Here is a 56,114-nt window from a genome sequence, read left to right on the forward strand (position 1 = left end):
GGCGTTATTTGATCTGAAGGGGATTACAAACGCCAACGGCCCCGAGCTGTAAGCTCGGGGCCGTTTTGATTATGTCATCGTATATGAGGTTTTTTCTAGGTCTGGCGGTGACTTACTCTCCCACGCCTTGAGGCGCAGTACCATCAGCGCGACGGCACTTAACTTCCGGGTTCGGGATGGGACCGGGTGTATTGCTCGTGCTATGACCACCAGACCAAGGAAAAACCTCTGAGGGATACAATCAACTGAGTTGTCCGAGTGTGTGCTTCTGATCTTGGTCTGTTTTCTACTGGTTCAGATCAAGCCAATCGGGCCATTAGTACCGGTCAACTGAATGCATTGCTGCACTTACATCTCCGGCCTATCGACGTGGTGGTCTACCACGGCCCTCAGGGATACCTTGTTTTGAGGGGGGCTTCCCGCTTAGATGCCTTCAGCGGTTATCCTTTCCGAACATAGCTACCCAGCACTGCCGTTGGCACGACAACTGGTCCACCAGTGGTTCGTTCACCCCGGTCCTCTCGTACTAGGGGCAACTCCTCTCAAGTATCCTACACCCACGGCAGATAGGGACCGAACTGTCTCACGACGTTCTAAACCCAGCTCACGTACCTCTTTAAACGGCGAACAGCCGTACCCTTGGGACCTGCTCCAGCCCCAGGATGAGATGAGCCGACATCGAGGTGCCAAACACTGCCGTCGATATGGACTCTTGGGCAGTATCAGCCTGTTATCCCCAGCGTACCTTTTATCCGTTGAGCGATGGCCCTCCCACTTGGGACCACCGGATCACTATGGCCGACTTTCGTCTCTGCTCGACTTGTCAGTCTTGCAGTCAGGCTGGCTTATGCCATTGCACTCAACGAGCGATTTCCGACCGCTCTGAGCCAACCTTCGCGCGCCTCCGTTACGCTTTAGGAGGCGACCGCCCCAGTCAAACTACCCGCCACACAGGGTCCCGGCACCGGATGACGGTGCGCGGTTAGACATCAAGCAAAGCAAGGGTGGTATCTCAAGGGAGGCTCCACAGAGACTGGCGTCCCTGCTTCAAAGCCTACCACCTATCCTGCACATGCTTGGCCTGATGCCAGTGTGAAGCTGTAGTAAAGGTGCATGGGGTCTTTCCGTCTAACCGCGGGAAGCCTGCATCTTGACAGGCAATTCAATTTCGCTGAGTCGATGTTGGAGACAGCGGGGAAGTCGTTACGCCATTCGTGCAGGTCGGAACTTACCCGACAAGGAATTTCGCTACCTTAGGACCGTTATAGTTACGGCCGCCGTTTACCTGGGCTTCAATTCGGAGCTTGCACCCCTCCTTTTAACCTTCAGGCACCGGGCAGGCGTCAGACCCTATACGTCGTCTTGCGACTTCGCAGAGCCCTGTGTTTTTAGTAAACAGTCGCCACCCCCTGGTTTGTGCCCCCGGCTCCAAGTTGCCTTAGAACCGGGCCTCCTTCTCGCGAACTTACGGAGGTATTTTGCCGAGTTCCTTCAACATCGTTCTCTCAAGCGCCTTGGTATTCTCTACCAGTCCACCTGTGTCGGTTTAGGGTACGGTCTCATGTGGGGCTATTTCCAGGAACCACTCAGCGGCCCGACCAATCCGATAAGGTCGAACAACAGTCGTGATCCGTCACATCCCACTGGCCCAGGAATATTAACCTGGTTCCCATCGACTACGCCTTTCGGCCTCGCCTTAGGGGCCGGCTTACCCTGCTCAGATTAGCTTTAAGCAGGAACCCTTGGACTTTCGGCGAGAGTGTCTCTCACACTCTTTGTCGCTACTCATGTCATCATTCTCGCTAGTGATCTCTCCACCGGATCCCTCACAGGCCGGCTTCACAGAAAGCTCCTTGCGTCCAATACGGTCCGGAGACCGATAAGGACGCATGGAACTATGTCACACTACGCTCCGCTACCATGCCTTACGGCATCCTCAGCTTCGGCTCATGGCTTGAGCCCCGTTACATCTTCGCCGCAGGACAACTTAATTAGACCAGTGAGCTGTTACGCTATCTTTAAAGGATGGCTGCTTCTAAGCCAACCTCCTGGTTGTTTTGGTCGTCCCACCTGCTTTCCCACTTAGCCATGAATTGGGGGCCTTAGCTGGAGGTCAGGGTTGTTTCCCTCTCCACTACGGGCGTTAGCACCCGCAGTGTGTCTGCCATCTAGTACTCCCGGGTATTCGGAGTTTGGTTAGGATCAGTAAGTCTGTGGGACCCCATTACCCATCCAGTGCTCTACCCCCCGGGGTATTCGGATGACGCTCTACCTAAATAGATTTCGCGGAGAACCAGCTATCTCCGAGTTTGATTGGCCTTTCACCCCTAGGCACAACTCATCCCGACCTTTTTCAACAGGTGTGGGTTCGGACCTCCAGTTAGTGTTACCTAACCTTCATCCTGGTCATGCCTAGATCACTCGGTTTCGGGTCTGATCCCACGAACTCGACGCCCTATTAAGACTCGCTTTCGCTACGCCTACACCTAACGGCTTAAGCTTGCTCGTGAGACCAAGTCGATGACCCATTATACAAAAGGTACGCCGTCAGCTCTCGAGGAGCCTCCGACTGATTGTAGGCGTCCGGTTTCAGGTACTGTTTCACTCCCCTCGTCGGGGTGCTTTTCACCTTTCCCTCACGGTACTGGTTCGCTATCGGTCAGCAAGGAGTACTTAGCCTTCGAAGGTGGTCCTCCGATCTTCAGACAGGATTTCACGTGTCCCGCCCTACTTAATACGTCCGATTGAGCTTCCCATACGGGGCTGTCACCCGCTATGGCCCAACTTTCCAGATGGTTCTGGTCACTCTTTCGGCTCGGCTGATCCCCGTTCGCTCGCCACTACTAGGGGAGTATCAATTGATTTCCTTTCCTCCGGGTACTTAGATGTTTCAGTTCCCCGGGTTTGCTCTTCAAACCCTATGTGTTCAGGTAAGAAGTACCTGGTTCAGCCAGATATAAATTGCCGAAGCAATTATATCGAACTGTCAGGTGGGTTGCCCCATTCGGAGATTCATGGATCAAAGCTTATTCTCAGCTCCCCATGACTTATCGCAGAGTATCACGTCCTTCATCGCCTCTTGCTGCCAAGGCATCCACCAAACGCCCTTCTCGCGCTTGATCTGATCCAGAAGAAGACAGACCATGCAGTCTGCCGCGATGCGTTTGCGGGCTGGTTCGTCCGCTGCATCTCTGTTCTGATCAGAAGTCGTACATTTTTCCCGCCAGGACTGACGTCCTGACAATGAAGCAGCTAGGCTGCTTCGGTTAGTGTACTTGACTTGGACAACGCTTACTTCTTTTCGAGGGAGCATACGGTGCAAGGGACTTGGCATCCCAGGCAGCGCTTGGCCGGTTCCGGATCTCGCCGGGGCCACTCCAACGTCCCGATCCTCTCACGCGAGGGGGGAAGTAAGGTTGATTGTATCTCTCTATACGATGTCAAAGGTTCGTCCATCGGACGGCCAAACAGCAGGTCTGCTGCTTGGCGATCTGATGGCCGCTCTCTATGTCCGAGTGTGGTTGAAGTGGTGGAGCCTAGGAGGATCGAACTCCTGACCTCCTGAATGCAAATCAGGCGCTCTCCCAGCTGAGCTAAGGCCCCACGAATGGTGGGTCGAGGAGGACTTGAACCTCCGACCTCACGCTTATCAGGCGTGCGCTCTAACCACCTGAGCTACCGACCCACGTTGGTTGGTCCCGATCTTTTGGAACCAGCACAGGTCGATGACCTGAACCACTTTGTCTGAAGAGATATGGGGACGGCCTGGACCGAGTTTGTGCGACCTCCAAAGGTAGAGGTCTTCTGCTAAGTGATCCACGAGACAGGCAAGCCTGTCTTCCAGGATCATCCTTAGAAAGGAGGTGATCCAGCCGCAGGTTCCCCTACGGCTACCTTGTTACGACTTCATCCCAGTCGCTGAGCCTACCGTGGTCGGCTGCCCCCATTGCTGGTTGGCGCACCGCCTTCGGGTAAACCCAACTCCCATGATGTGACGGGCGGTGTGTACAAGGCCCGGGAACGTATTCACCGCGTCATGCTGTTACGCGATTACTAGCGATTCCGACTTCATGGGGTCGAGTTGCAGACCCCAATCCGAACTGAGACAGTTTTTTGGGATTAACCCATTGTCACTGCCATTGTAGCACGTGTGTAGCCCAACCCGTAAGGGCCATGAGGACTTGACGTCATCCACACCTTCCTCCCGCTTATCACGGGCAGTTCCCCTAGAGTGCCCAGCCGAACTGCTGGCAACTAAGGGTGTGGGTTGCGCTCGTTGCCGGACTTAACCGAACATCTCACGACACGAGCTGACGACAGCCATGCAGCACCTGTCACTCGGTCCCCGAAGGGAAAGAACCATCTCTGGAACGGTCCGAGGATGTCAAGGGTTGGTAAGGTTCTGCGCGTTGCTTCGAATTAAACCACATGCTCCACCGCTTGTGCGGGCCCCCGTCAATTCCTTTGAGTTTTAATCTTGCGACCGTACTCCCCAGGCGGAATGCTTAATCCGTTAGGTGTGTCACCGAGCAGCATGCTACCCGACGACTGGCATTCATCGTTTACGGTGTGGACTACCAGGGTATCTAATCCTGTTTGCTCCCCACACTTTCGCACCTCAGCGTCAGTATCGAGCCAGTGAGCCGCCTTCGCCACTGGTGTTCCTCCGAATATCTACGAATTTCACCTCTACACTCGGAATTCCACTCACCTCTCTCGAACTCAAGACTACCAGTATCGAGGGCCGTTCCGGGGTTGAGCCCCGGGATTTCACCCCCGACTTAATAGTCCGCCTACGCGCGCTTTACGCCCAGTAATTCCGAACAACGCTAACCCCCTCCGTATTACCGCGGCTGCTGGCACGGAGTTAGCCGGGGTTTCTTTACCAGGTACTGTCATTATCATCCCTGGCGAAAGAGCTTTACGACCCTAAGGCCTTCATCACTCACGCGGCATGGCTAGATCAGGCTTGCGCCCATTGTCTAAGATTCCCCACTGCTGCCTCCCGTAGGAGTCTGGGCCGTGTCTCAGTCCCAGTGTGGCTGATCATCCTCTAAAACCAGCTACTGATCGTCGACTTGGTAGGCCGTTACCCCACCAACTATCTAATCAGACGCGGGCCGATCCTTCTCCGATAAATCTTTCCCCCGAAGGGCGTATGCGGTATTACTCTCAGTTTCCCGAGGCTATTCCGCAGAGAAGGGTACGTTCCCACGTGTTACTCACCCGTCCGCCGCTCCCTCCGAAGAGAGCGCTCGACTTGCATGTGTTAGGCCTGCCGCCAGCGTTCGTTCTGAGCCAGGATCAAACTCTCAAGTTGAAACGCGTTACCGCGTATCCTTGACGTCCGAACCTCTGCACATCTTTGACCGGGAGGCTAATCCCGGTCGTCTCTGTTTGTTGTGCTTCAGTCTCCTAAGAAACCGAAAGCCGTCCAAACAGTGAAGCTGACACCACATCATCGGCAAAAGCCTAGTGGCGCGATATACAGACGTCGGTCATCGATAGATCCAAACCGCCCGCATATCTCTTCAGATACTCGCGATGTCAAAGAGCGTGAGACACAAAACCAGACCAGTGCGCCCTTTACTCAACGGCGCGCCCGCCCAACCAATGTCTCTGAATTTCAACCGCCGAACGCCTCAGCGCCGCCGGTGAAGGGGGTTCTACGACCTGGGGATGACACCCGCAAGGGGATTCGACGAAAAAACGTCATATTTCCGGCATAGTCCGATATTTCAAAGCTATTACAGCGCCTTACGGGTTCACCTTTTTCGACGTCCGACAGGTTTTCTGGCCCCCTTGCCCCCTCCTCCACCGGGATTTCGGAGAAATTTCGCGACTTCGAGTCGGAATCGGGTAGGATTCGCCCGGATTTCACCCAGGATCAGCGAGGTCTGCGGCCCGTCCAGGGCAGTCGGAACGCCAGAAGACCCAGAATCGCCAGCAGGTAGAGGATCGGGGTCATCTGGATCCCCTTCACCAGGATCACGTAATGCAGCCCGCCCAGCACCGCCGCCGGGTAGACCAGCAGGTGCAGCCGCCGCCAGTTTCGCCCCAGCCGCCGGATCGAGACCGCATTCGAGGTCACCGCCAGCGGGATCAGCAGCACGAAGGCCGCCATGCCGAGGATGATGTAGGGCCGCTTGGTCAGGTCGGCGAGGATCTGCGCCGGGATCTGCACGTCGAGCACCAGCCAGATCAGCAGGTGAAGCAGGATGTAGAAAAAGGCCACCAGGCCGATGGCCCGGCGGTACTTCAGGAAGGACACCCCCAGGATCCGGCGGATCGGAGTCACCGCCAGCCCGGCGATGATCAGCCAGAGCGCCCAGAGGCCCATCTGGTGCTCCATCGTCTTCACCGGGTCGACCCCCAGCCGGCCCTGGAACAGGCCCCAGACCAGCCAGGCCGGCGGCAGCACCGCAAGGATGTAGAGCGGCCAGGCCGGCACCGGGCGCAGCACGCGGTTCACCGGGCCGGACAGGCTGGCAGGCATCATAGGCATGTCGTCAGCTCCCTCCCGGGACTCAATAGTTCTTCTTCAGGTCCATGCCGGTGTAGAGGCTGGCCACCTCGTCCCCGTAGCCATTGAACATCTCGGTCTCGCGGCGCTTCGGGATCAGCCCCGAGCCGATCACCCGTTCCGTCGCCTGGGACCAGCGCGGGTGGCTGACCTGAGGGTTCACGTTGGAATAGAAGCCGTACTCCCGGTAGTTGGCATCCTTCCACGAGGTGAAGGGCTGATCTTCCTGAAGCGTGATCCGGACAATCGACTTGGCGGATTTGAAGCCATATTTCCACGGCACCACGACGCGGATCGGCGCGCCGTTCTGGTTCAGCAGGTCCTTGCCGTAGATCCCCGTCGCCATCAGCGTCAGCGGATGCATCGCCTCGTCCAGCCGCAGCCCCTCGCGGTAGGGCCAGTCGAGGACCCGGCGCGACACGCCCGGCATCTCGTCCGGTTTCAGCGCGGTTTCGAAGGCCACGTATTTGGCGCCGGACTGCACGCCCACCTGGTTCAGCAGCGCCGAGAGGGGGAAGCCGTTCCAGGGGATCACCATGGACCAGGCCTCGACGCAGCGTAGCCGGTAGATCCGTTCCTCGATCTGCTTGCCCTTGAGGATGTCCTCCAGGGCATAGGTGCCGGGCTTGTCGACCAGGCCCGCGACCTCGATCGACCAGGGAGAGGTGACGAACTTGCCGGAGTAATCCGCGGGATCCTCCTTGCCGACACCGAATTCGTAGAAGTTGTTGTAGTGGGTGATCGCCTCGTAATCGTTCGGCGTCAGGTCCGAAGGGGCCGCCATCGCCGTCCCCCCGATGGAGCCGAGACCAAGCCCGGCCATCCCCGCCATGATCTGCCGGCGGTTCAGCCACAGATGCTCTGGCGTCACGTCGTTCTCGGTCAGGTTGCCGTTCCAGTTCCGTGCCATGGGGCCCTCCTGTTGCGCGTCTCCCTTAGGATACGAAGTAGGGTGCCCCATGGTTTCAACAAAACAAGACGTGATAACGTTTGCGTGGAACCTGCCGGCAGCGAAACCACCTAGAGACGATCCGGCGCCTCCACCGGCGCGGCATTGGGCAGCTTGCGCGGATCGGCGACTTCTTCGAAGGACGGCCAGAGCCGGCGCAGCTGCACCGAGTTGCCATCCGCCTGCACCAGACGCACGTGGCGGCGGCGCATCTCGCGCGGTTCGCGCACGCCGACGGAATGGGCGATGGTCTCGACCTCCTTGATCACCGCCTTGGCGTAGTTGGCGACCTTGACGTATTTCTTCTCCACCACCAGGCCGCGCTGAAGATGCGGATCATGGGTGGTGATGCCGGTCGGGCAGGTGTTCTTGTTGCACTTCAGCGCCTGGATGCAGCCGAGCGAGAACATGAAGCCGCGCGCCGAGACGACGAAATCGGCGCCCGCGCAGATCGCGAAGGCCACGTCGGCGGGGTTCACCAGCTTGCCCGAGGCGATGATGCGGATGCGTTCCTTCAGACCGTGACGGTCGCGCAGGTCGACCATGCGCACCAGCGCCTCGCGCAGGGGCATCCCCACCAGGTCCATCAGCGGCATCGGCGCGGCGCCGGTGCCGCCCTCGCCACCGTCGATGGTGATGAAGTCGGGGGCAGCTTCGGGCCCGCGCGCCAGGATCAGGCGGAACAGTTCCTCGTAGGCGTCGGAAGAGCCGATCACGGTCTTGAAGCCCACCGGCTTGCCGGTCACCTCGCGGATATGGCCGATCATGTCCAGAAGATCGCCGAAATCGTCGATCTCCTTGTGGCGGTTCGGGCTGACCGCATCCTTGCCCATCGGCACGCCGCGGATCTCAGAGACCTCCCTGTCGATCTTGGCCGCCGGAAGGATGCCGCCCTTGCCGGGCTTGGCCCCCTGCGCCAGCTTCAGCTCGAACATCTTGATCTGCGGCTTGGCGGCCATGGCGCGCAGCTTCTCGTCGCTGAGGTTGCCGTCATGGTCGCGCACGCCGAATTTCGCGGTGCCGATCTGGTAGACCAGGTCGGCCTCGGCCTTCAGGTGGTGCGGCGAAAGCCCCCCCTCGCCGGTGTTCAGCCAGATGCCGGCCTTGGCGGCGCCCATGCTCAGCGCCTCGACCGCCGGGCCCGACAGCGCGCCATAGGACATGCCCGAGATGTTGAAGATCGAGGGCGCGTTGTAGGGATGACGGGCATGGGGCCCGATGATCATCGGCTGCGTCGTCGAGAACTGATCGTCGAGCGGCGGGAAGACCGCGTTCACGAAGATCGGCGTGCCGGGGATCGACAGGTTCCGGGTCGAGCCGAAGGCGATGGTGTTATCCGCGCCGGTGGTCGAATGGTACACCCAGTCGCGCTGCGCGCGGTTGAAGGGCATCTCCTCGCGGTCCATGGCAAAGAAGTACTGGCGGAAGAACTCCCCGAGCTTGGTGAACAGCCCCCGGAAGCGGCCGATCAGCGGATAGTTCCGCCGGATCGCATCCTCGCGCTGCGAGACGTCGAGCAGGAACATCGCCACGACCGCAAGTGTTCCGCCCCCCATCGCCAGCACAAAGAGAATCACGAGCCATTCGAGAATCGGAGAGACGAAATCCATCGCTGCACCTGCCTTCAGCGTTGTTGGGTCCGGGCACCATTACGCAGCCTATCGAGAGGCACAACCGGCAGTTTTTCACACGTTGCCCACCGGACAGCCCTTCCGCTTGGGCCGTCTGCATGATTTCTATGCAAGTATCCCACCAAGCGGGCAGAACCGCTTGCAGGCGCCCCCCTTATCCGAACGATACGGCTTATGACTGCGACGTCTGTATCCCACTTCGACCTGGCCGAGCGTTTCTCGGCGGCCCGCACCCCGGACCAGATTTTTGCGACCCTCGAGCAGGAGCTCGATCAGGTGGGATACGGCAAGTACATCTACGCCCAGATGTACATCAGCGAGAGCGGGCAGCGTTCCGGCTATGCCAACCGTTCCACCACCGATCCCGAGATGCGCGCGACCTATGCCCGCGAACGCATCTTCGAGGCCGATCCCCTGATCGACCATGCCGCCGGCGACACCCGCCCGAAATTCTGGTCCGAGATCTTCGACCCGGCCGCGCTGAAGGCGATGCCCCGCCCCTACCGGCGCTTCTCCGAGGTGGCCGACGGCTACGGGCTGCGCGCCGGCGTCACCTTCCGCCTCGAGGAACGCCCCATGGGCCGGGGCAAGCTGGTCACCGGGGTCAGCCTGATGCAGGGGCCGGGCGTGGCGCCAAAGGGACATGATGCGCAGTTCCTGCGCTTCCAGCCGAGACTACTGACGATGCTCGATCATTTCCGAAACAGCCTGGATCCCAGCGACGTGGCCCGCGATTACTACGACCTGAGCCTCAGGGAACGCGACGTGCTGGGGTTGACCGCCGACGGGATGCAGGTGCAGCAGATTGCCGACAACCTCGGCATTGCGGACCGCACGGTCGCGCATCACCTGGGGCAGGCGCGTCAGAAACTGTTCGCGCGCACGACGTCCCATGCCATTGCCATTGCCCTGCGGGCGGGGCTGATCTGAAGGCCCGGCCAGGCCCAGACCAGCCCCACGGACCCTTCCAGCGCCAAATGGGCGCGGTTGACACTACCCCGTCAAGAAACAGGCAGTACCTGACGCCAATGCCAGCGCGCGACTGCCGGAAGGACCGGATACGGCTCACTCACTCCAATGAACCGCGACGGACTGGGTGGGGATCGAGGGGGGAGCCACCCAGTGCGCAGATCATAGACTGACGCCCCGGACCCGGCCATTGCACATATATGCAATTGACCCTTTGGTCAGAAATTTCAACGCGCGGACAGGGCCGGGCGATCGGCGCGGCCAGATGCAAAAAGGCGGCCCCGGGGGGACCGCCTCTCTTTCCTGCCGCGGGACCTCAGTGGACCGTGGCCTCGTCCGGCGTCTGCTGGTCGGACGCGCCGACCCGGTTGCCGATCAGCAACCCCTCGGGGCCGGTGGTCACCGGAACGACATCGCCGTCCCGAACCTCTCCGGCCAGCAGGGCCTCGGCCAGCGGGTCCTGCAGGGCCTTCTGGATCACCCGCTTCAGCGGCCGGGCGCCATAGACCGGGTCATAGCCCTTGTCGGCCAGCCAGGTGCGGGCGTCTTCCGAAAGCTCCAGCCGGATCTTGCGGGCCGCCAGACGCTTGACCAGACGCGCCATCTGGATGTCGACGATCCCGTCCATGTCCTTGCGGCCCAGCCGGTCGAACACGGTGATCTCGTCCAGACGGTTCAGGAACTCGGGGCGGAAATGCGCCCGCACCGCTTCCATCACCTCGCGGCGAGCCTCGCCGGCATCGGCCCCGTCGGGCAGACGGCTCAGCGCCTGGGCACCAAGGTTCGACGTCAGGATGATCAGCGTCTGCTTGAAGTCCACGGTGCGGCCCTGACCATCGGTCAGCACGCCGTCATCAAGGACCTGCAGCAGGACGTTGAACACGTCCGGGTGGGCCTTTTCCACCTCGTCGAACAGCACGACCTGGTAGGGCTTGCGCCGAACGGCCTCGGTCAGGACACCGCCTTCGTCATAGCCCACATAGCCCGGAGGGGCCCCGATCAGCCGCGCGACCGAGTGTTTCTCCATGAACTCGGACATGTCGATGCGCACCATCGCGCTGTCGTCGTCAAAGAGGAACTCGGCCACCGCCTTGGTCAGCTCGGTCTTGCCGACGCCGGTCGGACCCAGGAACAGGAAGCTGCCCAGCGGGCGCCCCTCGTCGTTCAGCCCGGCCCGGGCGCGGCGCACGGCATTGGCGACGGCGCGCACGGCGGCGTTCTGGCCGATGACCCGCTTGTGCAGGCCCTCTTCCATGCGCAGCAGCTTCTCGCGCTCGCCCTCCAGCATCCGTGCGGTCGGGATCCCGGTCCAGCGTTCCACGACCTGGGCGATCTGCTCGGGGCGGACGGCCTCTTCGACCATGACACCCTCGGCCTCGTGGCTTTCGGCCTCGCCCACCTGCTTTTCGAGCTGGGGAATGATGCCGTAGGCCAGCTCCCCGGCCTTGGCCAGATCACCGTTGCGCTTGGCGATGTCCAGATCGGCACGCGCCCGGTCAAGCTGCTCTTTCAGATCGCGGGCACCGGCCAGCTTGTCGCGTTCCGCCTGCCATTTCGCCGTCATCTCGTCGGCACGTTCCTGAAGCTCGGCCAGTTCGCGCTCCAGCTTTTCAAGCCGGTCGGCAGAGGCGGCGTCGTCTTCCTTCTTCAGGGCCTCGGCCTCGATCTGCATCTGCAGGATCTGGCGATCCAGCGCGTCCAGTTCCTCGGGCTTGCTGTCGACCTCCATGCGCAACCGGCTGGCGGCCTCGTCCACGAGGTCGATCGCCTTGTCGGGCAGGAAGCGGTCGGTGATGTAGCGATGCGAGAGCGTCGCCGCCGCCACCAGGGCCGAGTCGCTGATCCGCACGCCGTGGTGCAGTTCGTACTTCTCTTTGATACCGCGCAGGATGGAAATCGTGTCCTCGACGGTGGGTTCATCCACCTGCACCGGCTGGAACCGCCGGGCCAGGGCCGCGTCCTTCTCGACATACTTGCGGTATTCATCAAGGGTCGTCGCCCCGATGCAGTGCAGCTCACCGCGCGCCAACGCCGGCTTGATCAGGTTCGCTGCATCCATCGCGCCATCGGTTTTCCCGGCGCCGACAAGCGTGTGCATCTCGTCGATGAAGAGGATCACCTCGCCGGCGGCGGATTCGACCTCCTTCAGGATGGCTTTCAGGCGTTCCTCGAACTCGCCCCGGTACTTGGCCCCGGCGATCAAAGCGCCCATGTCGAGCGCCAGCAGGCGCTTGTCGCGCAGGGATTCGGGCACGTCACCATTGACGATGCGCAGGGCAAGGCCCTCGGCGATCGCCGTTTTACCGACGCCCGGCTCCCCGATCAGCACGGGGTTGTTCTTGGTGCGGCGGCTCAGCACCTGCATGGCGCGGCGGATCTCGTCGTCGCGGCCGATGATCGGATCGATCTTGCCCTCTTCGGCGCGCTTGGTCAGATCCAGCGCGTATTTCTCCAGCGCTTCGAAGGTGTCTTCGGCGCTTTCGGTGTCGGCGGTGCGACCCTTGCGGATCTCGTTGATCGCGGCGTTCAGCTTCTGCGCGCTGACGCCCCCGGCCTCCAGCGCCTCTTTCGCGCCGGATTTCACCAGCGCAAGCGCGGTCAGCAGCCGTTCCACCGGAACGAAGCTGTCCTTGGCCTGCTTGGCGACCTTCTCGGCCTCGGCAATCACCTTGACCGTCTGGTTGTCCATGTAGATCTGGCTGCCGTCGCCGGTGACCGTCGGAATTTTCTTCAGGGCGATGTCGAGGGCCTGCACCACGGCGGCGGGATCCCCGCCGGCCTTGCGGATCAGGTTGCTGGCCATCCCCTGTTCATCATCCATGACCGCCTTGAGGATATGGTCGGGGAGAAGCCTCTGGTGGTTCTCCCGAATGGCGATGGTCTGCGCTGCCTGGATGAAGCCGCGCGACCGCTCCGTGAACTTGCTCAAGTCCATGGGTCTGTTCTCCTTTTCCTGAAGCGTTCCCTGACCGTCACCCTGTATCAGGCGTGCCCGGCACCGGAACCTCACGAGAACGAAATGGGGTGGCGAAAAGGCGGGTTCAAGCCGGTGCGACAGAAAATCGGAACAATGCGCGGGGGAATTCGTTAAGATATCCACAGGCCGACCACTGCAAGCAATTGCCCGGCAAGGAGGGGCAGGACATGACGTTCAGAACCCGGATCGCCGCCATCCGATACAATCCCACCGAAAGCGCTTACGAGGCCTCGGTGACGCTCTACGACGCAGGCCGCGTCTATACCTACCCGGTGGCGCTGCGCGCGTCGCTGGACATGCCCTACGAGGAAGCCGAAGTGCATCTCTCGGAACTTGCGGGGCGTCACCACGAACGCGGCCTGACCCGCCTGCGCAGTCGCAGGCCACGGGAAGAGCTGCGCACCTTCGAGGACCTTCCCGCCATCGTGCAGCAGACCTCGATCAGCCTGTGGGACAGGCTGCGCCGACGCGTCGCCTGAGGGCCCTCGGGCCTTGACGCCCCGCCCCCTCCCGGCGCATCTGGCGAAAACGGAGCGCCAGATGACCGACAAAGCCCTTTCCCCCGCCGATGACCGCCTGATCGTCGCCATGGACGTCCCCAATGCCCTCGCCGGCCTCGAACTGGCACAGAAGCTGGGCGACAGCGTTTCCTTCTACAAGATCGGCCTCGGGATGCTGACCGGGGGCGGGCTGGCACTGGCGAACGAGCTGAAGCAGGAACACGGCAAGCGCATCTTCCTGGACATGAAGCTGTTCGACATCGGCGCCACGGTCGAAGCCGCGGTGCGCGGCATCGCGCAATATGACCTCGATTTCCTGACCGTGCACGGCGACCCCCATGTGGTGCGCGCCGCCGTTCAGGGCGCCGCCGGCACCGATCTGAAGATCCTCGCCGTGACCATCCTGACCTCGCTCGACCGGGCCGACCTGGACGCCAGCCTGATCCGCGAGGGCGAGATCGGCAAGCTGGTCGAGGACCGCGCCGCCCGCGCCTTCGAGGCCGGCGCCCATGGTGTCATCGCCTCGCCCCAGGAAGCCGCCGCGATCCGCGCCCTGCCCGAATCCGCTGGCCGCCTGATCGTGACGCCGGGCGTGCGCCCCGCCAGCGCCACCCTTGATGACCAGAAGCGCATTGCCACCCCCGCCGCAGCGATCCGCGACGGTGTCGATCATATCGTCGTCGGCCGTCCGATCTGGCGCGCCGAGGATCCGGCCGCCGCCGCCCGCGCCATCGTCGCGGAAATGCGCAACGCCTGAAGACCCTCAGACCCCCGCCAGGTAGGCCGCCAGCCGCGCCTGCAGGCGGGGGATCGCCTTGTCGTGCTTCAGGAATTCCTCTTCACTCATGAAGCGCCAGCACTGCCCCTCATCGCCCAGTTCCAGCGGTTCCGCCTGGGCGATCTGGGGACGGACGGCGAAGAACCAGACCTCCCCCTCGCCCGGATTCTCGTAACGGCGCGCATAGTAGAAATCTTCGGGGCGCAGCCGCAGGTTCAGCTCTTCCCGGGCCTCGCGGATCACGCAATCGACCGCGCTTTCGCCGGGATCACGCCCGCCGCCGGGAAAATCCCAGCAATCCGGGAAAGGGATGTGGGCGAAGTCGTCGCGCAGCATCACCGGCAGCCCCTCGGGCAGGAAGACCACGGCCTTGGCGCCGTGCACCTTGCGCGCGGGATCCAGCGCCTCGGGCGGAATGGGTGTTTCGCAGCTCATGGCACAGGTCTATCCTGAGGCCCCGGCCCGATGCCAGAGACAGGCCCGCATGGACGCACTTTGCCGAGACTGCCTGACCGAATTCACCGCGCCCGACCCGGCGCGTGGCCTGTTGCGCTGCCCGGCCTGCGCCAGCCCCCGCACCATCGCCCACAAGGAACTGCGCACGCTCTCTATCGCGCATATGGACTGCGACGCCTTCTATGCCTCGGTCGAGAAGCGCGACAATCCGGAGCTGGCCGCGAAACCGGTGATCATCGGCGGCGGCAAGCGCGGCGTGGTCTCCACCGCCTGCTACGTGGCGCGCATTCGCGGCGTGCGTTCGGCCATGCCCATGTTCCAGGCGCTGAAGCTTTGCCCGAACGCGGTGGTAATCCGGCCCCGAATGGCCGCCTATGTCGAAGCCTCCCGCGCGATTCGCGCCATGATGGAGGAGATGACGCCCGCCATCGAACCCCTGTCGCTGGACGAGGCCTTCCTGGACCTGACCGGCACCGCGCGGCTGCATGGCAAGGTGCCCGCCTTCCAGCTGGCCCGTCTGGTGCGCCGGATGCGCGACGAACTGGGTCTGACCGGCTCCATCGGGCTGTCGCACAACAAGTTCCTGGCCAAGATCGCCTCGGATCTGGACAAGCCGCACGGCTTTTCGGTGATCGGCAAGGCCGAGACGATGGACTTCCTGGCAGAGAAGCCCGTCCGCATGATCTGGGGGGTCGGCGCCGCCGGGGCACAATCGCTTGAGCGTGCCGGGATCTATACCTTCTCCGATCTGCGCCGCTGGGAGGAGCGCGACCTGATGAAGCGCTTCGGCTCCATGGGTCAGCGGCTCTGGCACCTGGCGCGCGGAGAGGACAATCGCCGGGTCACGCCCCATGCGCCGATGAAGTCGATCTCGAACGAGACGACGTTTTCCGAGGATACTGCCGATCGCGACCTGCTGGACGGGCACCTGTGGCGGCTGTCGGAAAAGGTGGCCGACCGGGCCAAGGCCAAGGACCTGGCGGGGCGTGTCGTGGTGCTGAAGCTGAAGCAGGCCGATTTCGCCCTGCTAACCCGTCGCCACGCCCTGCGCGATCCCACCCAGCTGGCCGACCGGATCTACCGCGAGGCCCGCACCCTGTTCGACACCTGCGCCGACAAGGGGCCGTTCCGGCTGATCGGGGTTGGTATCACCGAGCTGACGGGCGGCGCCATGGCCGACCGTTCCGGCGACCTGCTGGATCCGGAAGCGGCGCGGCGCAGCAAGGCGGAACGCGCCACGGACGCGATTCGCGCCCGGTTCGGCCCCGAGGCGATCCTCAAGGGCCGGGCGCTGCGCTGATCACTCGGCGGCCAGCGGCACGTCACTGCGGCCCAGCTGGGTGATCTCGGCCACGACCGCGCGGATCACGGCGGCGAAATCCTCGAAATCGGCGCGCGGTTCGATTCGCGCCTCGTCCATGTAGATGGAACGGTCGATTTCGATCTGCACGGCGTGCTGGCGGCGCGAGGGCCGCCCGTAATGCTGGGTCACATAGGCCCCGGCAAAGGGCGCATTGCGCACCACCACCAGGCCGGCTGCGGAAAACGCCGCCTCGATCCGCTCCACCAGGAAGGAATCGATGGAGGCGCCGAACCGATCCCCGATCACCACCTCGGGGCGGCGCCCGGCATTGCGCGCCACGCCGTCCAGCGCTTCGTGGGGCATGGAGTGGCAATCGATCAGAATCGCCTCTCCGAACAGCCCCAGGGATTCGTTCAGCAGCGTCTGCAACGTGTCGTGATAGGGGTGCCAGCAGCGCGCCAGACGGGATTCGGCCTCCGCCAGGGAGAGCTTGCCCTGGTAAAGCGGCCGTCCCCCCGCCACGACCCGGGGAATCACCCCCAGCCCCGAGGCAACCCGGGGATTGTGGCCCCGGCGGCGCACCCCGTCGACCACGGCGGGGTCAAGTTCCTCGGCCCCCCGGTTCAGGTCGACATAGGCGCGCGGCGCGCGCGAACACAGCAGGGGGGCACCGAATTCCGGAGCGCAGGCAAAGAGTTGATCGACGAAGGCATCCTCCGAAGATCGCACCTGCAGCCTGTCCAGGCTGGTTCTGTCCATCATGTCGGCCGGGTAATCCCGGCCGGAATGGGGAGAGGCAAAGATCGTGCTCGTGGTCTGCCGCGCGGGGCGGAACAGGTCGTAAGAGGGACTCGTCATGGCAACTCCGGATGCCTTTTGAGTGTAACCCAAAAAAGAGATGTCAAAAGCCCCTTGATCCCCCCTCCGACTCCCCTTATACGCCCCTCTACCGGCGCAGTGATCGACGCCTCAACGGAGACGATGAGGTCAGAAAACTGAGCCAGAGTGGGCGATTAGCTCAGCGGTAGAGCACTTCGTTGACATCGAAGGGGTCACAAGTTCGATCCTTGTATCGCCCACCACTCTCTTCACCGGAGCCGGGACGCAAGTCCCGGCTTCTGACCTTCAATGGCGCTAGCCGCGCCGCGACATGAGGACAAGGACATGAAAGTTCGTAACTCGCTCCGCTCGCTGAAGCAGCGCCATCGCGATTGCCGCGTCGTGCGCCGTAAAGGCCGCGTGTACGTGATCAACAAGACTCAGCGTCGCTTCAAAGCCCGTCAGGGCTGAAGCCAGGCCTCCAGGCCCGCAGAGACTTACCGGAAGAGAGTCGCCATCGGCGGCTCTTTTTCGTTTTGGGTACCTTCCGGGCGGCCCGAAGGCAAAAGGCGCGTCCCCCTCGGGGCGCGCCTTTGTCCTTCCCGGACCGGACCGATCCGATTCGGGTCTAGGCCGGCCCCGTGCGATTCGCCCGATCCCGCCCCCCGAAGCCGGGACGCAGCCGCAGGAAGCAGGCCATGCCCAGCAGGAACCCGGCACCGGCCAGCAGCACGGCGGCGAATCGCAGTGTCTCGCTCAGCTCCGGGGACAGCACGGCAAGGCTGCCGAAAATCCAGAAGGCGCCCCAGGCCAGCACCGCGACCAGCGCTGTCAGTTTCCTCATGCTATCCTCCCCCGGGATCCCGCCCGTAACGTTCACAGTTCCGACCCGTTCATGGTCTCGTCCAGTGACCGGCGGACCGACCCGATCAGGATGTCCGGGCCGGCCCTGCCCGGCCCGACGCAACCGCGCAAGGCCGGGTCCCTGACGCGGAACTCGGACCAAAGCACTGAAAATCACCGCGTCCGCGCAGGGTGCAGCAAAGATTCTAAGCCCAGATGAACGAAAACCGCCGACCCGGGGCCCGGCGGCGGAAGGTGTCTTGCTGAAATGCATCCGGATCTGCGGTGACGTCGTCGGGGCGACGTCCGGCGATGATCCCTGGTGTCCCACCGCCGGGCCCTGCTGGGCGGGCCCGGACCCTGGTCCGACCCGCCCGCGGCGCGCAGGCTCCCTCCTGCGACGTCTCCTCCCTTTGATTTTCCAGCCCTCCCAAACCGGAAAATCGGCCACCCTCCTCAAGGTGGGTCAGGAAGCGAACTCGCATCCAACCGCCTGACACCAGTGACAATTGCGCTCAAGTTTTGCCGGATCATTTCCGAAACCTAACGAAATGTTACGGGTGCCGCGCCTGCATAATCGCGCTGCGGTTGCAGCAGTTTCCCTTTCGTCACGCGATCTTCCACGCTAGCCATGGGGCCGGAGGAAAGAACATGAGCGCTGCGACCTCTCAACGCGAGCTGATGACGATGGCCGGGCTGAATCTGATCCAGCAGGCCCTGTCGATCTATGACCGCGACCTGCGCCTGGTGTTCTGCAACCACGGCTTCCGTCGGATGTTCGACCTTCCGGAGGTGCTCAGCCAGCCCGGCACCCCCTTTGCCAGCGTCACCCGGCATCTTTACGAGGCCGGAGAATACGGGCCCGTGCCCGATATCGACCGCGCCGTGCAGGCCCGGCTGGCCCGGGCCCGGCGGCTGCAACCCTATTACCTGGAGCGCACGCGCTCGAACGGGCGGGTCGTCGGCGTCGAGGGGGCCCCCCTGCCCGAAGGCGGCTGGGTCACCGTCTACACCGACATCACCGAGACCAAGCGCCAGGAAACCCTGCTGCGCGCCCGCTCCGAGGAACTCTCGGAGCAGCTCCTGGCCCGGGCCGAGGACCTGGCGGCGGCGAATCGCAACCTGACCGCGATGAACACCGCCCTGGAGGAGGCCAAGCGCGAGCTGACGCTGATGGAAGCGCGCTCCCGCCTGACGACCGAGACGATGCCGGCGCATATCTCGCATATCTCTCCGGCGGGGCGTTACACCTATTCGAACAAGCAGATGAACCGGATCATGCCCGGCCGCCCGGACGACATCCTGGGCCAGCCGGTGGCCGCCGTGCTGGGCGTGCAGGCCTATGATGCCGTGCGCCCCTACCTGGAGGCGGCCCTGCGCGATGCCCGCCCCAGCACCTTCGAATTCACCGACGAACGTTCGGCCCGGCGGATCCGCACCGCGCTGACCCCGGACGGCGCCGGCGGCGCCTATGCCATGTCGATGGACATCACCGAGGAAAGCCAGACCCGCGAGGCGCTGCTGCAGAACCGCCAGCGCGAACTGGCGGCCCAGGTGACCTCGGGGATGGCACATGATTTCTCGAACCTGCTGACCATCATCCTCGGGCTGCAGTCGCGGCTGGAGAAGATGGAGGCACTGCCCGACAAGGCCCGCACCATGGTCGGCGCGACGCTGGCGGCGGCCAAGCGCGGCGGCCGGCTGCTGAACCGGCTGGCCGACATGACCGGCGGGCGCGAACACAGCCCCTCGGCCACCTGCTGGGGTGATTTCCTCAAGGATTTCGCCACCCTTGCGGGTTCGGCCCTGCCCGAGGAGGTGATCCTGAGGATCGAGGACCAGGTCGGCGACACGCGGCTCTGGCTGGATGCCGGGATGTTGCAGGATTCGCTGCTGAACCTGGTGCTGAACGCCCGCGATTCCATCGGCCCCGTGCCCGGAGAGATCCGCATCTGCGCCTGCTGCGAACAGGGCACCTGGCTGCGGATCGAGGTCTCGGACACAGGGCCGGGCTTTTCCGACAGCGCGCTGGCCCATGCGCTCGATCCGTTCTTCACCACCAAGGGCGGCGAGGGCTCAGGCCTGGGGCTGTCGATGGTGCATGACATGACGCAGCGCTCGGGCGGGCAGATGAGCCTGGCCAATGACAACGGCGCCCGCGTCACCCTGCTGCTGCCCTGGCGCGAGGCGCCGCAGCCCGCCACCCCGGGCGTGGTGCTTCTGGTCGAGGACAGCCCGGACCTGCGGTCCTCGATCCGCGACATGCTGGTCGAGACCGGTCACCCGGTGATCGAGGCCGCCTCCGCCGCCGAGGCGCTTGAGATCGCCGCCGCCGTTCCGGACCTGTCGCTGATCCTGTCGGACCTGACGCTGGAGGGCGGCGACACCGGCATCGACCTGTTCGACCGCCTGCCCGAGGGCGCGCCGCCCTGCGTGATGATGACCTCGCTCCGGCCCGACCATCCGCTGCACCGCGCTGCCCGGACCCGCGGGCCGGTGCTGAAGAAACCATTCGACGCGGCCGCCCTCGCCGCCTTCCTATCCCGGGGACCCTCTGCCGCATGACGACCCGCCCTCTCGTGACGATCCTTGACGATGAACCCGCCGTGCGCGCCATGCTGTCCGCCGCGCTGGAAGAGGCCGGGTTCCGCACCCGCGGCTTCGGTCGCGCGACCGAATTCGAGGCCGCGCTTCAGACCATGTCGCCCGACATCTGCTTGGTGGACCTGTCGCTGCCTGATCGCGACGGGCTCTCGCTCGTGCACCGCCTGGCGCTTGAGAAGGGCGCGACCGTCATCATCATCTCGGGGCGTGCACAGGTGCAGGACCGCGTGACCGGACTGGAACTGGGCGCCGACGACTACATCATCAAGCCCTTCGACCCGACCGAGGTCGTGGCCCGCGTCCGCGCCCGCCTGCGCCGCGACCGCCCCGCCCACGAGGCCGCCCAGACCGCCAGTTTCAACGGCTGGACCGCGCATTTCGACCGCTTCACGCTGGAGGACAGCGAGGGCCGAGAGACCGCCTTTTCCCATGCCGAGGGCGAGGTGCTGCGCCTGTTCCTGGAGCGCCCGAACCGCCTCGTCTCGCGCGCGCTGATGCAGGAGGTGCTGGGGGGCGCTGCCGGCGAGAGCTTCGACCGGGCAATGGACGTGCGGATTTCCCGGCTGCGCACCAAGCTGCGCGAGGACCCGAAGAACCCCCGGCTGATCAAGACGATCTACGGCGCGGGCTACATCTTTCTGGGCGACGTGAGCTGGCGCTAGGCTCTGCGGCCAAAGATTTCCTCCCGGTGATAGCGCAGGTAGTCGGGATGGGGATGGTGGCGCGGCTCCTTCGGCAGGATCAGCTTCTGTCCCGGATCGATCAGCCGCCGCACCGTCTCGGGCGGGACCTTGTTATGCGAGATCAGGATGCTCAGGTCCTCCGCGACTGAAATCAGCCCACGGTCGAACATCCAGTGCAGCGTGCCTGAAAGCGCGATGCCGTTGCGCACCGTATCTGGACCATCAGCCGAGACCGGACGGATATGCGCCGCCTGCACCTCGGGGCGGCCGCCGCCATTGCGCAGCGACAGGCCCGAGATCGCGCAGCGCCCCCCATAGGCACGCTTGACCATCTTCTGAAAGGCCGGATCGCGGTACTTGCGCTCGCTCAGGATCAGGTCGCGGTCGCCGGCCAGATGGGCATGGCCGAAACCCCGCTGTTCCTCGGCCATGACCCCGGGAAACATCTCTGGCGTTTCAGAGGCATAGCGCGGCAGGGCATAGGCATCGTCGCTGTCGCGCAGCCCGGCCCCGACGATGGCCGCGAATTCCTGCCGGGACAAGCGTCGCACCGCGCTGACGCTGGCACCCCCGGACATCGGACGCCCTTCGGGGCCGCGCAGGCTGCGCTCCCAGGCGCGTCCACTGGCATCGGCGCGCCCCACGGGTTCAGGGAAATCCAGCAGGGTCGCCGGGGCAAGGCGGGCGTAATAGTGACCGGCCCGTACCGGATCAGGCTCCACCGCCAGCACCTTCTGCACCGAGACATAGCCAAGCGCGCCCTTGCGCCCTTCGTAGAAGATCACCCAGTCGCCCACGGTTTCCTGCACCATCCCGAGGTAGCGGCGCGGAAAATGGTACGACAGGCCGGGCTGGTCATCGTAGATCGACGTCGGGTTCTGAATGAAGACAGCATGGGCCATGCGGCCCAGGTTGCGCCCGATCCCTTCGGACGCAAGAGATTTCGCCCCCTTGCGGATCGAAATGCCGGAGCGGGCGGCTCAACCGCCCCGGATCAGCTCGTCCTCGTCCGCCTGCGCCGAGAGGTCCAGCAGTTCCAGCGCGGCCTCCAGGTGGTCCGACAGGTGCGGCGTGCCCAGCAGGTAGTCGGGCGTCGGCGTCGAGGCCTCGTTGCGCGCCGTCTCCAGCGCCTCGACCAGGTCGTCGGGCTCGAACGCGCCGCGCCCGATCCACATCAGCGCCACGAGCGAGGCCAGCTCATCCTCGTTCAGCGCGTCCAGGAATGCCCGCAGCTCGCCCTCGGCCCGGTCCAGTTCCCGGGCCATCAGGATCACCTGGGCGATCTTGTGTACGGTGATTTCCAACATCGCGGATCCTCCTTTCGTGAAGGCATCCTAGTGCATGTCGGTGATTCTTGCGCCTTGATCTGTATCAGGTCACTCGGCCGGCCGGGACTGGCCGAGGCTTTCCAGCGGCGTCACCCCCTCCGAAGTCAGCTCTTCGAAGTCGAAATTGTCCAGCTTCTGCGCCCGCTTGCCGGCCCGTTCCGCCGCCGTGCCGATGCCGTCCAGGTCGCGGCGCGCCTGATCGAAATGGGTTTCCAGCTTGCCGACGCGCTCTACCACGATTTCCACGTCGCGATAGAGCATGTGCAGCGTCTTCCGGATCGCGCCGGCCTGTTCGCGCATCCGGGCATCCTTCAGGATGGCGCGCATGGTGTTCAGCGTCGCCATGCAGGTGGTGGGCGACACGATCCAGACCCGGGCGGTGAACCCCTCACGCACCACATCGGAGAAATTCGCGTGCAGCTCGGCATAGACGGCCTCGGAGGGCAGGAACATCAGCGCGCCATCCGCCGTCTCGCCCTCAAGGATGTAGCGTTCGGAAATCGCCCGGATGTGGTGGCGCACCGAGGTCCGGAAGGCCTGGGCCGCGCGCGCCTTCTGCTCCTGCGTCTCGGCGTTGCGCAGCTGGTCATAGGCTTCCAGCGGGAATTTCGCATCCACCACGATCGGCCCCGGTGGGTTCGGCAGATGGATCAGGCAGTCCGCCCGCCGCCCGTTCGACAGCGTTGCCTGCAACGTGTAGCTGTCCGAGGGCAGCGCCTTGGAGACGATGTCGTTCAGCTGAATTTCCCCGAAGGCGCCCCGGGTCTGCTTGTTCGACAGGATGTCCTGAAGCGACAGCACATCGCCCGACAGGCGAGAGATGTTCTCCTGCGCCTTGTCGATGGTGGCCAGACGTTCCTGCAGTTCGGTCAGCGATTTCGTGGTCTTCTCGGAGCCGCCGCGCAGCTGCTCGTTCACCTTTTCCTGCATGTCGGCCATGGCGCGGGCCTGACGCAGGGCGTTCTCGTGCAGGCGTTCGGCCATCTGGGCCTGGACCTGCGCCAGCCGCATTTCAAGCGTCTGAAGCATCTGCCCCTGCCCGTTGGTCTGCGCATTCGAGACGCTGGCGATATGGCCCGCAAGCTGCTCCTGCCCGCGCGCCAGCCCCTCGACGGTATGGCCCAGCTGGTCCATCTGCCAGATCACCGGCTCCGAGGCCGCGCGCGCGCTGCGCACCACCCAGACCAGCATCAGGAAAAGGATCGCGAACCCGCCGCCCAGCAGCATCAGCAGGGTCTGCGGGTCGGAAAAGGTCGTGCCGCTCATGTGCGCCCGAACAGCCTTTCGATATCGGACAGCTTCAGCTCCACATAGGTGGGCCGGCCGTGGTTGCACTGGCCGGAATGGGGCGTGGCCTCCATCTGGCGCAGCAGTTCGTTCATCTCGGCCACCTGCATCCGGCGGCCCGAGCGGATCGAGCCATGGCAGGCGACGCGGGACAGGATCGCCTCGATCCGGGCCTGAAGCGTCAGGCTGTCGTCCTGATCGTTCAGCTCGTCCAGCACGTCGCGCAGCATCGCCTCGGCGTTGATTTCCCCAAGGATCGCGGGGGTTTCGCGCACGGCGATGGCGGTGCCGCCGAAGGCTTCGATATGCAGGCCCAGCTTCGCCAGATCCTCGGCGGCTTCCAGCAGGCGGGCGGCCTCGGGTTGCGACAGCTCGACGATCTCGGGGATCAGCAGCGCCTGGCTGGCGACGCCGTTTTCCGCCATCTGGCGTTTCAGCTTCTCGTAGACCAGACGCTCATGGGCGGCGTGCTGATCGACGATGACCATGCCGGTCGTGGTCTGGGCGATGATGTAGTTCTCGTGCACCTGGGCGCGGGCGGCGCCAAGGGGATGCGCCTCCAGCTCGGGCGCGGGGGCGGGCGTGTCGAAACGGGCCGAGGGCGCGGTTTCGAAGGATGGCAGGCTTTCCGCCATGCCGCCGCGATAGGGCGCGGGCGCCTCGCGCCGTTCGGGGGCCTGATAGACGAAGGGCCGCCCCTCGGGCGTGACGCGATCATAAGCCGTCTCGGGGGCTTGCCAGCTGGTCGCGCGTTCCAGCACGGCCGCCGAGGGACGTTCGGGCGGGGTGCCGCCGAAGCCGCGCGAGGGCTCGGGGCGGAAGGCCTCCAGCGTGGCGCCCGCGACGGTGGTCGAGGCGCGATGCCCGGCCTCGGCCAGCGCATGGCGCAGACCCGAGACGATCAGCCCCCGCGCCGAGGCCGGATCGCGGAAACGCACCTCGGATTTCGCGGGGTGGACGTTCACGTCGACCATCACCGGCTCACATTCCAGGAACAGGGCGGCGGCGGGATGGCGGTCGCGGCTCAGGAAATCGAAATAGGCGGCGCGCAGGGCGCCGGTCAGCAGCTTGTCCTTCACCGGGCGGCCATTGACGAAGAGGAACTGCGCCACGGCAGCGCCGCGTGAATAGGTCGGCAGGGCGGCATAGCCGGTCATGTGCAGCCCGTCGCGCGAGGCGTCGATCTTCAGCGCATTCTCGGCGAATTCGCGCCCCAGGATGGTCTGAAGGCGGCCATGCAGCGCGTCGAACAGGTCCCCCGTCTCGGCATCGGCGCGGAACAGCACGCGCGCATTGCCCCCGGAGGTATCGCGCAGGGTGAAGCCCACGAAGGGCTCGGCCATGGCGAGGCGCTTGATCACATCCGTGACGGCCTGGGTCTCGGCCCGGTCGGTGCGCAGGAACTTCAGCCGCGCGGGGGTGGCATAGAAAAGGTCGCGCAGCTCGACCACGGTGCCGCCGTTCAGCGCTGCCGGGCGGACCCCTTCGGAGCGCGAGCCGGAAATGCGGATCTCGGCGGCATCATGCCCTTGCGCGCGCGAGGTCAGCGACAGCCGCCCCACGGCGGCAAGCGAGGGCAGCGCCTCTCCGCGGAAGCCGAAGGAATGGATGTTCAGCAGGTCCGAACCGTCGATCTTCGAGGTCGCATGGCGTTCCAGCGCCAGCGGCAGCGATTCGGGGGACATGCCGCAGCCATTGTCCTGCACCCGGATCAGCGTCTTGCCACCATCGGCAATCGTCACCTCGACACGGGTCGCGCCGGCATCCAGTGCGTTCTCGACCAGCTCCTTGACGGCGGAGGCGGGCCGTTCGACCACCTCACCGGCGGCAATGCGGTTGATCGCGGCCTCGTCGAGCTGACGGATGACCGGCTGGGTCTCGCGTATGTTGGGGTCGGGACGAAGCATACCCCCAAACCTAGCATGGCCGATCCGAGTCGAAAATGGCCCCCGAGGCCGTTAACCAGCAAAAGCCGCCGATGCAGGGCTGTCTTGCGCCTCCGGACGGGGTGCGCGGCGGGAAACCGGCTTCCCTTGCGGCGGGATATGCTGTATCCGCCCGCAATCGTCCGGGTCCGCCCGGGCGTTCCATGGACCTTGCTGGACGACATCCCGGCTTGTGCCCTCACCCCTAGCCAAGGAGATCCCGATGTCGATCACCGTCGAAGAAAAACAGCGCCTGATGAAGGAATACGCGACCAAGGAAGGCGACACCGGTTCGCCCGAAGTCCAGGTCGCCATCCTGTCCTCGCGCATCGCGACCCTGACCGAGCACTTCAAGGTGCACAAGAAGGACAACCACGGCCGTCGCGGCCTGCTGATGATGGTTGCCCAGCGTCGTAAGCTGCTGGACTACCTCAAAGGCAAGGACGAGGCTCGTTACCTGAACCTCATCCAGCGTCTGGGCCTGCGTCGCTAATCGCACGCATTGTCCGACGACAGCGGCGCCCGTTCCGGAAGGAGCGGGCGTCTTGCGTTTCGGGGGCCCACCGCGCCCGGCCCTGCCCTGTTCACCCCCCGGAAACCTGCGGCGGCTAGTCTGCCTCCGGGGAGGCAGCGGGGACCATGGCAACCAGCTTCAGCGTGATCTACCTCGGCAATGTCGCCGATCTGGACCCGACCGAAGGCAATGACACACTGGAGGACGAGGGCACGCTGGTCGGCACGACCTTCGGATCGGCCTCCGACCCGCTGGGGCTGCATGTGCATACCTTCGCCCCCGGCAGCACCGGCGCCTCCCAGGGGGATGCCAGCTACTACGACAACGACAACTCAATCGCCTCGGACACGTTCACCATCGACGGCGGGGCTGATCGGGTCTTCGATTCCACCGAAGGTTATGTCGCCACCATCACCTATACAGACGGCACCACCGCGACGATCACCGCCGTGGTCTTCCAGGACACGAACGGCGATTTCTTCCTGGCGACCGAACTGTCGCAGAATGCCGATCAGGATGCGCTGGACGCCAAGCCGATCCAGTCGATGACCTTCACCGCGACCAACGGCGGTTTTTCGACCGGGATGTTCACCGAACGGGCCGCGGGGAATTTCCAGATCCCGATCTGCTTTGCCGCCGGCACCGGCATCCTGACGCCCGCCGGCCTGCGCCCGGTCGAGGCGCTGCGCCCCGGCGACCGGGTCTGCACCCTCGACAACGGGCCGCAGCCGCTGGTCTGGGTCGGTCGCCAGCATCTGGGCCCGGACCGGCTGCGCCGCCAGCCCGGACAGCGCCCGATCCTGCTGCCCGAAGGGTATGGCGGAGCACGGCGCCCGGTGCTGCTGTCACCGCAACATGCGGTGCTTCTGGGACGCGATCACCTGGTCCGGGCCAAGCACCTGCCCACCGCCCCCGGGGCCGGGGTGCGGATCGCCTGGGGCAAGCGGCAGGTCACCTACCACCATCTGATGTGCGAGCGGCACGAGATCCTCTGGGCCGACGGGCTGGCCCCCGAAAGCTTCTACCCCGGACCGGTGGCGCTGGCCGCCCTTGGCCCTCGGGCCCGGCGCGGACTGATCCTGCTCTGTCCCGGGCTTGGCCTGCGCGGCGCGCCGGACACCGCGCCCGGCTACGGCACGCGGGTGCGTCCGCTGCTGGGCCGGCACGCCCTGCGACAGGGGGCCGGCTAGGAAGGGCTCAGCCGCGGCACGCCTCGAACAGCACCTGACCGCGCGGCAGCATCCTGTCCTGCCGGGTCAGGGCCCAGCCGCTGCGCGCCGCCAGCGCGTGCAGATCGGCCTCAAGCACATGATAGGGCGGCTTGCCGGGATGGGTCACCACGCCGTCGGGCTGGCGCACCTTGCCCGCCGCCGCATCCGCATCCGGCGCAAGGAAAACGGTAAACATCACCAGCCCGAGTCGCGGAAAACGGGTGAGGCCATTCAGCGCAGTTTCCAGGTGATCCGCCGTCAGATGCGGGAAGACCGCGAAGGCAATGGCATGGGTGATCGTGTCCGGCACGCCGGGAAAGCCAAAGCCCGCATCCTCGATCAGCTGCGCCGGATCGAGGCGCGCGGGATCCTCCAGCTCCTGCGCGTGCCCGGCCAGCATCAGCGCGCGGGAGGCATCGGTGGCCCAGTAGTGCCCCGGATCCAGGTAGGGCACGGCCTTGCAGCCCAGCCGCAGGGATCCCGCCCCGATATCAAGCAGATAGTCCGAGGGCTGCACGCCCGCGTCGCGCAGGATCGCCATCTGGGCGCGCCCGGTCTCGTCCCAGCGGCCGCCGACGATGCTGCGGTGGCGCCCCTCGGCGAGGGCATTGTCGTAGAACCCCGGCGGGGTATAGGGAGAGGCGGTCATGACGGCGTGAAGGCTCCTGTCGCGGGGGTGTCGGGGCTTATAGCGCAGGGGGTGCCGCTCCGGAAGCCATCTGCGCGCCGCGCCACCGTCACGCTTCCATTTGAAGCCATTCTCCTGTATGCGCGAGGCAATCTGAGACGTAGCGCGCGGACCCCCGCGCTGTGAAGGATTGATGACGGGGTCGGCGGCAATGGGGCCGCCATGCAAACGGAGGACACGGGAGGGCCCGTGCGATCCTCCAGACAGGATACGATTGATGTTCAACGTAACGACGAAATCGATGCAGTGGGGCGACGAGACGCTCACGCTGGAAACGGGCAAGGTTGCCCGCCAGGCCGACGGCACCGTGATCGCCACGCTGGGCGAAACCTCGGTCATGGCCAACGTGACCTTCGCCAAGACGCAGAAGGAAGGCCAGGACTTCTTCCCTCTGACCGTCCACTACCAGGAAAAATACTATGCTGCCGGCAAAGTGCCCGGTGGCTTCTTCAAGCGTGAAGCGCGTCCGACCGAAAAAGAGACGCTGACCGCACGCCTGATCGACCGCCCGATCCGCCCGCTGTTCGCCCCCGGCTTCAAGAACGAAGTCCTGGTGATGTGCACCGTGCTGTCCCACGATCTGGTCAACGACCCCGATGTCGTCGCCATGATCGCCGCCTCGGCCGCGCTGACCATCTCGGGCGTGCCCTTCATGGGCCCGATCGCGGGCTGCCGCGTCGGCTTCTCGAACGGCGACTACGTGCTGAACCCGTCGGTCGACGACATGCAGGGTCTGCGCAACAACCCCGAGCAGCGTCTGGACCTCGTCGTCGCCGGCACCAAGGGCGCCGTGATGATGGTGGAATCGGAAGCCTACGAGCTGACCGAGGAAGAGATGCTGGGCGCCGTGACCTTCGCGCACGAGCAGATCCAGCCGGTGATCGACCTGATCATCTCGCTGGCCGAAGATGCCGCCAAAGAGCCCTTCGACTTCACCCCCCCGGACTACTCCGCCCTCTACGAGGTCGTGAAAGCCGCCGGTGAAGCCCAGATGCGTGCCGCCTTCGCGATCACCGACAAGCTGGAGCGTCAGTCCGCTGTCGCCGCCGCCGTCGCCGCGATCAAGGCCACCCTGACCGAAGAGCAGCTGGCCGACGCCAACCTCGGCTCCGCGATCAAGAAGCTGGAATCCGGCGTCCTGCGCGGCGACGTGGTGAAGAACGGCAAGCGCATCGATGGTCGTGCGACCAACGAAGTGCGTTCGATCGTGTCCCAGACCGGCCTGCTGCCGCGGACCCACGGTTCGGCCCTGTTCACCCGTGGCGAAACCCAGGCGCTGGTCGTGACCACGCTGGGCACCGGCGACGATGAGCAGATCATCGACGCGCTGCACGGCAACTTCCGTTCGAACTTCCTGCTGCACTACAACTTCCCGCCCTACTCGGTCGGTGAAGTGGGCCGCGTGGGTTCCCCGGGCCGTCGCGAAATCGGTCACGGCAAGCTGGCATGGCGCGCGCTTCAGGCCGTGCTGCCCGCTCCGACCGACTTCCCCTACACCATCCGCGTGGTCTCCGAGATCACCGAATCCAACGGTTCCTCCTCGATGGCGTCCGTCTGCGGCGGCTCGCTGTCGATGATGGATGCCGGCGTTCCGCTGAAAGCGGCCGTCGCCGGTGTGGCCATGGGTCTGGTGCTGGAAGATGACGGCTCCTACGCTGTTCTGACCGACATCCTGGGCGACGAGGATCACCTCGGCGACATGGACTTCAAGGTTGCGGGCACCGAAGCGGGCATCACCTCGCTGCAGATGGACATCAAGGTCCAGGGCATCACGCCCGCGATCATGAAGACCGCCCTGGCGCAGGCCAAGGAAGGCCGGATGCACATCCTGGGTGAGATGAACAAGGCGCTCTCCGGCGCGGCGGAATTCTCGGTCCACGCACCGCGCATCGAGACCATGCAGATCCCCACCGACAAGATCCGCGAAGTGATCGGCTCGGGCGGCAAGGTCATCCGCGAGATCGTGGAAGTCTCGGGTGCCAAGGTCGACATCAACGACGACGGCATCATCAAGATTGCCTCCGCCGACGGCGAAGCCATCCAGAAGGCCTACGACATGATCTATTCGATCGTGGCAGAGCCGGAAGAAGGCAAGGTCTACAAGGGCAAGGTCGTGAAGCTGGTCGATTTCGGCGCCTTCGTGAACTTCTTCGGCAAGCGTGACGGCCTGGTGCACGTCTCCCAGATCGAGAACCGCCGCCTGAACCACCCCTCCGACGTGCTGAAGGAAGGCCAGGAAGTCTTCGTGAAGCTGGTCGGCTTCGACGATCGCGGCAAGGTCCGCCTGTCGATGAAGGTCGTGGATCAGGAGACCGGTGAAGAGATCACCAAGGAAGAAACCGCCGAGTAAGACCGGCAGCTTCCCTGCGTTACTGGAATGCCCGCAGAAATGCGGGCATTCTTCATTTTTGCGGGCCGTTGCCCCGGTACGAAAAGATCATGATGCGTACGATCTATTACGACCTGACCGAATTGTTCGTCTACAACGCCGGTCGCACCAAGTTTTACGGTATCTCCCGGGTGGTCGATGCCATTGCCGCAGAGCTGACCCGGACCCATCCCGAGGTCCGCTTCGTGGTGTTTTCCAGCGGCCACCAGGCGTTTTTCGAAGTGCCCTATGCCGATCTGCCCTTGCCGGTCGCGGCCAAGCCGTTGCGGATGCGCACCAATTTCCCGGATCGCAAGCCGCTGCGCGATGCGATCGCCCCCTTTGTTCTGGCGGCGGGCCGGGCGCTCAGCCGGCGGCGCTGGCGGCGGGCGGGGCTGCGCTATGCGCCGGTTTCGATGGACGGCGGCGCGCTGGTCACCGCCGCCCATGTCAAGCTGATCCCCGAATACCTTGCGGCCCTGAAACGGCGCGGCGCGGACGTGGCGGTCTTTCCGATCCTGCACGACGTGATGCCGATGACGGTCACGCCGGACTGGCAGCAGGCCAGCTGGCGGGTCAAGTTCTGGCGCGACAACCAGGCCATCCTGGCCGGGGCCCCGCGGCTGATGACCGTCTCGGATTTCACCGCCGACGAGATCCGGCGCCTGGCCGCCGCCGGACTGCTGCCGCAGCCCGAACGGATCGTCCCGGTGCCGCTGGTGCATGAATGCCCGCCCGGCGACACCCCGCCCGAACAGCGCCCCCCGGCCGAACCCTACCTGCTTGCGGTGGGCCAGCGCGTCGGGCGCAAGAACCTGGAATGCACCTTCGATGCCCTGCGGTACCTGGCCGAAACCGGACGCCCCGTACCGCTGCTGGTGCTGGCCGGGAAGGTGATGAAGGGCACGACCGACTGGCTGGCCCGACCCGAATACGACGGCATCCGCGACCGCGTGCTGAACTATCCCGATGTCAGCCAGACCGACCTGGGCACGCTTTATGCCGGGGCCATCGCCACCGTCATGGCCACCCGGATGGAGGGCTGGGGCCTGCCCGCCGGGGAATCGCTCTGGATGGGCACGCCGGCGCTTTGCGCGGACATCCCCGTACTGCACGATGTCTGTGGCGACCTGGCGCTGTATTTCGACCCCGACAGCCCGCAGCAGCTGGCCGCCCATGTCGCCCGGCTGATGGGCGATCCGGACCATGCGGCCGCGCTGCGCCAGCGCATCGCCGGGGCGCGCGACGGCCTGCGCCGCTGGAGCGACGTCGCGCAGGATCTCGTGACCGCCGTGCGCAAGCTGGAGGCGCCCTGAGGCGCCCTCAGGACGGGGCCAGGTCCGGGAAGCGGCTGCGGAAGCGGCGCAGGAACCGCCGGTAGGTCAGCACCCCGGCGGCCCCCTTCGACAGGGTCTTGGCGCTCAGCCGGTGCCAGGGCTTGCGCGGGCCGTGGAAATGCAGGATCGCCAGCCGCCCGCGCGGCCCCTCGGCAACCGGGCCCAGCCCGGCCTGCCGGCGCAGCCTGCGGATACGACTGCGATGCGCCCGCACCCGGCCCCAGCTGGCATTCCACGCCGGATCGAGCCCGCCCATGCGCCCGGCGAAGATCTGGTTGATCCGGTCCTGATCCACGGTGCCGAAGCCGCGCGCCGCCTCAAGATCGGCCATCTCCTCAAGCAGCGCGGGCTGGGCCAGGATCGCCGGCGCATCGACCAGCAGCACGCCGGAGTTCACATAGGTGACCATCGGCGCATCGCCCAGCACACGGCGGATCACCGACCCTTCGGCAGCTTCACCGGCAAGGGCATGTTTCGAAACGACATAATCAGAGACCCCGGCCATCAGCTTGCCCGCCATGTCCAGCGTCATCGCCACCGAGAGATCCTCCAGCACCAGGGTATCGCCGTCGATATAGAGGAACCGCTTGCCGATCAGCCGGGGCAGGAACAGCTTGCCGAGCGCATTGCTGGGGATCGTCGTCTTCGGAGAGGAGGCGCCACGCATCCAGGCTTCGTCCAGCTCGTGGCAGACCAGGGTGTGACCTGGCCAGCCCTCGGCAACGCGGTGCACGGCGGCCCAGTCCTCGGGGCGCAGCTTCCATCCGGTCACGTGCAGTTCGACCGGGTTGCGGGCGGTTTCCAGCACGGAGGCCATGGCAACGAGGGTGGGCTTCAGGAACCCGCCATCCGTCAGGAAGGCGATACAGGTCGGAGTGCTCATCTGAGGGGGATCTTTCGTACTTCAGCCAACCAGGCGGGCATGGATGATCGCCGCCAGGTCATCCGGCGGCGCCTTCTTGTTGGCCCGCACCAGGTAACGGTTCCACAGCCAGCCCAGGAACTGGCGGCGCAGGCGGTCCTGCGGATGCCAGCCCGCGCCGACCTGCGCCAGCGCCGCATCCAGCGCCGCCGCAGAGGGGGCATGCAGCACCAGCCCCTCAATGTTGTAGCAGGCATCCGCCAGCGTGATCACGGGCTTGCCCAGCAGCAGCCCCTCGATCCCGACGGTGGAATTCAGCGTGATCACGGCCCGCGCCCGGCCGATCATTTCGGAGGTCACGTTGCCATTGGCGAAGATCACGCCGGGCTGCGGCGGCCGGGTGCCGATCACGCTGCGCTTGAAGGAGGGGTGCTCCTTGATGACGAAGGTCAGGCCGGGATTGCGGGCCGCCGCGTCGCGGATCGCGTCATGAAAGGCCTCCATGTCGCGAATCCAGGGCGAATGCACCCGCACCTGCATGTCCGAGGGCACCTGGAAGGCCACGAAGATGAAATCCTCGGGCAGGTCCACCGCATCCTGGGCGCGCTTGGCGGGCCGGTTATTGACCAGCTCCGGCAGGCCGGGGGCGGCGAAATCCTCTGGCGTTTCCAGGTAGAAGGCCGGGTCGCGGGGTACCGAATTCGCGGCGTTCAGCCCCTTCGGATCCAGCTGCATGGTGTCGGGGAAAAAGCCGTTCTCGATGAAGACACGGTCCATGCCCAACCGGGCGGTGACATCGTTCATCACCGATTCCGGGTAGTTCGAGCCGTTGTAGATCACCGCGATGCGGCCCTGCGCCGCCGCCAGCTCGGCCTCCAGCGTGTCGCGCAGCAGCGCCGCCTCCAGCCGCTTGACCGCGCCATAAAGCGCCCGGACCGGGCCCGGCCCGTACAGCCGCGGCAGCCGCATCGCCTTGCGGGTCAAGTTACCCTCGACCAGGGCGGCAGCGCCGCGCCCGGTGGTCAGCGCCCTCAGCACTGAGGCCGCGACCCCGCCCCAGCCCCTGCGCCCCGCCAGCCGCTTCAGCACCGCGCCGATCCGGGTCGGAACGGTCTCCACCTCGGGGGCGAGCACGGTATCAAAGGCCGAAATCAGCGGTGAGTCGAGCTTGACGAAACGGGTCATGCGGGAGGCTCCGGAGCAAGGCGGTCGTCCCGGCCATAGCCCAGATCCAGCAGGGCCGAAACCGGAGAGGCCGAAAGCAGGGCCTGCCCCCGCGTTCCCGCCAGTTGCCGCGCCAGCGCGAAATGCCCGAGGATCCGGGCCTGGCCCTTCTCAAGTCCCGACCAGGCCGCAGCGCCGTCCTTTTCGTAGAAGCGGGGGCCGGCGGCATTGGTCAGGTCGATCCCCGCCAGCAGGATGCGCTTCAGCGGCGCGGCCATCAGGATCTGCAGCGCCGAATAGGCCACGGTGCCGCATTTCACGATGCCCTGGGCGGGAATGTCGGAAAAGGCCGCGCCATCCTCGACCACCACGCCGGGAATGTCGCCCAGGGCGCATTTCGGTCCGTCGAAGGGCTTGCGAAGGTCGTCGATCAGGTACAGCGGGCGGCCCTCAAGCAGGCCGCGGTTGTACTGCGCCATGACCCGGATCACCGCCGGCGCCATCAGCAGCGGCAGGCCTTCGGGCAGATCCTTCAGCATGGCCCCGTGACGGTAGACAAAGCGCTCATCCTCGATCGCCAGCGCAGCGGGCCGGGGCAGCCGGGGCGCCAGCGCCACCGCGCCGTTCAGCAGCACCGCCGGCATCTCCAGCGCCGCGACGCGCTGACGCTTCAGCGAGGGACCCGAGCCGATGATCGCCGCCTCCGCGCCGAGGCCCGCCAGGAAGCCGCCCAGCGGCGACAGGCGGGCGATCTCCTCGCCCTTCCAGGTGATCACGCCATCCGCCTCGGGCCGGCGCAGCGACAGATGCGGCCAGGTTTCCTCGTGATGGGCGCCCCGCCCGCCGCGCAGCAGGCGGAAGGCGGGGCGGATCAGCTTGCGTGCAAGGGGCCGGTCACTCAAGGGCTCGGGGCCTTATGCCGGGTCCTTGGCGAAGCGCAGGTAGGGCAGCTTCACGTCCAGATCGCCGTATTTCGCCTGGGCCTGATCATTGTCCAGCGACAGGGCGACGATGACGTCCTGGCCGGTTTCCCAGTTCGCGGGCACGGCCAGCGGCTGCTGATAGGTGCGCTGCAGACCATCAAGGGCACGCAGCACCTCGGCAAAGTTGCGCCCCACCGACATCGGGTAGGTCATGGAAAGCTGCAGCTTCTTGTCCGGGCTGATGATGAAGACCGAGCGCACGGTGGCCGAATGCGCCGGCGTGCGGCCATCGGGCAGATAGGCATCGGCGGGCAGCATGTCGAACAGCTTGGGCACCACCAGATCGGCGCCGTCGATGATCGGGAAGCCCGCCTGGGTGCCGGCAAAGCTCTCGATGTCGCCCTTCCATTTCTTGTGCTCTTCCGCGCTGTCGACCGAAATGCCGATCACCTTGGTGTTGCGCTTGGCCCATTCCCCGGCCAGCTGCGCCACGGCGCCGAACTCGGTCGTGCAGACCGGGGTGAAATCCTTCGGGTGGCTGAACAGGATCGCCCAGCTGTCGCCGATCCAGTCGTGGAAGGAAATCTCTCCCTGATCGGTATTGGCGGTGAAATCGGGAACAATATCATTGATGCGAAGAGCCATCTTGACCTCCATTCTGAAAGTGTCGGCCCATATGTAGGGCGCCACGTAACGCTTTGCACCCGTTTCGTGCAGACGCGCACAGGTTAACGCGGCGATGCGGAGCGCGAGCGTCTTGCCCCCGCGCCATCCGGGGTGCACAACTTGCGCCGAAACCGATCGCAGACGGAGACGAGCATGATCGAGAAGCGCCAATTCTACATCAACGGTCAGTGGGTGGACCCGGCGGAACCGCACGATCTGCAGGTCATCAACCCCTCGACCGAGGAGCCCTGCGCGGTGATCTCGCTGGCCGGCGAGGCCGATGTGAATGCCGCCGTTGCCGCCGCCAAGGCCGCCTTCCCCGCCTGGATGGCCACCCCGCCCGAAGACCGCATCGCCCTGGCCGAGAAGGTCCTGCAGGTCTACGAGGCCCGCAAGGAAGACATGGCTCAGGCGATGTCGATCGAGATGGGCGCGCCCATCGACTTCTCGCGCTCCGACCAGTGGGGCGCAGGCTACGGCCACACCAAGGGCTTCCTGAACGCGGCGAAAAAGTTCCAGTTCATCCGCCCGCTCGGCGATCACGCCCCCAACACCCGCATCGTCTACGAGGCGGCGGGCGTCTGCGCGATGATCACGCCCTGGAACTGGCCGATGAACCAGGTCACGCTGAAGGTGATCGCGGCGATGATCGCGGGCTGCACCATGGTGCTGAAACCCTCCGAGGAAAGCCCCCTGAACGCCATCGTCTGGGCCGAGATCATGGACGAGGCCGGCGTGCCCGCCGGTGTCTTCAACCTGGTGAACGGCAATGGCCTGGGCGCCGGCACGCTGCTGTCGGGCCATCCGGACGTCGACGTGGTCAGCTTCACCGGCTCGACCCGCGCCGGTCTGGCGATCTCGGCCAATGCCGCGAAGACCCTGAAGCGCGTCCACCTGGAACTGGGCGGCAAGGGCGCCAACCTGATCTTCGAGGATGCCGATGACGATGCCGTCGCCCGCGGCGTGCGCGACATGATGGACAACACCGGCCAGTCCTGCAACGCGCCCTCGCGGATGCTGGTGCAGCGCGGCATCTACGACGCCGCCGTCGAAACCGCCGCCCGGGTTGCCAATTCCATCACCGTCGGCCCCGCCGACCAGCCCGGCAGCCATATCGGCCCGGTCGTCAATGCGGTTCAGTTCGACAAGATCCAGGGCCTGATCCGCAAGGGCATGGAAGAAGGCGCCCGCCTTGTCGCCGGCGGCCCCGACCGCCCCGAGGGTTTCAACCGCGGCTTCTTCGTGCGCCCCACCGTCTTTGCCGATGCCAACAACCAGATGACCATCGCGCGCGAGGAAATCTTCGGCCCGGTGCTGACGATGATCCCGTTCGACACCGAAGAGGAAGCGCTCGAGATCGCCAATGACACGCCCTACGGCCTGACCAACTACGTCCAGACCCAGGATCCGGCCCGCGCCAACCGCCTGGCGCTGAAGCTGCGCTCGGGCATGGTGGAAATGAACGGCCAGTCCCGTGGCCAGGGTGCGCCCTTCGGCGGCATGAAGGCCTCGGGCATCGGCCGCGAAGGCGGCAGCTGGGGCCTGGAGGACTTCATGGAAGTGAAGGCCATCTCCGGCTGGGATGCCAAGACCGCCTGACACATCACGCAAAGGGGCGCCCCGAGGGACGCCCCTTTTCATTTTCTTGTTCCAAATACCTCGGGGGAGTCGCGCAGCGACGGGGGCAGCGCCCCCTCACTCCGCCCGGAACCCCTGCCCGCTCCGCCCATCAGGCGAACCGCCCGCCCCGTTCGATCACCTCGATCTGGTAGCCATCGGGATCGGCAACGAAGAAGAATTTCGCCAGCAGGCTGCCGCCCGGGCGGAACGCGACCATCTTGCGCGGTTTCAGCCCCTCGGCCTCGAAACGCGCATGTTCTGCGGCCAGATCCGTGACCGACACCGCCAGATGGCCATAGCCGCTGCCCAGATCATAGGGCGTCTCCTGGCCCTTGTTCACCGTCAGCTCCAGCTCGAAGCCGGTTTCATCGTTCGACAGGTAGATCAGCACGAAGTCGTCGAACTCCAGCCGCTCCGCGATCTCCAGCCCGAAGGCGCGGGCATAGAAATCGACCGAGCGCGCCTCGTCCAGCACGCGGATCATGGAATGGATCATCTTGGCCATGGCCATCTCCTTGAACTCTTTGCCCAAGGTCTAGACGGCCCGGCCCTGCGGCGAAAGCCTCAGAACGGCGCGGGGGCGCGGAACTTCATGCCCCGCCCGCCATCGGGATGCAGCAGGCGCAGCTCCTCGGAATGCAGCATCAGGCGGGGATGATCGTCGCGCGCGGGCCCTACCGCGTAGAACGGATCGCCCAGGATCGGATGGCCCATCGCCAGCATGTGCACCCGCAGCTGGTGCGACCGGCCGGTCTGCGGGAACAGCCGCACCCGGGTCTCGTCCTCGCCATATTTCACCACCTTCCAGTCGGTGACCGCGGGCTTGCCGTTCTGGTGATCCACCATCTGCCTGGGGCGGTTCGGCCAGTCGACGATCAGCGGCAGGTCCACCGTGCCGGTCTTCGGCTCCAGGATCCCAGAAAGCCGCGCGACATAGGTCTTCTTGGTGCGGCGGTGCTCGAACTGAAGCCCCAGGTGACGCTGCGCATTCGGCGTCATGGCAAAGACCATCACGCCGGAGGTGTCGCGGTCCAGGCGGTGCACCAGCAACGCGGTCGGAAAGGCCGCCTGGACCCGGCTCAGCAGGCAGTCGGACAGATGTTCGCCGCGTCCGGGCACCGACAGCAGGCCGGTGGGCTTGTCGACGACAAGGATCTCGTGATCCTCGTGCAGCACCGAAAGCGGCACGTCGGGCGGGCAATAGGCGGCGGAAAGATCGGGCGTGTCGGACATGGGCCCTGATAGCGGTCTTTGCGACAGAGGTCCATCACGCGGCAGCGCATACCTCCCGGTAAGAATTGCCCCCTATCCTGCCCGGGAACCGAGCCGCGGAAGGGATCGACATGCAACTCACCATGCGCAAGCTCAACGGCGTCGACGTGGTCGGCGTCCTGGCAGAGCGTATCGACGCCGCCGTTGCCATCCGCTTCAAGGACGAGGTCCGCGCCATCACCAGCCAGTCCCGGGGCCGCGTCGTGCTGGACCTGTCGCGGGTCGACTTCATCGACTCGAGCGGGCTGGGCGCCATCGTCGCGGCCATGAAGCAGCTTGACGGACAGGCGGCGCTGGATCTGGCCGGCCTGCAACCCAATGTCGACCGGGTGTTCCGGCTGACCCGGATGGACACGGTGTTCGCCATCCACGCGACCGCCGAAACCGCCTGCCCCACCCATGCCCAATGATCCCCGTTCCAGGACCGTCGGTCGCCCCGGCCCGGACAGGTCCGGGGAGGAGGGGCGGCGGCTGCCCGCCCGCGCCGGCCCCCGGGTCCGGGCCGCCGTGCGGCTGCAACTGTCGTTCCCGGGCACCGCGCTCTCGGTCCGCAAGGTGCTGCAGACGGTGCGCACCGGGCTGGAACCCCTGGCCCTCGACCCGGAGGAAACCGGCACGATCGAACTGGTGCTGGCCGAGGCCCTGAACAATGTCGTCGAACATGCCTACCCGCCCGAGGCGCGGGGCTGGATCACCCTGAACTGCCATATCGCGCCGGACGGGCTGCATGTCTCGATCCGCGACAAGGGCCGCCCGATGCCCGATGGCGGCCCGCCGCTTGGCCAGACCGCGCCGCTGCCCGAAACCCTCGACACCCTGCCGGAAGGCGGCTTCGGCTGGTTCCTGATCCGCGACCTGTCCCGCGACATTCGCTACAGCCGCCAGGACGACACCAATGAGCTGTGCTTCCGCATCAACCTGCACCGCGCGGAGGCAACGGCGCCGGGCGATCCGGCGCCCTGACAATTTCCTTCAAATACCGGGGCACTTGCCCAGAAAATGCCCGATAGACTTCTCAATCCAGCCGCGTCGGGGCGGCATCCTGCAAGAGTAGCTCAAAAAGCTGCCCCCGGCGTCGTTCAACCAGCCCCCACCCAGTAGGCGACGCCGGGGTCTTCCGATTTCCCGACCATCCCCCACTTGACGCGCCGTCCGCCCGCTTCCAGTCTCGCGCCGGAAGCAACGGAGGATGACATGCGCGATTTCCACTTGCCGGGGCGTTCGCCCGTCTGGGCCGAGAACGGCATGGTCGCCACCTCGCATCCGATTGCCGCGCAGGTCGCGCTGGACATGCTGAAAAGCGGTGGCAATGCCACGGACGCCGCCCTGGCCGGGGCCATTGCCCTGGGAGTCTGCGAACCTGCCATGTGCGGTCTGGCCGGTGACTGCTTTGCCCTGATCAAGCCCGCCGGCCAGGATGAGGTGATCGGCTACAACGGCTCGGGCCGGGCGCCCGCCGGGGCCGATGCCCAGACGCTGCGGGACCGGGGGATCACCCAGATCGGCCTGCAAAGCGCCGAGGCCGTCACCCTGCCCGGCGCCGTCGCGGCCTTTGCCGCCATGTCCGGCTGCTGGGGCCGCAAGGGGCTGGATGCGGTCATCGCCCCCGCCATTTCCTATTTCGAGGCCGGCGTGCCGGTCCATGCCCGCGCCGCCTTCGACTGGAAGCGCGACCAGGGCGCGCTGGACCCGGTCGGCGCCCGCCACTTCCTGCCCGGCGGCAAGGCGCCCAGCGTGGGCGACCGCTTTGCCCTGCCCGGCCAGGCCGCCCTGCTGCGCCGTATCGCCGCCGAAGGCCCGCGCGCCTTCTACGAGGGCGAGGCCGCCGAGGACATGCTGGCAGCCCTGAAACGCTATGGCGGCTGCCACACCGCCGAGGATTTCCACGCCGTTGCCGGGGAACGCACCACCCCGGTCGAGGGACGCTACGGCGACGCCCGCCTGCTGGAGCATCCACCGAACGGCCAGGGCGCGACGGCGATCCTGATCCTCAACATCCTGGCGCAGTTCGACCTGGAGGCCCTGGCCCCCTTCGGCGCCGCCCGTGCCCACCTGGAGGCCGAGGCGGTCAAGCTGGGCTATGACGCGCGCAACCATTTCCTGTCGGATGCCCGCCAGGCGGATCCGGAGCGGATGCTGGACATGGACTATGCCCGCACCCTGGCTGCACGGATCGACCCCAGGCGCGCCCAGCCCGCCCTGACCATCCCCGAAGGCCAACCGCATCGCGACACCGTCTACATCACCGTGGTGGACCGCGACCGCATGGCGGTCTCGCTGATCTATTCGGTGTTCCACAGCTTCGGCTCGGGCATCGGGACCGAGAAATTCGGCCTGCTGCTGCACAACCGCGGCTGCGGCTTCACCCTGACGCCGGGCCACCGCAACGAATACGGCGCCGGCAAAAGGCCGCTGCACACGATCATTCCCGGCATGCTGGCCAGCACCGGCGCCAGCCCCGACCTGCCCTTCGGCGTCATGGGCGGCGCCTATCAGGCCGCCGGCCACGCCCGCTTCGTCACCAACCTGATGACCTACGGCCTGACCCCGCAGGAGGCGATCGACGCCCCGCGCAGTTTCCCGCAGGACGGCCGGCTGACCATCGAACGCGGCTATGCCCCCGGCGTGCTGGATGAGCTGGAGGCCATGGGCCACCAGATCGAGATCCCCGAGGTCCCCATCGGCGGCGCCCAGGCGATCCGCATCCACCCCCATGGCATGCTCGAGGCAGGCTCGGATCCGCGCAAGGATGGCTGTGCTGTCGGCTACTGAATGTAGCCGTCAGTTCATCTGGAAATGCAACATGTAGGCGCCATCCTCGAAGGCGCCGAACAGTTCGGGCACGTCGGGATGGTCCACCGGCTCGCCCGAATAGTCGACCTCGAGGTTCTGCTCGGAGACATAGGCGATGTAGTAGCTCTCGTCGTTCTCGGCGAGGAGGTGATAGAAGGGCTGTTCACGGCGCGGACGGCTGTCCTCGGGAATGGAGTCATACCATTCCTCGGTGTTCGAGAACTCGGGATCGACGTCGAAGACCACGCCCCGGAAGGCATGTTTCTTGTGGCGCACGATCTGGCCCAGATTGTATTTGGCTCTCGCAGTCAGCATCGTCTTGCAGCTCATCCTGCCCACTTTTAACGTCAAATCCCGGGGATTGTCCAATCCCGGCCTATTTCCGATCATTTCAAAGCCCCCGAGGTTTCCCGTTTGAGCCTTTTCCTGACCGTGCTTCAGATCGTTGCCCCCGTCTTCATCCTGGCGGCAATCGGCTACATATGGGTGCGCACGGGGCATGAGTACAAGGTCGAATTCGTCACCCGGTTGACGATGACCCTGTCGGTTCCCTGCCTGATCTTCACGGCGCTGATGAAGACAGAGGTCGACCCCGCGGCGCTGACAGCGATTTCGCTTGCCGCCGTGGTGGCTTACGGGGTGCTGACCGTGATCGCAGCACTCGTGCTGAAACTGACGCGCCTGCCGATGCGCAGTTACCTGGCGCCGATGATTTTCGGCAATACCGGCAATCTGGGCCTGCCGGTGGCGATGTTCGCCTTCGGAGAGGCGGGCCTGGGCTATGCGGTGGTGGTCTTCGCCATCATGGCCATCTGGAGCTTCACCTTCGGCATCTGGGTCGTCGCCGGCGGCGGATCGCTGGTGCGCGCCCTGAAGGAGCCGTTGCTCTGGGCCACGCTGCTGGGCGGGCTGTTCCTGTCGCAGGGCTGGCACACGCCGCTTTTCGTGACCCATGCGCTTGAACTGGTGGGCCAGATCGCGATCCCGCTGATGCTGATCACCCTGGGCGTCGCCGTGGCCCGGCTGCGCCCCGGAGAGATGAAGCTGGCCACCGGCCTCAGCCTGCTGAAATACCTGCTCTGCGTGGCGGTTGCCTGGGGCACCGGGCGCGCCTTCGGCCTGGATCCGGTGGCCTTCGCGGTGCTGGTGATCCAGATTTCCACCCCCGTCGCGGTGACCTCCTTCCTGCTGGCCGAGAAATATGGCGCCGATTCCGATGCCGTCGCGGGGCTGGTGGTGATCTCCACGCTGATGTCGGTACTGGCCATTCCCCTCCTGCTGGCGCTGGTGCTCTAGCTTTCTGTTTGCTGGCCGGTGGCTTTCGACTACATTTGCGAAAAAACAGGCAGAACACAGGCAATAGACATATGAGCAGAATGCTGGCCGCGCTCCTCATCGTGCTGGCGGTGGCGTCCTGCGGCGGACGGGACAAGGTCCCGCCGCGGCAGCTGGACGACGCCTGCGCGATCCTGGCCGAGCGCCCCAACTACAAGCGCGCCTTCGCCCGCGCCGAACGCCGCTGGGGCGTCCCGGTGCCGGTGCTGATGGCCGTCATGCACCAGGAAAGCAAGTTCGTCGGCAATGCGCGCACGCCGCGGCAATACGTGCTGGGCATCATCCCCATGGGGCGCCAGACCTCGGCCTATGGCTACAGCCAGGCACTGGACGGCACCTGGGATGAATACCAGGAGCGGGAGGGCGGCCGCTTCGCGCGCCGCAACGACATCAAGGATGCCGCCGATTTCATGGGCTGGTACATGGCGCAATCGACGCTGCAGCTGGGCATCCGGCTGGACGATGCGCGCTCCCAGTACCTGGCCTATCACGAGGGCCGCACCGGCTATGCGCGCGGCAGCTACCTGAAGAAATCCTGGCTGCTGTCGGTGGCGCAGCGCGTCAACATCCGCGCCGCACTCTACGACAGCCAGCTGCGCTACTGCATGTAACGCCGCTGCATGTCATCCGGGGCGGGCGGGCGGCCTCAGTTGCCGCCCCCGCCCATGAACATCGCATTGTTCAGCGTCATGCCCGTCTTCAGCTGGTTCAGCACGACGGTTGTGACACTGCCCGAGGCGTCATGCAGCACCCATTGCCGCAGCGCCACCGGGCTGGAAGAGAACACCAGGTCGATATAGCCATAATCGGGATGTTCGGGATCCTGCGCCCGCACCACCGTATCGCCGCCCTCGGAATGGCGGTCCGTCACCATGTTGGAGCGCGACAGGTCGACGTTCTTCTGCAGGATGATGCCCAGCGGCGTCTTCGACAGCGGATAGGTCTCGGCGGCGCCGTTGGCCTTGGGATCGTAGATCGTCACCGCGCTGCCGCTGGCCAGGACCAGCGCCTTGTTCGGCGGATCATACTCGAACCGCATCCGTCCCGGACGCTTGATATAGAGCGTCCCGGTCGAGATCGTGCCATCCTCGTTCAGCTGAGAGAATTTCGCAGATCCGGTGGTGAAACCGTTCAGATACTGGGAGATCTGCCCGAGCGAGAGCATCTCGGCCGAAGCCGGCAGGGCAAGGGAACACAGAAGGGCAACCGGGGCCATCAGGCGGAGCAGGCGTTTCATGGAAAGGATGTAATCTCCGTCGGGGATCCGTTCCAGTCCCAACGCATGGGCCCCGCCCCCTGTTCCGGCGAACTCCCGCCGCCCCTTCATCTTTCCGGAAATATGCCGGGGGGAGGGCCGTCAGGCCCGGGGGGCAGCGCCCCCCTCCCGCGTCAGGCCCGCGCGCCCGCACCGGCGGCCTCGCGGCGCATCACCCGCAGCCACAGCAGCAGCGCCAGCGCCCCCGGCAGCAGGATCCCCAGCGTCATCGGCAGAGTCCGGTCGCTGCCCGCCATGGCAACGGCTGAGGAATCGAGGAAGGCGACGCCGAACTGGATCGCCCCCACCAGCGCCGAGGCCAGCCCCGCCGCGCCGCGCCCGGATTCCATGGCGATCGACATGGCATTGGCGCTCAGCAGGCCGACCATGCCGATGGCGACCCACAGCGGCACCACATAGACCCAAAGCTGCGAGGTCCCGGACACCACCAGCAATGCGACGCCCGCCAACACGAAGACCGGCAGCCCGACCGAGACGATGCGGCGCGGCTCGTAGCGGTTCAGCAGCAGGCTGTTCAGCTGCCCGAAGACCACCAGCGCCACCGCCACCAGCGCGAAGACCAGGCCGTATTCCATGCTGCCCAGCCCGAAGACGCCCTGGAAGATCCCCGAAGAGCCGGTGATGAAAGCAAACATCGCCCCCTGCACCAGCGCCGCGATCAGCGCCACCGACAGGAAGCCCGGGCGGCGCAGCAGCTCTCCGGTGCGCCCGAAGGCGGCGCGGAAGGGTGCCGGCGTGCGGGCCTCGGCGGGCAGGGTCTCGGGCAGGATCACCTTGGCCAGCACCAGCGCCACTGCGCCCACCAGCACCATGGCGACAAAGATCGACTGCCAGCCGAAGGCGGTCAGCAGCAGGCTGCCCAGGAACGGCGAGGCGATCGGGCCGATGGTCATCAGCATCACCAGCACCGTCATCATCTTGGCCGCAGCCCGGCCCTCCATCAGGTCGTTGACCACGGCGCGGCCCACCACCATGCCGGCACAGGCCCCGATGGCCTGCAGCACCCGCAGCGTGTTGAAGACGGTGACATCGCGCACCACCAGCAGCCCCACAGAGGTCAGCGTGAACAGCGCCGCCCCGACCAGCAGCGGCCCCTTGCGCCCGTAGCCGTCGATCAGCGGCCCCATGATCAGCTGGCCGACACAAAGACCGAGGAAGAACAGCGACAGCGACATCTCGGTTGCCGAGGCGCTGGCGTTCAGCGCCTCCGACAGGTCGCCCATGGCCGACAGGTACATGTCCGTCGCCACCGGCGGGAACACCGACAGCAGCGCCAGCACGGCGGTGATCAATGGAATGTTGACGGCGGGGCTTCGGGTTCCCGGCATGGCGCGGCTCCTGTAGGGTCGGACGGTGCGCCACCCGGCCGGAACAATCCGGATCGGCCGGGTGGCGCAAAGGCTGTCAGGGGAGAGGACAGTCAGCAGACATTTAGCAGACCGCAGTCTAAAAACTAGGGGCAGCGGGAGTCTTTCCTGCACGAAAGGATGTGCATGAGCGATCAGAAGGCAGTGGGCCGGCCCCGCAGCGCCGAAGTGGACGAAAAGCTGAAGCGGGCGGCGCTGAAGCTGGTGCGCGAACGCGGCTACCGCGATGTCAGCATCTCGGCGCTGATCGCCGAGGCCGGCGTGTCGCGCCAGTCGCTCTACAACCGCTGGCATTCCAAGGCCGACCTGGTGCTGGAGGCGCTGACCGACGACACCGAGGGGCTGGTGCAGCTTCCCGATCCCGCGCGTGCCGGTTCCGCCCAGGCGGCGCTGCGGGACTTCCTGCACGGGATCTTTCGCCACCTGGCGCTGGATGGCACGACGCTGCGCAGCCTGATCGCCGCCGCGCAGGAGGACCCGGCCTTCCGCGAGGCCCTGCGCACCCGCTTCGTGGAACCCCGCGAAGAGATCGTCACCGCCCTTCTGGCGCGCGCCCAGAGCGCCGGGGAACTGCCCGCCGGGCGCGACATCCGCATGCTCTCGGCCTTCATCCACGGCGCCTTCTGGTACCGGCTGCTGAACGGCCTGCCGCTGGACGAAGACACCGCCCGCGACATCGCCGCCGCGATCTTCGCCCCCTGACCCTCCCGAAACGCGAAACGGCGGGGCCCTGCCCCGCCGTTTCGCGTTCTTCAAAGGGTGCCCTCCTTACTGCGGCTCGGGCACCAGAACCTCGCGCTTGCCGACGTGGTTCGCGGGGCTGACGACGCCCTCGTCCTCCATCTGCTCGACCAGGCGGGCGGCCTTGTTGTAACCGATGGCCAGCTTGCGCTGGATGTAGGAGGTCGAGCACTTGCGATCCTTGATCACGATGGCAACCGCCTGATCGTAGAGGGCATCCTCGCCGCCGGTGTTGCCACCGGTGTTCAGCCCCAGCACCGCGTCGATATCGTCGGCCTTGTCGTCGTCGGGGCCTTCCACCACGCCGCCGATATAGTCCGGGGGACCGAAGGCCTTGAGGTGGTTCACCACCTCCTCGACTTCCTCATCCGACACGAAGGGCCCGTGGCAACGGGTGATCCGCGAACCGCCCGCCATGTAAAGCATGTCGCCCATGCCCAGCAGCTGCTCGGCGCCCATTTCGCCAAGGATGGTCCGGCTGTCGATCTTCGAGGTCACCTGGAACGAGATCCGGGTCGGGAAGTTCGCCTTGATCGTGCCGGTGATCACGTCCACGGAGGGACGCTGCGTCGCCATGATCAGGTGGATGCCCGAGGCCCGCGCCATCTGCGCCAGACGCTGGATGCAGGCTTCGATTTCCTTGCCCGCAACCATCATCAGGTCGGCCATCTCGTCGACGATGACGACGATGTAGGGCATCTTCACCGGCTGGATCTCTTCGGTCTCGAAGACCGGATCGCCGGTTTCCTCGTCAAAGCCCGTCTGCACGGTGCGCGAGAACATCTCGCCCCGGTCCAGCGTCTCCTGAACGCGGGAGTTGTAGCCGTCGATGTTGCGCACGCCCATCTTCGACATCTTGCGGTAGCGCTCTTCCATCTCGCCGACGACCCATTTCAGGGCCACGACGGCCTTCTTGGGATCGGTGACGACCGGAGAGAGCAGATGCGGGATGCCATCGTAAACCGACAGTTCCAGCATCTTCGGGTCGATCATGATCAGACGGCAGTCTTCCGGGGTCAGCCGGTAGAGCAGCGACAGGATCATGGTGTTGATGGCCACCGACTTGCCCGAGCCGGTGGTCCCGGCGATCAGCAGGTGGGGCATCTTGGCGAGGTTGGCGACAACCGCCTCGCCGCTGATGTCCTTGCCAAGGGCCAGCGGCAGCTTCTTGGCGGTATCGCCAAAGTCGCGCGCCGCGAGGATCTCGCGCAGGACGACCATCTCGCGGTTCTCGTTCGGCAGTTCGATCCCGATGACCGAGCGGCCCGGCACGGTGGAAACCCGCGCCGAGAGCGCCGACATGGAGCGCGCGATGTCGTCGGCCAGGCCGATCACGCGGGAGGCCTTGAGGCCCGGCGCCGGTTCCAGCTCGTACATGGTGACGACGGGACCGGGGCGGACGCTGACGATCTCGCCCTTCACGCCGTAGTCGTCCAGCACCGATTCCAGCATCCGGGCGTTCTCTTCCAGCGCGTCGTCCGAAAGGTAGTGGCGCTGGATCGAGTCGGGGCTGGACAGCAGGTGCAGCGGCGGCAGCTCGTAATCATCGGCGATCGAGGTGGTGATGCCGGCGGGCGCGCGCTGTTCCAGCGAGGCCCGGGGCGAGGTCGCGACCGAGGCCCGCGCCACGGTTTCCACCGGCCGGCGGGCGGCAGGGGAGGGGGCCGGGGGGGCCACGCGCGGCGCCTGCGGCACCACCGGGGCGGCCGGCGTCACCGGCTGCCCCATGCCCTGGGGCATGTAACCATCCTCGTCGTCGTCCTCTTCCTCGAAGGTCTCGGGGCGGAAGTCACCGGCCGTCTCGTCGCGCAGCAGCGGGCGCGGCGGCAGATCGTCCTCCGGATCCTCGGGCACGAAGCTGACATCGGGCCGGCTGGCGTAGAGCGGCGGCTCCTCGGGGGGCACGAAGTGATCGGCTTCGGGCGCCTCGTCCCAGCTGCGGCTGTCCTCGAAGACCTCGTAGGCGTCCTGACCTCCGCGCAGATCGAATTCCGGGGTGGCCTGGGGCGCTTCCGGGGCGCCATAGCCGGCGGGCTCTGTCTGCAGGAAGCTGGGGGCCGGCGGCACGACCGCGGCCTGGGGCGCAACGGGCGCCTGGGCCACCGGAGCGCTGCGGTAGGCCTCGGGGGCGGGCGGCACGGCGGCACGGGCCGCAGCCGGCGGCGCCGAAAGCGGCGGCTCGCTGCGCGGCTGGGCATGCAGCGGCGGTTCGCGACGTTCCGGCAGGATCAGCGGCGCCGGGCCACGGGGCCGGACCGCGCGGGCGCTGTTGCTGACCGGCGGGGCCGGCGGCACCAGCGACCGGCTGGCCATGCCGCCACGCCCGGCACGCGAGCGCACCACGTTGGCGATCTTGGCCTTGATGCGGTCGTCGTCGTCGAATTCGTCGTCATGCTCGAAGGCCGCCGGGGCCTCCGACGGGCTGCTGCGGCGCGAGAAACCCGGCAGGCGGCTCAGCAGGCCGCCCCGCTGGGGCTGCTCGGGTTCGGGCTCCGCGTAATCGTCGTAATCGTCCTCGTAGGGCTCTTCGGCATAGGCATGGGCCTCTTCGGGCTCGGGCTGCTGCCAGGCGGCGCCGGAGGCCACGGCGGGTTCCGGACGATAGGCCGGCACTGCGGGCGCCTCGGGACGTTCGGCGCGCAGCACGCGCGAGGGACGCGCGGTGCGTTCCTCGGCCTGCTGGGCAGCGCGTTCGGCCCAGTAGCGGTCCGCCTCGGGGTCCGAGCTGCCCTCGACATCCCAGTCCTCGTCGTCCCAGACCACGGCATCGGCATCCTCATGCACCGCCGCCAGCGCGTCGCGCGAACGGGCCCGTTCCCGGCGCCGTTCCACGGCCGAGCTGGCCGCGCCAAGCGCACCGGTTGCCCCGCGCCCCGCCAGCTTCAGCACCAGCACATAGGCCATGACCAGCCCGATCAGGGCCAGCCGGAACAGCCGGCGGCCTTCCTCGCGGGTGAAGCCCGCGACATAGAGAAACATCGCACCGGCCCCCAGCCCCACGATCAGCGACAACAGCTTGACCGACGCGCCCACGGGCAGCGGGATCACCAGCAGCAGGGCGCCCAGCACGGTGTCGCCGAACAGCCCGCCCAGACCAAAGCCGCCGCCCCAGCCGTGCGGCGGGGTCAGCGTGCCGAAGTAGATCGAGGCCAGCACCACCGCGATGGGCGAGAAGATCAGCCGGTTGACCGGGCCGTTCTCGGCCAGGTGGATGGTGTAGCGCGCGCCCCAGACCAGCGCGAAACCGGCGATGGTCACTGCGCCGTAGCCCAGGATCATCATCACCGGCGCCGCGATCGAGGCCCCGAACTGGCCCAGCCAGTTCTGCACCGGTGCGTCCGAGGACGACATCCACGACGGGTCCTGCGGCGCATAGCTTAGGATCAGCACGGCGAAGACCAGTCCGAAGACCAGAGCGGCAATGCCGATCAGCTCGCGCCCCCGTCGCTCCAGCGTCTCTCTTACCGAGCTGTCGAAGAGAGGATCACGTCCCTTGCTCTGGAATGCCATTGCTTCGCCTGCTCCTGTTCATTTGCCTGTCTGCCTGCCTATTCGAAGAGGCAGTGCCGCAGCCTTTGGAGGCCTGCCACCATCTCCTCGCACGGGGCCACCATTGCGACCCTGATATAGCCGGCGCCGGGATTCGTGCCCTCGACGTCTCGGCTGAGATAGGCGCCGGGCAACACGCGGATGCCCGTTTCGCGCCAGAGTTTCATCGCCGCTTCCTCGCCGTCCTGCACGGGCAGCCAGAGGAAGAAGCCCCCCTCGGGCGTCTCGTAGCCCGGGAGACCGCTGAACACCTTTGCGGCGGCAGCGTATTTTTCCTGATAGAGCGCACGGGAATGCTCCACATGCGCCTCGTCAGCCCAGAGCCGTGCGGACACGGCCTGGATCGGGTTCGGGATCGGCGCGCCGGAATAGGCGCGCAGCTGGCGGATCCGGCGGATCGTCTGCGGCCCGCCCGCCACGAAGCCCGAGCGCAGCCCGGGCAGGTTCGAACGCTTGGACAGCGACTGGAACAGCACGACCCGCTCGGGATCGACGCCCAGACGCTCGGCCATGGTCAGCCCGCCCAGCGGCGCCTCGTCCCGGTAGACCTCGGAATAGCATTCGTCGGCGAAGACCTGGAAGTCGTGCTTCTCGGCCAGCGCCAGAATGTCCTTCCAGTAATCTTCTTTCGCGACAGCCCCTTGCGGGTTCGCCGGGGTGCAGAGATAGGCCGCAACCGTGCGTTCCAGGATCTCTTCGGGCAGCGAGGCGTAATCCGGCAGATGGCCGGTTTCCTTCGTCGCCGGCACAAAGACCGGCTCGGCCCCGACTGAGATCGCCGCGATCATGTAGACCTGGTAGAACGGGTTCGGGATCAGCACCACGGGCCGCTTGCCGCGCTTGCTCTCGGGCAGCAGCGCCATGCCGGCGTTGTAGAGCCCCTCGCGGGAGCCGTTCAGCGCCATGATCTGGCTGGCCGGGTCCAGATTGACGCCGTAGCGCCGCCCTGCCCAGTCGGAAATCGCCCCGAGAAGCTCGGGGGTGCCATCATTGGCGGGGTATTTCGCGAATCCCGCGACATTGTCGGCCAGCACGCCGCCCACCCATTGCGGGAAGGGGTGGCGTGGCTCGCCAATGGTCATATGCATGACATCTCCACCCGGCTCGACCGAGTCGAGCAGGGTCCGAAGACGTGGGAATGCATATTCCGGGAGGGTCGAAAACCGCTCTGGAAACATAGGACTGCCTCTGATCCGGGGTCGTTGCGCCCCGTTGATGCATCACCCTATCGCAAGGCACAATGCCCCGTCCAGCATTGCGGAGGACGGGGCCGGGGTTTGCGCGCCCCCCAGTTGCGTCAGGACAACGCAATTTCCGCGCCACGGGCAACCCTGGCGAGATTTTCTTCGGCAAAAGGCCGCCCCATGAGCAGAATTCCGCACGAGGGCGTACCACCAGCCGCGCGGGTCGGCAGGGTGACCGCCGGCAGACCCATCATGTTGCCGACCCGGGTGTTGCGCAGCGCCAGCATGTTCTCGGTCACGTAGTAGTCCTCGTCCGAGAGCATCCGCGCGGCATTGGGCGGCAGGATCGGTGCGGTCGGGCAGAGCACGGCATCATAACCCGCGACCTGCGCGTGCCAGAGCTTGCGCAGCCCCTCCAGCTTTTCCCAGGCGGCGATGTAATCCGGGGCGCTGACCCCTGCCCCGCCACGGAAACGCTTCAGGATCTCGGGGAACATCTTGTCGGGCGCGGCCTCGATCACGTCCTTCCAGAGGCCGTAACCCTCTGATGCGAAAAGATAGGCGGCCAGCGGCATCGCCTCTTCCAGCGCCGCCGAGGTGACGGGCACGATGGTCGCACCGGCGGCGCGCAGGCGCTCTTCCGCCGCCTGGTAGGCGGCCAGCGGTTCCGGGCGGATGTCGTCGAAGACCACGCTTTCGAGCCGCGCGAAGACCATCCCCTTCAGCGAGACCCCGCGCAGGTCCGCCGCCGGGCGCCCCTCCAGCACCGAGAGCATCTGCACGCAGTCGGTGACGCTGCGCCCCAGCGGGCCGATGGTGTCGAAGCGCTTGGCCAGCGGCAGCACCCCGTCCAGGCTGATCCGGCCCGAGGTGGTCTTGAAGCCCACCAGATCGTTCCAGGCCGCCGGAATGCGCACCGATCCCCCGGTGTCCGAGCCGATGGCGCCCGGCGCCAGCCCGAAGGCCACCGAAGCCGCCGCCCCCGAGGAAGAGCCCCCCGGCACCGCCTCGGGATCGTTGATATTGGGAGAGGTCGCCGTCACCGGGTTCAGCCCGATGCCCGAAAACGCCAGCTCCGACATATGCGTCTTGCCCAGGCACACGGTGCCGGCCTGAGAGGCATTGCGCAGCACCCGGGCATCGGTGTCGGGCACCCGGCCTTCCAGCAGGGCCGATCCGGCCTCGGTCGCGGTGCCCGCCGAATCGAACAGGTCCTTCCAGGACAGCGGCACACCGTCCAGCAGGTGCCGCCGAGTCTTCAGTTTCGCCCGCTGGGCGGCGGCCTTGGCCTCGGCCAGGGCGCGCTCGGGCGTGGTGCGGGCATAGATGCGATCCGCCTCGGGATGCGCCGCGATGGCGTCCAGATAGCTTTGCGCCAGCTCCACCGGGTCGATTTCTCCGCGACCGATGGCCTCGCCCAGCTCCGTCACACCCTTGTTCTGCCAGTCCTGCATCGCGCGCCCTTTCGTTACGTGTTGCGCGGAAGCTAGCGGCGCTGCGGCGCATGGACAATCCCGGTCGCGCGGGCATATTTGCGCCATGGAACACCCAAGCGACCTCCTGATCGTCGGCGGCGGGCTGAACGGCCCGGCGCTCGCGCTTGCCGCCGCCAAGGCGGGGCTGCGCAGCACCATCATCGACAGCCTGCCCGCCGCGACGCGGACAGAGGCAGATTTCGACGGGCGCGCCTATGCGCTGGCCCTCGCCTCCATGCGCCTGCTGCGCGCCATCGGCCTTTGGGACGCGGTCCGCGACCACGCCCAGCCGATGCTGGAGATCAAGGTCTCCGACGGGCACCCCGGCGCCGGGGCCTCTCCGTTCTGGCTGCATTTCGATCATGCCGAGATCGAGGAAGGCCCGATGGGCTACATGCTGGAAGACCGCTACCTGCGCCGCGCCCTGCTGGAGGCGCTGGAGGCCGAACCGCTGATCACCCAGATCCAGGGCGAGACGGTGATCGCGCAGGAAACGTCCGCGACCCTGGCGCAGGTGACGCTGGGCTCGGGCGCGGTGCTGTCGGGGCGCGTTCTGGTCGGCTGCGACGGCAAGAAAAGCGGCACCGCCCTGCGCGCCCGCATCCGCCGCCATGGCTGGGACTACGGCCAGACCGCGCTGGTCTGCGCCATCGCCCATGAAAAGCCGCATAACGGCATCGCGCATCAGTTCTTCATGCCGCCGGGCCCGCTGGCGATCCTGCCGCTGCCCGGCAATGTCTCTTCCATCGTCTGGAGCGAGCGCTCCGCCACCGCCCGGGCGATCAACGCCCTGCCCGAGGCCGAATACCTGGAGGCGCTGCGGCCCCGCTTCGGGGATTTTCTGGGAGAGATCTCGCTTGCCGGGACGCGCTTCACCTATCCGCTGGGCCTGTCGGTCTGCGAACGCTTCGCCGACTGGCGGCTGGCGCTGGTGGGGGATGCGGCGCACGGGATGCACCCGATCGCGGGCCAGGGGCTGAATGCCGGGTTGCGCGATGTCGCGGCGCTGGCCGATGTGCTGACCCGCGCCACCGAGCGCGGCGAGGATATCGGCGCGCTCGATGTGCTGCTGCGCTATCAGGAATGGCGCCGCTTCGACACGGCGACGCTGGCGCTGACCACGGATCTGACGAACAAGCTGTTCTCGAACGACAATCCGCTGCTCAGGGCCGGTCGCGACCTGGGGCTGGGGCTGGTCAACCGCCTGCCCGGCCTGCGCCGGAACTTCATCCGCGAGGCCGCCGGCCTAACCGGCGACCTTCCGGAACTGATGCGCTGACGGCTTCGCGCAGCGTCAGGGCCGGTCGCTCAGGCCTTGAGGCTGCGCGCCTCGTCCACCAGCATGATCGGAATGCCGTTGCGGATCGGAAAGGCCAGACCCGCCGCCTCCGAGATCAGCTCCTGCGCCTCGGCATCGTAGCGCAGCGTCGCATGAGTCTGCGGGCAGACCAGCGCCTCCAGCATGCGGCGGTCGAAAAGAGAGGTGTCGCGCTCGGGCGTGTCGTTCATTGCAGGATGTCCTGTCCGTCTCCGCCCCGCAGGGCATATTCCATGAGCATGACCAGCGTTTCGCGCCGGGTGCTCAGCGAAGGCGCCTCCAGCAGCGCCTGTTTCTCTTCCGCATCCAGGTTCAGCAGCATCGAGAGCGAGTTGATCAGCAGCTCGTCCTCGGCCTCCTTCAGCGTCTCCCAGTCGGTCGACAGTCCCTGGTCCGCAAAATAGCGGCCCAGCAGGTCGAGGAAGGCGCTGCGGCGGAAATTCGGATCGGCCTCCGGCCCGCCCATGTCGGCATCGAACCCGGTCCAGTCGACCCGGAACCGCCGGTACGGGGTAAAGCCCGACACCTCGTCGCCCAGCCGGAACCTCGAGATCCCCGCCAGGGTGATCATGTAGCGCCCGTCCTCGGTCTCCGAGAACTGGGTGACCCGACCGGCACAGCCGATCTGGTAGAGCCCCGGCCCCTCTCGGCCCGGCACCTCGTTCGGCTGGATCATCCCGATCAGCCGATGCGGCGTCTTCAGGCAATCCTCGAACATCGCCAGGTAGCGCGGCTCGAACAGGTGCAGGGGCAGCCGCGCCCGGGGCAGCAGCAGCGCCCCGGGCAGCGGAAAGACCGGAATCACATCGGGCAGATCGGCTGGCTTCATCATGGGCAGAAACCTAGACCGTCCCCCCCGCCCGGAAAGGCCGCTCACGCGAAAATGCCCGTCACGCGAAAATCATCGAGCTGAGCTTCCGCCGCCCGTTGAGCACGATGGGATCCTGCGGCTTCAGCGAATCGAAGATCGTGAACAGCTGCTGCTTGGCGGCGGCCTCGTTCCACTCGCGGTCGCGGCGGAACAGCTCCAGCAGTTCGGCCACGGCGGCCTCGACCTCGCCCGCGGCATGCAGCGCCTGGGCCAGGTCGAAGCGGGCCTGCAGATCGGCGGGATCGGCCTCGACCCGGGCACGCAGCTCGGCCACGGGACCGGCATTGGCGGCCTGCTTCGCAAGCTCGAGCTGCGCATGGGCCGCCTCCAGCTCCGGCGCCGAGGAGATCTCGGCCGGGGCGCCGTTCAGCACCGCCTCGGCCTGCTCGACCTCGCCCATGGCCAGATGCGCCCGCATCAGCCCGCCGTAGGCCGGGGCATTCGCGGGCTCTTCCTGCAAAACGGCGGCGAAGGTCTGCGCCGCATCGGCGGCGGCCCCTTCGGCCAGCATTTCCTCGGCGGCGGCGACGGCATCGGCCAGGCCGTTGTCTTCCTCGCCGACCATCGCGGCCAGCTTCTCGACGAATTTCTTCACCTCGGAGCCGGGCAGCGCGCCCTGGAACCCGTCGACCGGCTGGCCCTGGAAGAAGGCATAGACGGTGGGGATCGACTGCACGCGCATCTGGCCGGCGATCATCTGGTTCTCGTCGACATTGACCTTGGCCATGCGGACCTTGCCGCCCTGGGCATTGACGGCCTCTTCAAGGGCTGGGCCCAGCTGCCGGCAGGGGCCGCACCAGGGCGCCCAGAAATCGACGATGACCGGCACTTCCTGGGAGGCATCCACGACCTCCTGCATGAAGTCCGCCTCGGTGACGTCCTTGACGAAACCGCCGGTCTCGGCGGGCTTGCTCGTTCCGGTTCCAAGCTCGATCATGGCGAGAGCCCCCTTCGAAAAACGTTGCCACCCTATATGGACGCTTGCCCCCGCTTTTCCAAGCGGGATGCGCAGGCGCCGCCCCGGTTCCCCGTCATCTGGCCGGAAATATCCCGGGGGAGTCGGGCTCGGCCCGACGGGGGCAGAGCCCCCTGCCCCGGCCGCGGTCCCGCGTCAGCGTCGCCAATGCATATTTATGGAAAGATGAAACCTGCCTCAGGTCTCAGAGGTCGAAGCTGGCGAAGACCGGCGCGTGGTCCGAGGGCTGCGCCCAGCCACGGGCGGCGCGCAGCACCCGGCTTGAATGTGCCGCATTGGAAATGTCGGGCGTGGCCCAGACATGGTCCAGCCGGCGGCCCTTGTCGGCGGCGTCCCAGTCCGGGCTGCGGTAGCTCCACCAGGAATAGAGATTGCCCTCGGGGATGTCCTGGCGGGTGATGTCGACCCAGGCGCCGGCCTCCTGGACCTGGGCCAGGTGCTCGACTTCGACCGGCGTGTGGCTGACGATCCTCAGCAGCTGCTTGTGGTTCCAGACGTCGTCCTCGCGCGGGGCGATGTTCAGATCGCCCACCAGGATGGCCTTTTCGGGGCGCTTGCCGTGGAACCAGTCGCGCATCTCCGTCAGGTAGTCGAGCTTCTGGCCGAATTTCTCGTTGATGGTGCGGTCCGGCTTGTCGCCCCCCGCGGGAACGTAGAAATTGTGCACCGTCACGCCGTTCTCCAGCCGCCCGGCGATGTGGCGGGCATGGCCGAGGGCGGCGAAATCCTCGCTTCCGGCCTCTTCCATCGGCAGTTTCGACAGGATCGCCACGCCGTTGTAGCCCTTCTGGCCGCGCGCCACCATGTGCGTGTAGCCACGCGCGCGGAAGCCCTCCATCGGGATCTTCTCGACCGGGCTCTTGCATTCCTGCAGGCACAGGACGTCCGGCGCCTCGTCGCGCAGCAGCTGGAGCACCAGCGCCTCGCGCAGGCGGACCGAGTTGATGTTCCAGGTGGCGAGGGTGAAGGCCATGGTTCTCTCCTGCGGGATGGTCCCGATGGCCTAGCATCCGGAAGATGCGAAAGAAA

The 56,114-nt window shown here is 66.0% G+C and carries 47 protein-coding genes, 3 tRNA genes and 3 rRNA genes; 20 read left to right on the top strand and 33 right to left on the bottom strand.

Going from position 1 to position 56,114, the window contains the following annotated elements; genetic code table 11:
- Window positions 1-99: 99 nt before the first annotated feature.
- From rrf to KM176_RS22560, 8 genes are all read right to left on the bottom strand, one after another.
- Window positions 100-214 (bottom strand): 5S ribosomal RNA (gene rrf, locus KM176_RS22525).
- 81 nt (window positions 215-295) lie between these two features.
- A 23S ribosomal RNA gene (locus tag KM176_RS22530) occupies window positions 296-3,122 on the bottom strand.
- A 405-nt stretch (window positions 3,123-3,527) separates the two neighbouring features.
- Window positions 3,528-3,603 (bottom strand) — tRNA-Ala (locus KM176_RS22535).
- Between the two features lie 5 nt (window positions 3,604-3,608).
- Window positions 3,609-3,685: transfer RNA gene (locus KM176_RS22540), tRNA-Ile, on the bottom strand.
- Between the two features lie 171 nt (window positions 3,686-3,856).
- Window positions 3,857-5,320: ribosomal RNA gene (locus KM176_RS22545) — 16S ribosomal RNA — on the bottom strand.
- Together the 16S, 23S and 5S rRNA genes with 2 tRNA genes alongside form the textbook arrangement of a ribosomal RNA operon.
- 567 nt (window positions 5,321-5,887) lie before the next feature.
- The gene (gene msrQ / locus KM176_RS22550) at window positions 5,888-6,505 is read right to left on the bottom strand and encodes a protein-methionine-sulfoxide reductase heme-binding subunit MsrQ (RefSeq protein ID WP_236045433.1); all 618 of its coding nucleotides are present in this window, start codon (window positions 6,503-6,505) and stop codon (window positions 5,888-5,890) included.
- Between the two features lie 22 nt (window positions 6,506-6,527).
- Complete coding sequence (gene msrP, locus KM176_RS22555) at window positions 6,528-7,433, bottom strand: protein-methionine-sulfoxide reductase catalytic subunit MsrP (RefSeq protein WP_160897055.1); 906 nt, start codon at window positions 7,431-7,433, stop codon at window positions 6,528-6,530.
- Window positions 7,434-7,543: 110 nt separating this feature from the next.
- Window positions 7,544-9,082, bottom strand: a complete 1,539-nt coding sequence (locus KM176_RS22560; protein ID WP_160897054.1) for an FMN-binding glutamate synthase family protein — start codon at window positions 9,080-9,082, stop codon at window positions 7,544-7,546.
- A gap of 195 nt (window positions 9,083-9,277) precedes the next feature.
- Between KM176_RS22560 and KM176_RS22565 the strand changes: the two genes are divergently transcribed.
- On the top strand, window positions 9,278-10,033 hold the full coding sequence (locus KM176_RS22565; RefSeq protein ID WP_160897053.1) for a helix-turn-helix transcriptional regulator: 756 nt from the start codon (window positions 9,278-9,280) through the stop codon (window positions 10,031-10,033).
- 355 nt (window positions 10,034-10,388) lie between these two features.
- Here the strand turns inward: KM176_RS22565 and clpB are convergent, their stop codons facing one another.
- Window positions 10,389-13,007: an ATP-dependent chaperone ClpB gene (gene clpB, locus KM176_RS22570; RefSeq protein ID WP_160897052.1), complete on the bottom strand. Its 2,619-nt coding sequence runs from the start codon at window positions 13,005-13,007 to the stop codon at window positions 10,389-10,391.
- A gap of 209 nt (window positions 13,008-13,216) precedes the next feature.
- On the opposite strand from clpB, the gene KM176_RS22575 reads away from it, so the two are divergent.
- Window positions 13,217-13,528: a hypothetical protein gene (locus KM176_RS22575; protein WP_160897051.1), complete on the top strand. Its 312-nt coding sequence runs from the start codon at window positions 13,217-13,219 to the stop codon at window positions 13,526-13,528.
- Window positions 13,529-13,589: 61 nt separating this feature from the next.
- A complete protein-coding gene (pyrF, locus tag KM176_RS22580; RefSeq protein ID WP_160897050.1) occupies window positions 13,590-14,306 on the top strand; it encodes an orotidine-5'-phosphate decarboxylase in 717 nt (238 codons plus the stop codon).
- Between the two features lie 6 nt (window positions 14,307-14,312).
- On the opposite strand, the gene KM176_RS22585 is transcribed toward pyrF, so the two are convergent.
- On the bottom strand, window positions 14,313-14,762 hold the full coding sequence (locus KM176_RS22585; protein WP_160897049.1) for an NUDIX domain-containing protein: 450 nt from the start codon (window positions 14,760-14,762) through the stop codon (window positions 14,313-14,315).
- A 49-nt stretch (window positions 14,763-14,811) separates the two neighbouring features.
- Between KM176_RS22585 and KM176_RS22590 the strand changes: the two genes are divergently transcribed.
- On the top strand, window positions 14,812-16,083 hold the full coding sequence (locus tag KM176_RS22590; RefSeq protein WP_160897048.1) for a DNA polymerase IV: 1,272 nt from the start codon (window positions 14,812-14,814) through the stop codon (window positions 16,081-16,083).
- On the opposite strand, the gene KM176_RS22595 is transcribed toward KM176_RS22590, so the two are convergent.
- Window positions 16,084-16,944 (bottom strand): N-formylglutamate amidohydrolase, encoded by an 861-nt coding sequence (locus tag KM176_RS22595; protein WP_160897047.1) that lies wholly within the window; start codon window positions 16,942-16,944, stop codon window positions 16,084-16,086.
- Window positions 16,945-17,093: 149 nt separating this feature from the next.
- Here KM176_RS22595 and KM176_RS22600 point away from each other — a divergent pair.
- Together KM176_RS22600 and ykgO are read left to right on the top strand one after the other, a co-directional pair.
- Window positions 17,094-17,168: transfer RNA gene (locus KM176_RS22600), tRNA-Val, on the top strand.
- Window positions 17,169-17,250: 82 nt separating this feature from the next.
- Window positions 17,251-17,376 (top strand): type B 50S ribosomal protein L36, encoded by a 126-nt coding sequence (gene ykgO, locus KM176_RS22605; protein ID WP_010141322.1) that lies wholly within the window; start codon window positions 17,251-17,253, stop codon window positions 17,374-17,376.
- A 157-nt stretch (window positions 17,377-17,533) separates the two neighbouring features.
- Here the strand turns inward: ykgO and KM176_RS22610 are convergent, their stop codons facing one another.
- Window positions 17,534-17,749 carry a hypothetical protein gene (locus KM176_RS22610; RefSeq protein ID WP_160897046.1) on the bottom strand — a complete coding sequence of 72 codons (216 nt, stop codon included), beginning with the start codon at window positions 17,747-17,749 and terminating at the stop codon, window positions 17,534-17,536.
- Between the two features lie 650 nt (window positions 17,750-18,399).
- On the opposite strand from KM176_RS22610, the gene KM176_RS22615 reads away from it, so the two are divergent.
- Together KM176_RS22615 and KM176_RS22620 are read left to right on the top strand one after the other, a co-directional pair.
- A complete protein-coding gene (locus KM176_RS22615; protein WP_160897045.1) occupies window positions 18,400-20,313 on the top strand; it encodes a PAS-domain containing protein in 1,914 nt (637 codons plus the stop codon).
- Window positions 20,310-21,014 carry a response regulator transcription factor gene (locus KM176_RS22620; protein WP_160897044.1) on the top strand — a complete coding sequence of 235 codons (705 nt, stop codon included), beginning with the start codon at window positions 20,310-20,312 and terminating at the stop codon, window positions 21,012-21,014. Before KM176_RS22615 ends, KM176_RS22620 begins: the two co-directional genes overlap by 4 nt.
- On the opposite strand, the gene KM176_RS22625 is transcribed toward KM176_RS22620, so the two are convergent.
- The 4 genes from KM176_RS22625 to mutL form a co-directional block, all read right to left on the bottom strand.
- Window positions 21,011-21,937 (bottom strand): HNH endonuclease, encoded by a 927-nt coding sequence (locus tag KM176_RS22625; protein WP_160897043.1) that lies wholly within the window; start codon window positions 21,935-21,937, stop codon window positions 21,011-21,013. The genes KM176_RS22620 and KM176_RS22625 overlap by 4 nt on opposite strands.
- 78 nt (window positions 21,938-22,015) lie before the next feature.
- A complete protein-coding gene (locus KM176_RS22630; protein ID WP_160897042.1) occupies window positions 22,016-22,342 on the bottom strand; it encodes a DUF3775 domain-containing protein in 327 nt (108 codons plus the stop codon).
- Between the two features lie 69 nt (window positions 22,343-22,411).
- The gene (locus KM176_RS22635; RefSeq protein WP_160897041.1) at window positions 22,412-23,629 is read right to left on the bottom strand and encodes a DNA recombination protein RmuC; all 1,218 of its coding nucleotides are present in this window, start codon (window positions 23,627-23,629) and stop codon (window positions 22,412-22,414) included.
- Window positions 23,626-25,557, bottom strand: a complete 1,932-nt coding sequence (gene mutL, locus KM176_RS22640) for a DNA mismatch repair endonuclease MutL (RefSeq protein ID WP_160897040.1) — start codon at window positions 25,555-25,557, stop codon at window positions 23,626-23,628. The genes KM176_RS22635 and mutL overlap by 4 nt, the downstream gene beginning before the upstream one ends.
- A 241-nt stretch (window positions 25,558-25,798) precedes the next feature.
- Between mutL and rpsO the strand changes: the two genes are divergently transcribed.
- Together rpsO and KM176_RS22650 are read left to right on the top strand one after the other, a co-directional pair.
- Window positions 25,799-26,068: a 30S ribosomal protein S15 gene (gene rpsO / locus KM176_RS22645; protein ID WP_160897039.1), complete on the top strand. Its 270-nt coding sequence runs from the start codon at window positions 25,799-25,801 to the stop codon at window positions 26,066-26,068.
- A 146-nt stretch (window positions 26,069-26,214) separates the two neighbouring features.
- Window positions 26,215-27,279, top strand: coding sequence for a Hint domain-containing protein (locus KM176_RS22650; RefSeq protein WP_160897038.1), 1,065 nt, complete (start codon window positions 26,215-26,217; stop codon window positions 27,277-27,279).
- 7 nt (window positions 27,280-27,286) lie between these two features.
- Here the strand turns inward: KM176_RS22650 and KM176_RS22655 are convergent, their stop codons facing one another.
- Window positions 27,287-27,949, bottom strand: a complete 663-nt coding sequence (locus KM176_RS22655; RefSeq protein ID WP_160897037.1) for a class I SAM-dependent methyltransferase — start codon at window positions 27,947-27,949, stop codon at window positions 27,287-27,289.
- 256 nt (window positions 27,950-28,205) lie between these two features.
- Here KM176_RS22655 and pnp point away from each other — a divergent pair, with 256 nt between their 5' ends.
- Together pnp and KM176_RS22665 are read left to right on the top strand one after the other, a co-directional pair.
- Window positions 28,206-30,338 carry a polyribonucleotide nucleotidyltransferase gene (pnp, locus tag KM176_RS22660; protein ID WP_160897036.1) on the top strand — a complete coding sequence of 711 codons (2,133 nt, stop codon included), beginning with the start codon at window positions 28,206-28,208 and terminating at the stop codon, window positions 30,336-30,338.
- An 89-nt stretch (window positions 30,339-30,427) separates the two neighbouring features.
- Window positions 30,428-31,672, top strand: a complete 1,245-nt coding sequence (locus KM176_RS22665; RefSeq protein WP_160897035.1) for a glycosyltransferase — start codon at window positions 30,428-30,430, stop codon at window positions 31,670-31,672.
- 7 nt (window positions 31,673-31,679) lie between these two features.
- On the opposite strand, the gene KM176_RS22670 is transcribed toward KM176_RS22665, so the two are convergent.
- The 4 genes from KM176_RS22670 to KM176_RS22685 are packed head-to-tail and all read right to left on the bottom strand — an operon-like array spanning window position 31,680 to window position 35,287.
- Entirely contained in the window at window positions 31,680-32,576 is an 897-nt protein-coding gene (locus KM176_RS22670; RefSeq protein WP_160897034.1) for a glycosyltransferase family 8 protein, read from the bottom strand.
- A gap of 21 nt (window positions 32,577-32,597) precedes the next feature.
- Window positions 32,598-33,740: a capsular polysaccharide export protein, LipB/KpsS family gene (locus KM176_RS22675; protein WP_160897033.1), complete on the bottom strand. Its 1,143-nt coding sequence runs from the start codon at window positions 33,738-33,740 to the stop codon at window positions 32,598-32,600.
- Window positions 33,737-34,621, bottom strand: a complete 885-nt coding sequence (locus tag KM176_RS22680; RefSeq protein ID WP_160897032.1) for a glycosyl transferase — start codon at window positions 34,619-34,621, stop codon at window positions 33,737-33,739. Before KM176_RS22680 ends, KM176_RS22675 begins: the two co-directional genes overlap by 4 nt.
- A gap of 12 nt (window positions 34,622-34,633) precedes the next feature.
- Entirely contained in the window at window positions 34,634-35,287 is a 654-nt protein-coding gene (locus KM176_RS22685; protein WP_160897031.1) for a peroxiredoxin, read from the bottom strand.
- Between the two features lie 174 nt (window positions 35,288-35,461).
- On the opposite strand from KM176_RS22685, the gene KM176_RS22690 reads away from it, so the two are divergent.
- Entirely contained in the window at window positions 35,462-36,907 is a 1,446-nt protein-coding gene (locus tag KM176_RS22690; protein ID WP_160897030.1) for an aldehyde dehydrogenase family protein, read from the top strand.
- A gap of 130 nt (window positions 36,908-37,037) precedes the next feature.
- Here the strand turns inward: KM176_RS22690 and KM176_RS22695 are convergent, their stop codons facing one another.
- Both KM176_RS22695 and KM176_RS22700 read right to left on the bottom strand, forming a co-directional pair.
- Window positions 37,038-37,439 (bottom strand): VOC family protein, encoded by a 402-nt coding sequence (locus KM176_RS22695; protein WP_268946181.1) that lies wholly within the window; start codon window positions 37,437-37,439, stop codon window positions 37,038-37,040.
- 53 nt (window positions 37,440-37,492) lie between these two features.
- Window positions 37,493-38,161, bottom strand: a complete 669-nt coding sequence (locus KM176_RS22700; protein WP_160897028.1) for an RluA family pseudouridine synthase — start codon at window positions 38,159-38,161, stop codon at window positions 37,493-37,495.
- Between the two features lie 110 nt (window positions 38,162-38,271).
- On the opposite strand from KM176_RS22700, the gene KM176_RS22705 reads away from it, so the two are divergent.
- The 3 genes from KM176_RS22705 (at window position 38,272) to KM176_RS22715 (ending at window position 40,972) form a co-directional block, all read left to right on the top strand.
- Window positions 38,272-38,610 (top strand): STAS domain-containing protein, encoded by a 339-nt coding sequence (locus KM176_RS22705; RefSeq protein WP_160897027.1) that lies wholly within the window; start codon window positions 38,272-38,274, stop codon window positions 38,608-38,610.
- Window positions 38,600-39,163, top strand: coding sequence for an ATP-binding protein (locus KM176_RS22710; protein ID WP_160897026.1), 564 nt, complete (start codon window positions 38,600-38,602; stop codon window positions 39,161-39,163). Before KM176_RS22705 ends, KM176_RS22710 begins: the two co-directional genes overlap by 11 nt.
- Before the next feature lie 231 nt (window positions 39,164-39,394).
- Window positions 39,395-40,972, top strand: coding sequence for a gamma-glutamyltransferase family protein (locus KM176_RS22715; RefSeq protein WP_160897025.1), 1,578 nt, complete (start codon window positions 39,395-39,397; stop codon window positions 40,970-40,972).
- A gap of 9 nt (window positions 40,973-40,981) precedes the next feature.
- On the opposite strand, the gene hspQ is transcribed toward KM176_RS22715, so the two are convergent.
- Window positions 40,982-41,308 (bottom strand): heat shock protein HspQ, encoded by a 327-nt coding sequence (gene hspQ / locus KM176_RS22720; RefSeq protein ID WP_160897024.1) that lies wholly within the window; start codon window positions 41,306-41,308, stop codon window positions 40,982-40,984.
- Window positions 41,309-41,407: 99 nt separating this feature from the next.
- Here hspQ and KM176_RS22725 point away from each other — a divergent pair, with 99 nt between their 5' ends.
- Together KM176_RS22725 and KM176_RS22730 are read left to right on the top strand one after the other, a co-directional pair.
- The gene (locus KM176_RS22725; RefSeq protein ID WP_160897023.1) at window positions 41,408-42,289 is read left to right on the top strand and encodes an AEC family transporter; all 882 of its coding nucleotides are present in this window, start codon (window positions 41,408-41,410) and stop codon (window positions 42,287-42,289) included.
- A 71-nt stretch (window positions 42,290-42,360) separates the two neighbouring features.
- Window positions 42,361-42,939 carry a transglycosylase SLT domain-containing protein gene (locus KM176_RS22730; RefSeq protein ID WP_160897022.1) on the top strand — a complete coding sequence of 193 codons (579 nt, stop codon included), beginning with the start codon at window positions 42,361-42,363 and terminating at the stop codon, window positions 42,937-42,939.
- A gap of 35 nt (window positions 42,940-42,974) precedes the next feature.
- Here KM176_RS22730 and KM176_RS22735 read toward each other — a convergent pair whose 3' ends face one another.
- Entirely contained in the window at window positions 42,975-43,565 is a 591-nt protein-coding gene (locus KM176_RS22735) for a LolA family protein (protein WP_160897021.1), read from the bottom strand.
- A gap of 152 nt (window positions 43,566-43,717) precedes the next feature.
- Window positions 43,718-44,932, bottom strand: a complete 1,215-nt coding sequence (locus tag KM176_RS22740) for a multidrug effflux MFS transporter (protein WP_160897020.1) — start codon at window positions 44,930-44,932, stop codon at window positions 43,718-43,720.
- A 165-nt stretch (window positions 44,933-45,097) separates the two neighbouring features.
- Between KM176_RS22740 and KM176_RS22745 the strand changes: the two genes are divergently transcribed.
- Window positions 45,098-45,673, top strand: a complete 576-nt coding sequence (locus KM176_RS22745; RefSeq protein WP_160897019.1) for a TetR/AcrR family transcriptional regulator — start codon at window positions 45,098-45,100, stop codon at window positions 45,671-45,673.
- Window positions 45,674-45,739: 66 nt separating this feature from the next.
- Here KM176_RS22745 and KM176_RS22750 read toward each other — a convergent pair whose 3' ends face one another.
- The 3 genes from KM176_RS22750 to KM176_RS22760 form a co-directional block, all read right to left on the bottom strand.
- Window positions 45,740-49,222, bottom strand: coding sequence for a DNA translocase FtsK (locus KM176_RS22750; protein ID WP_160897018.1), 3,483 nt, complete (start codon window positions 49,220-49,222; stop codon window positions 45,740-45,742).
- Between the two features lie 38 nt (window positions 49,223-49,260).
- Window positions 49,261-50,439, bottom strand: coding sequence for an aminotransferase class I/II-fold pyridoxal phosphate-dependent enzyme (locus KM176_RS22755; RefSeq protein ID WP_160897017.1), 1,179 nt, complete (start codon window positions 50,437-50,439; stop codon window positions 49,261-49,263).
- 119 nt (window positions 50,440-50,558) lie between these two features.
- Window positions 50,559-51,899, bottom strand: a complete 1,341-nt coding sequence (locus KM176_RS22760; RefSeq protein WP_160897016.1) for an amidase — start codon at window positions 51,897-51,899, stop codon at window positions 50,559-50,561.
- Between the two features lie 85 nt (window positions 51,900-51,984).
- Here KM176_RS22760 and KM176_RS22765 point away from each other — a divergent pair, with 85 nt between their 5' ends.
- Window positions 51,985-53,199, top strand: coding sequence for an FAD-dependent monooxygenase (locus KM176_RS22765; RefSeq protein WP_160897015.1), 1,215 nt, complete (start codon window positions 51,985-51,987; stop codon window positions 53,197-53,199).
- Between the two features lie 29 nt (window positions 53,200-53,228).
- Here KM176_RS22765 and KM176_RS22770 read toward each other — a convergent pair whose 3' ends face one another.
- The 4 genes from KM176_RS22770 to KM176_RS22785 form a co-directional block, all read right to left on the bottom strand.
- Window positions 53,229-53,429, bottom strand: coding sequence for a Trm112 family protein (locus KM176_RS22770; RefSeq protein ID WP_160897014.1), 201 nt, complete (start codon window positions 53,427-53,429; stop codon window positions 53,229-53,231).
- The gene (locus KM176_RS22775; RefSeq protein ID WP_160897013.1) at window positions 53,426-54,070 is read right to left on the bottom strand and encodes an LON peptidase substrate-binding domain-containing protein; all 645 of its coding nucleotides are present in this window, start codon (window positions 54,068-54,070) and stop codon (window positions 53,426-53,428) included. The genes KM176_RS22770 and KM176_RS22775 overlap by 4 nt, the downstream gene beginning before the upstream one ends.
- A gap of 58 nt (window positions 54,071-54,128) precedes the next feature.
- Window positions 54,129-55,046: a thioredoxin gene (gene trxA / locus KM176_RS22780; protein WP_160897012.1), complete on the bottom strand. Its 918-nt coding sequence runs from the start codon at window positions 55,044-55,046 to the stop codon at window positions 54,129-54,131.
- 223 nt (window positions 55,047-55,269) lie between these two features.
- Window positions 55,270-56,058 carry an exodeoxyribonuclease III gene (locus KM176_RS22785; RefSeq protein WP_160897011.1) on the bottom strand — a complete coding sequence of 263 codons (789 nt, stop codon included), beginning with the start codon at window positions 56,056-56,058 and terminating at the stop codon, window positions 55,270-55,272.
- Window positions 56,059-56,114 lie beyond the last annotated feature (56 nt).

The organism is Pseudooceanicola endophyticus (genome assembly GCF_018760365.1).
Lineage (GTDB): Bacteria > Pseudomonadota > Alphaproteobacteria > Rhodobacterales > Rhodobacteraceae > Pseudooceanicola > Pseudooceanicola endophyticus.

Coding starts and splice junctions, on each gene's coding strand:
- KM176_RS22650 (WP_160897038.1), top strand. CDS start 26,215: ATGGCAACCAGCTTCAGCGTGATCTACCTCGGCAATGTCGCCGATCTG.
- KM176_RS22745 (WP_160897019.1), top strand. CDS start 45,098: ATGAGCGATCAGAAGGCAGTGGGCCGGCCCCGCAGCGCCGAAGTGGAC.
- KM176_RS22610 (WP_160897046.1), bottom strand. CDS start 17,749: ATGAGGAAACTGACAGCGCTGGTCGCGGTGCTGGCCTGGGGCGCCTTC.
- KM176_RS22560 (WP_160897054.1), bottom strand. CDS start 9,082: ATGGATTTCGTCTCTCCGATTCTCGAATGGCTCGTGATTCTCTTTGTG.
- KM176_RS22665 (WP_160897035.1), top strand. CDS start 30,428: ATGATGCGTACGATCTATTACGACCTGACCGAATTGTTCGTCTACAAC.
- mutL (WP_160897040.1), bottom strand. CDS start 25,557: ATGCTTCGTCCCGACCCCAACATACGCGAGACCCAGCCGGTCATCCGT.
- KM176_RS22655 (WP_160897037.1), bottom strand. CDS start 27,949: ATGACCGCCTCTCCCTATACCCCGCCGGGGTTCTACGACAATGCCCTC.
- msrP (WP_160897055.1), bottom strand. CDS start 7,433: ATGGCACGGAACTGGAACGGCAACCTGACCGAGAACGACGTGACGCCA.
- pnp (WP_160897036.1), top strand. CDS start 28,206: ATGTTCAACGTAACGACGAAATCGATGCAGTGGGGCGACGAGACGCTC.
- KM176_RS22740 (WP_160897020.1), bottom strand. CDS start 44,932: ATGCCGGGAACCCGAAGCCCCGCCGTCAACATTCCATTGATCACCGCC.
- trxA (WP_160897012.1), bottom strand. CDS start 55,046: ATGATCGAGCTTGGAACCGGAACGAGCAAGCCCGCCGAGACCGGCGGT.
- KM176_RS22620 (WP_160897044.1), top strand. CDS start 20,310: ATGACGACCCGCCCTCTCGTGACGATCCTTGACGATGAACCCGCCGTG.
- msrQ (WP_236045433.1), bottom strand. CDS start 6,505: ATGCCTATGATGCCTGCCAGCCTGTCCGGCCCGGTGAACCGCGTGCTG.
- KM176_RS22590 (WP_160897048.1), top strand. CDS start 14,812: ATGGACGCACTTTGCCGAGACTGCCTGACCGAATTCACCGCGCCCGAC.
- KM176_RS22700 (WP_160897028.1), bottom strand. CDS start 38,161: ATGTCCGACACGCCCGATCTTTCCGCCGCCTATTGCCCGCCCGACGTG.
- KM176_RS22575 (WP_160897051.1), top strand. CDS start 13,217: ATGACGTTCAGAACCCGGATCGCCGCCATCCGATACAATCCCACCGAA.
- KM176_RS22595 (WP_160897047.1), bottom strand. CDS start 16,944: ATGACGAGTCCCTCTTACGACCTGTTCCGCCCCGCGCGGCAGACCACG.
- KM176_RS22715 (WP_160897025.1), top strand. CDS start 39,395: ATGCGCGATTTCCACTTGCCGGGGCGTTCGCCCGTCTGGGCCGAGAAC.
- KM176_RS22585 (WP_160897049.1), bottom strand. CDS start 14,762: ATGAGCTGCGAAACACCCATTCCGCCCGAGGCGCTGGATCCCGCGCGC.
- KM176_RS22770 (WP_160897014.1), bottom strand. CDS start 53,429: ATGAACGACACGCCCGAGCGCGACACCTCTCTTTTCGACCGCCGCATG.
- clpB (WP_160897052.1), bottom strand. CDS start 13,007: ATGGACTTGAGCAAGTTCACGGAGCGGTCGCGCGGCTTCATCCAGGCA.
- KM176_RS22750 (WP_160897018.1), bottom strand. CDS start 49,222: ATGGCATTCCAGAGCAAGGGACGTGATCCTCTCTTCGACAGCTCGGTA.
- KM176_RS22785 (WP_160897011.1), bottom strand. CDS start 56,058: ATGGCCTTCACCCTCGCCACCTGGAACATCAACTCGGTCCGCCTGCGC.
- KM176_RS22755 (WP_160897017.1), bottom strand. CDS start 50,439: ATGTTTCCAGAGCGGTTTTCGACCCTCCCGGAATATGCATTCCCACGT.
- KM176_RS22705 (WP_160897027.1), top strand. CDS start 38,272: ATGCAACTCACCATGCGCAAGCTCAACGGCGTCGACGTGGTCGGCGTC.
- KM176_RS22635 (WP_160897041.1), bottom strand. CDS start 23,629: ATGAGCGGCACGACCTTTTCCGACCCGCAGACCCTGCTGATGCTGCTG.
- KM176_RS22730 (WP_160897022.1), top strand. CDS start 42,361: ATGAGCAGAATGCTGGCCGCGCTCCTCATCGTGCTGGCGGTGGCGTCC.
- KM176_RS22735 (WP_160897021.1), bottom strand. CDS start 43,565: ATGAAACGCCTGCTCCGCCTGATGGCCCCGGTTGCCCTTCTGTGTTCC.
- KM176_RS22765 (WP_160897015.1), top strand. CDS start 51,985: ATGGAACACCCAAGCGACCTCCTGATCGTCGGCGGCGGGCTGAACGGC.
- KM176_RS22685 (WP_160897031.1), bottom strand. CDS start 35,287: ATGGCTCTTCGCATCAATGATATTGTTCCCGATTTCACCGCCAATACC.
- KM176_RS22710 (WP_160897026.1), top strand. CDS start 38,600: ATGCCCAATGATCCCCGTTCCAGGACCGTCGGTCGCCCCGGCCCGGAC.
- KM176_RS22695 (WP_268946181.1), bottom strand. CDS start 37,439: ATGGCCATGGCCAAGATGATCCATTCCATGATCCGCGTGCTGGACGAG.
- ykgO (WP_010141322.1), top strand. CDS start 17,251: ATGAAAGTTCGTAACTCGCTCCGCTCGCTGAAGCAGCGCCATCGCGAT.
- KM176_RS22625 (WP_160897043.1), bottom strand. CDS start 21,937: ATGGCCCATGCTGTCTTCATTCAGAACCCGACGTCGATCTACGATGAC.
- KM176_RS22690 (WP_160897030.1), top strand. CDS start 35,462: ATGATCGAGAAGCGCCAATTCTACATCAACGGTCAGTGGGTGGACCCG.
- KM176_RS22670 (WP_160897034.1), bottom strand. CDS start 32,576: ATGAGCACTCCGACCTGTATCGCCTTCCTGACGGATGGCGGGTTCCTG.
- hspQ (WP_160897024.1), bottom strand. CDS start 41,308: ATGCTGACTGCGAGAGCCAAATACAATCTGGGCCAGATCGTGCGCCAC.
- rpsO (WP_160897039.1), top strand. CDS start 25,799: ATGTCGATCACCGTCGAAGAAAAACAGCGCCTGATGAAGGAATACGCG.
- KM176_RS22615 (WP_160897045.1), top strand. CDS start 18,400: ATGAGCGCTGCGACCTCTCAACGCGAGCTGATGACGATGGCCGGGCTG.
- KM176_RS22760 (WP_160897016.1), bottom strand. CDS start 51,899: ATGCAGGACTGGCAGAACAAGGGTGTGACGGAGCTGGGCGAGGCCATC.
- KM176_RS22775 (WP_160897013.1), bottom strand. CDS start 54,070: ATGATGAAGCCAGCCGATCTGCCCGATGTGATTCCGGTCTTTCCGCTG.
- pyrF (WP_160897050.1), top strand. CDS start 13,590: ATGACCGACAAAGCCCTTTCCCCCGCCGATGACCGCCTGATCGTCGCC.
- KM176_RS22675 (WP_160897033.1), bottom strand. CDS start 33,740: ATGACCCGTTTCGTCAAGCTCGACTCACCGCTGATTTCGGCCTTTGAT.
- KM176_RS22565 (WP_160897053.1), top strand. CDS start 9,278: ATGACTGCGACGTCTGTATCCCACTTCGACCTGGCCGAGCGTTTCTCG.
- KM176_RS22630 (WP_160897042.1), bottom strand. CDS start 22,342: ATGTTGGAAATCACCGTACACAAGATCGCCCAGGTGATCCTGATGGCC.